This window comes from Pseudohaliea rubra DSM 19751 (assembly GCF_000764025.1).
Lineage (GTDB): Bacteria > Pseudomonadota > Gammaproteobacteria > Pseudomonadales > Halieaceae > Pseudohaliea > Pseudohaliea rubra.
In genome coordinates this window covers 1-51,052 of record NZ_KN234763.1, presented here as the reverse complement: position 1 = coordinate 51,052, position 51,052 = coordinate 1, and the positions used below count along the sequence as shown (strand labels likewise).

Annotated in this window: 39 protein-coding genes; 13 read left to right on the top strand and 26 right to left on the bottom strand. The window is 66.1% G+C overall.

Annotated elements, in window-relative coordinates; genetic code table 11:
* Positions 1-67 precede the first annotated feature (67 nt).
* From HRUBRA_RS08515 to HRUBRA_RS08485, 7 genes are all read right to left on the bottom strand, one after another.
* Entirely contained in the window at positions 68-1,711 is a 1,644-nt protein-coding gene (locus tag HRUBRA_RS08515; RefSeq protein WP_035516292.1) for an acetolactate synthase large subunit, read from the bottom strand.
* A gap of 102 nt (positions 1,712-1,813) precedes the next feature.
* On the bottom strand, positions 1,814-2,713 hold the full coding sequence (locus tag HRUBRA_RS08510) for a prenyltransferase (RefSeq protein ID WP_084592549.1): 900 nt from the start codon (positions 2,711-2,713) through the stop codon (positions 1,814-1,816).
* A 32-nt stretch (positions 2,714-2,745) separates the two neighbouring features.
* Positions 2,746-3,615, bottom strand: coding sequence for a heme-dependent oxidative N-demethylase family protein (locus HRUBRA_RS08505; RefSeq protein ID WP_052094556.1), 870 nt, complete (start codon positions 3,613-3,615; stop codon positions 2,746-2,748).
* A gap of 238 nt (positions 3,616-3,853) precedes the next feature.
* On the bottom strand, positions 3,854-5,029 hold the full coding sequence (gene metC / locus HRUBRA_RS08500; RefSeq protein ID WP_035516291.1) for a cystathionine beta-lyase: 1,176 nt from the start codon (positions 5,027-5,029) through the stop codon (positions 3,854-3,856).
* Positions 5,030-5,258: 229 nt separating this feature from the next.
* On the bottom strand, positions 5,259-6,419 hold the full coding sequence (locus tag HRUBRA_RS08495; RefSeq protein ID WP_035516290.1) for a DUF819 family protein: 1,161 nt from the start codon (positions 6,417-6,419) through the stop codon (positions 5,259-5,261).
* Positions 6,420-6,446: 27 nt separating this feature from the next.
* Entirely contained in the window at positions 6,447-8,882 is a 2,436-nt protein-coding gene (locus HRUBRA_RS08490) for a zinc-dependent metalloprotease (RefSeq protein ID WP_035516289.1), read from the bottom strand.
* Positions 8,879-9,340, bottom strand: coding sequence for a PaaI family thioesterase (locus HRUBRA_RS08485; RefSeq protein ID WP_052094555.1), 462 nt, complete (start codon positions 9,338-9,340; stop codon positions 8,879-8,881). Before HRUBRA_RS08485 ends, HRUBRA_RS08490 begins: the two co-directional genes overlap by 4 nt.
* Positions 9,341-9,474: 134 nt before the next feature.
* On the opposite strand from HRUBRA_RS08485, the gene tdh reads away from it, so the two are divergent.
* Positions 9,475-10,509: an L-threonine 3-dehydrogenase gene (gene tdh / locus HRUBRA_RS08480; RefSeq protein ID WP_035516288.1), complete on the top strand. Its 1,035-nt coding sequence runs from the start codon at positions 9,475-9,477 to the stop codon at positions 10,507-10,509.
* 3 nt (positions 10,510-10,512) lie between these two features.
* On the top strand, positions 10,513-11,703 hold the full coding sequence (gene kbl, locus HRUBRA_RS08475; protein ID WP_035516287.1) for a glycine C-acetyltransferase: 1,191 nt from the start codon (positions 10,513-10,515) through the stop codon (positions 11,701-11,703).
* Between the two features lie 30 nt (positions 11,704-11,733).
* On the opposite strand, the gene HRUBRA_RS08470 is transcribed toward kbl, so the two are convergent.
* From HRUBRA_RS08470 to HRUBRA_RS08430, 9 genes are all read right to left on the bottom strand, one after another.
* Positions 11,734-13,134: a M20/M25/M40 family metallo-hydrolase gene (locus HRUBRA_RS08470; protein WP_035516286.1), complete on the bottom strand. Its 1,401-nt coding sequence runs from the start codon at positions 13,132-13,134 to the stop codon at positions 11,734-11,736.
* A gap of 66 nt (positions 13,135-13,200) precedes the next feature.
* On the bottom strand, positions 13,201-14,751 hold the full coding sequence (locus HRUBRA_RS08465) for a sodium:solute symporter family transporter (RefSeq protein ID WP_201771566.1): 1,551 nt from the start codon (positions 14,749-14,751) through the stop codon (positions 13,201-13,203).
* Between the two features lie 24 nt (positions 14,752-14,775).
* A complete protein-coding gene (gtfA, locus tag HRUBRA_RS08460) occupies positions 14,776-16,218 on the bottom strand; it encodes a sucrose phosphorylase (RefSeq protein ID WP_035516285.1) in 1,443 nt (480 codons plus the stop codon).
* Between the two features lie 24 nt (positions 16,219-16,242).
* Positions 16,243-18,480 carry a glucosylglycerol-phosphate synthase gene (ggpS, locus tag HRUBRA_RS08455; RefSeq protein ID WP_035516284.1) on the bottom strand — a complete coding sequence of 746 codons (2,238 nt, stop codon included), beginning with the start codon at positions 18,478-18,480 and terminating at the stop codon, positions 16,243-16,245.
* A gap of 187 nt (positions 18,481-18,667) precedes the next feature.
* Positions 18,668-19,051 carry an MAPEG family protein gene (locus HRUBRA_RS08450; RefSeq protein WP_035516283.1) on the bottom strand — a complete coding sequence of 128 codons (384 nt, stop codon included), beginning with the start codon at positions 19,049-19,051 and terminating at the stop codon, positions 18,668-18,670.
* Positions 19,052-19,151: 100 nt separating this feature from the next.
* Entirely contained in the window at positions 19,152-20,837 is a 1,686-nt protein-coding gene (locus HRUBRA_RS08445; protein ID WP_035516282.1) for an acyl-CoA dehydrogenase family protein, read from the bottom strand.
* Positions 20,838-20,908: 71 nt separating this feature from the next.
* Entirely contained in the window at positions 20,909-21,220 is a 312-nt protein-coding gene (locus tag HRUBRA_RS08440; RefSeq protein ID WP_035516281.1) for a putative signal transducing protein, read from the bottom strand.
* A gap of 160 nt (positions 21,221-21,380) precedes the next feature.
* Positions 21,381-22,307 carry a tyrosine-protein phosphatase gene (locus tag HRUBRA_RS08435; protein ID WP_052094554.1) on the bottom strand — a complete coding sequence of 309 codons (927 nt, stop codon included), beginning with the start codon at positions 22,305-22,307 and terminating at the stop codon, positions 21,381-21,383.
* A 9-nt stretch (positions 22,308-22,316) separates the two neighbouring features.
* Positions 22,317-24,779 carry a TonB-dependent receptor gene (locus HRUBRA_RS08430; RefSeq protein ID WP_035516280.1) on the bottom strand — a complete coding sequence of 821 codons (2,463 nt, stop codon included), beginning with the start codon at positions 24,777-24,779 and terminating at the stop codon, positions 22,317-22,319.
* Between the two features lie 228 nt (positions 24,780-25,007).
* Here HRUBRA_RS08430 and HRUBRA_RS08425 point away from each other — a divergent pair, with 228 nt between their 5' ends.
* Positions 25,008-26,135 carry an endonuclease/exonuclease/phosphatase family protein gene (locus HRUBRA_RS08425; protein WP_236629823.1) on the top strand — a complete coding sequence of 376 codons (1,128 nt, stop codon included), beginning with the start codon at positions 25,008-25,010 and terminating at the stop codon, positions 26,133-26,135.
* Between the two features lie 19 nt (positions 26,136-26,154).
* Here the strand turns inward: HRUBRA_RS08425 and HRUBRA_RS08420 are convergent, their stop codons facing one another.
* On the bottom strand, positions 26,155-27,210 hold the full coding sequence (locus HRUBRA_RS08420) for a GGDEF domain-containing protein (protein ID WP_035516278.1): 1,056 nt from the start codon (positions 27,208-27,210) through the stop codon (positions 26,155-26,157).
* Between the two features lie 15 nt (positions 27,211-27,225).
* Positions 27,226-28,245 carry a GGDEF domain-containing protein gene (locus HRUBRA_RS08415; protein ID WP_035516277.1) on the bottom strand — a complete coding sequence of 340 codons (1,020 nt, stop codon included), beginning with the start codon at positions 28,243-28,245 and terminating at the stop codon, positions 27,226-27,228.
* A 278-nt stretch (positions 28,246-28,523) separates the two neighbouring features.
* On the opposite strand from HRUBRA_RS08415, the gene HRUBRA_RS08410 reads away from it, so the two are divergent.
* The 5 genes from HRUBRA_RS08410 to HRUBRA_RS08385 all read left to right on the top strand — a co-directional run bounded on the left by HRUBRA_RS08410 (position 28,524) and on the right by HRUBRA_RS08385 (position 37,191).
* On the top strand, positions 28,524-31,538 hold the full coding sequence (locus HRUBRA_RS08410) for a TonB-dependent receptor (protein WP_035516276.1): 3,015 nt from the start codon (positions 28,524-28,526) through the stop codon (positions 31,536-31,538).
* A 358-nt stretch (positions 31,539-31,896) separates the two neighbouring features.
* Positions 31,897-32,481, top strand: coding sequence for an NnrU family protein (locus tag HRUBRA_RS08405; protein WP_035516275.1), 585 nt, complete (start codon positions 31,897-31,899; stop codon positions 32,479-32,481).
* 171 nt (positions 32,482-32,652) lie between these two features.
* Positions 32,653-34,635 (top strand): putative bifunctional diguanylate cyclase/phosphodiesterase, encoded by a 1,983-nt coding sequence (locus tag HRUBRA_RS08395; RefSeq protein ID WP_052094553.1) that lies wholly within the window; start codon positions 32,653-32,655, stop codon positions 34,633-34,635.
* 73 nt (positions 34,636-34,708) lie between these two features.
* Positions 34,709-35,455, top strand: coding sequence for a transporter substrate-binding domain-containing protein (locus tag HRUBRA_RS08390; protein WP_052094552.1), 747 nt, complete (start codon positions 34,709-34,711; stop codon positions 35,453-35,455).
* A complete protein-coding gene (locus HRUBRA_RS08385; RefSeq protein ID WP_052094551.1) occupies positions 35,452-37,191 on the top strand; it encodes a GGDEF domain-containing protein in 1,740 nt (579 codons plus the stop codon). Before HRUBRA_RS08390 ends, HRUBRA_RS08385 begins: the two co-directional genes overlap by 4 nt.
* Here the strand turns inward: HRUBRA_RS08385 and folD are convergent.
* Together folD and purU are read right to left on the bottom strand one after the other, a co-directional pair.
* Positions 37,188-38,078, bottom strand: coding sequence for a bifunctional methylenetetrahydrofolate dehydrogenase/methenyltetrahydrofolate cyclohydrolase FolD (folD, locus tag HRUBRA_RS08380; RefSeq protein WP_035516273.1), 891 nt, complete (start codon positions 38,076-38,078; stop codon positions 37,188-37,190). The two genes, HRUBRA_RS08385 and folD, sit on opposite strands and share 4 nt — an antisense overlap.
* A 209-nt stretch (positions 38,079-38,287) precedes the next feature.
* A complete protein-coding gene (gene purU / locus HRUBRA_RS08375; protein ID WP_052094550.1) occupies positions 38,288-39,163 on the bottom strand; it encodes a formyltetrahydrofolate deformylase in 876 nt (291 codons plus the stop codon).
* A 177-nt stretch (positions 39,164-39,340) separates the two neighbouring features.
* Between purU and HRUBRA_RS08370 the strand changes: the two genes are divergently transcribed.
* Together HRUBRA_RS08370 and HRUBRA_RS14970 are read left to right on the top strand one after the other, a co-directional pair.
* A complete protein-coding gene (locus HRUBRA_RS08370) occupies positions 39,341-40,120 on the top strand; it encodes a crotonase/enoyl-CoA hydratase family protein (RefSeq protein WP_035516272.1) in 780 nt (259 codons plus the stop codon).
* A 72-nt stretch (positions 40,121-40,192) separates the two neighbouring features.
* Entirely contained in the window at positions 40,193-40,348 is a 156-nt protein-coding gene (locus HRUBRA_RS14970; RefSeq protein WP_084592547.1) for an EVE domain-containing protein, read from the top strand.
* Here HRUBRA_RS14970 and HRUBRA_RS08365 read toward each other — a convergent pair.
* From HRUBRA_RS08365 to HRUBRA_RS08350, 4 genes are all read right to left on the bottom strand, one after another.
* Complete coding sequence (locus HRUBRA_RS08365) at positions 40,345-41,478, bottom strand: dipeptidase (RefSeq protein ID WP_236629822.1); 1,134 nt, start codon at positions 41,476-41,478, stop codon at positions 40,345-40,347. The genes HRUBRA_RS14970 and HRUBRA_RS08365 overlap by 4 nt on opposite strands.
* 39 nt (positions 41,479-41,517) lie before the next feature.
* Positions 41,518-42,291 carry an amidohydrolase gene (locus HRUBRA_RS08360; RefSeq protein ID WP_035516269.1) on the bottom strand — a complete coding sequence of 258 codons (774 nt, stop codon included), beginning with the start codon at positions 42,289-42,291 and terminating at the stop codon, positions 41,518-41,520.
* On the bottom strand, positions 42,279-43,439 hold the full coding sequence (locus HRUBRA_RS08355) for a methionine aminotransferase (RefSeq protein ID WP_035516268.1): 1,161 nt from the start codon (positions 43,437-43,439) through the stop codon (positions 42,279-42,281). Before HRUBRA_RS08355 ends, HRUBRA_RS08360 begins: the two co-directional genes overlap by 13 nt.
* A 110-nt stretch (positions 43,440-43,549) precedes the next feature.
* The gene (locus HRUBRA_RS08350; protein ID WP_035516267.1) at positions 43,550-44,200 is read right to left on the bottom strand and encodes a transglutaminase-like domain-containing protein; all 651 of its coding nucleotides are present in this window, start codon (positions 44,198-44,200) and stop codon (positions 43,550-43,552) included.
* A 341-nt stretch (positions 44,201-44,541) separates the two neighbouring features.
* On the opposite strand from HRUBRA_RS08350, the gene HRUBRA_RS08345 reads away from it, so the two are divergent.
* The 3 genes from HRUBRA_RS08345 (at position 44,542) to HRUBRA_RS08335 (ending at position 48,505) form a co-directional block, all read left to right on the top strand.
* Positions 44,542-47,064 carry a TonB-dependent receptor plug domain-containing protein gene (locus HRUBRA_RS08345; RefSeq protein ID WP_035516266.1) on the top strand — a complete coding sequence of 841 codons (2,523 nt, stop codon included), beginning with the start codon at positions 44,542-44,544 and terminating at the stop codon, positions 47,062-47,064.
* 93 nt (positions 47,065-47,157) lie between these two features.
* Positions 47,158-47,715 carry a CDP-alcohol phosphatidyltransferase family protein gene (locus tag HRUBRA_RS08340; protein ID WP_052094549.1) on the top strand — a complete coding sequence of 186 codons (558 nt, stop codon included), beginning with the start codon at positions 47,158-47,160 and terminating at the stop codon, positions 47,713-47,715.
* Between the two features lie 4 nt (positions 47,716-47,719).
* Positions 47,720-48,505, top strand: coding sequence for an endonuclease/exonuclease/phosphatase family protein (locus tag HRUBRA_RS08335; protein WP_035516265.1), 786 nt, complete (start codon positions 47,720-47,722; stop codon positions 48,503-48,505).
* A 233-nt stretch (positions 48,506-48,738) separates the two neighbouring features.
* On the opposite strand, the gene HRUBRA_RS14705 is transcribed toward HRUBRA_RS08335, so the two are convergent.
* Both HRUBRA_RS14705 and HRUBRA_RS08325 read right to left on the bottom strand, forming a co-directional pair.
* Positions 48,739-49,428 (bottom strand): DUF3313 domain-containing protein, encoded by a 690-nt coding sequence (locus tag HRUBRA_RS14705; protein WP_084592545.1) that lies wholly within the window; start codon positions 49,426-49,428, stop codon positions 48,739-48,741.
* Between the two features lie 349 nt (positions 49,429-49,777).
* The coding region (locus HRUBRA_RS08325; RefSeq protein ID WP_035516264.1) for an L-glutamate gamma-semialdehyde dehydrogenase at positions 49,778-51,052 on the bottom strand (1,275 nt) is incomplete at its 5' end.

Here is a 51,052-nt window from a genome sequence, read left to right as displayed (position 1 = left end):
GCGGGCGTGGACGCAACAGCAGTGCCGCTGCCGGTGGTGGTAACCGCTAGGCAGAGGCGCGGTAGCGTCAGAGGGCGGCAGAGAGCGCCGGAATAACCCGGTTCAGCATCTCGTCGTTGAGAGAGTAGTCCACGGGCACTTCCACCAGGTGCACCGCGGGCTCTTCCAGGCAGCGCGCCAGCAGCGGTTCCAGCTCTTCCGTGGCGCCGACCCGCCAGCCCCGGGCCCCGTAGGCCTCAGCATAGCGGACGAAGTCGGGGTTGCCGTAATCCAGGCCGAAGTCCGGCAGCTGCATGTCTGCCTGCTTCCACTTGATCATGCCGTAGGCATCGTCGCGCAGCACGAGGATCACCAGGTGCAGGCCGAGACGCACGGCCGTCTCCATTTCCTGGCTGTTCATCATGAAGCCGCCGTCCCCGCAGACGGACAGCACCGGTCGCTCCGGGTACACCAGCTTTGCGGTCATCGCCGAAGGCAGACCGGCACCCATGGTTGCCAGCGCGTTGTCCAGCAGCAGAGTATTCGGCTGCGCCGCAGGGTAGTTGCGGGCAAACCAGATTTTATAGATCCCGTTGTCGAGGGTGACAATGCCGTCTGCCGGCATGACCGACCGAACAGCCCGCACCAGGAACTCGGGCCGCAGGGGAAAGCGCTCGTCCGCCTCGGACTCATCCCGGTGCGCAAGGTAGGCCTCATGGGCACGGCGGAACAGCTCGAAGTTCCAATGCGGTTGCGGCGAGATGCGCTCCTTGAGCTGCCAGATGGTGTTGGCGATGTCGCCGAGCACCTCCAGCTGCGGGAAGTACACCGGGTCCACCACCGCCGAGTCGAAATTGATGTGCATGACCTGGCGCCGGTCTGACGGCCGCATGAAGAACGGAGGCTTTTCCACCACGTCGTGCCCCACGTTGATGATGAGGTCCGCCGCGGCCACCACCCGGTGCACGAAGTCATGGTCCGACAGGGCCGTGTTGCCCAGGAAGCGCGGGCCGTGCTCGTCGAGGACGCCTTTGCCCAGCTGCGTGGTGATGAAGGGAATGTCTGTCTTGTCGACCAACTCCCGCAGCATCTTCGCGGTCAGCTTGCGGTTGGCCGCCGCACCGATGAGCAGCACCGGCGAGCGCGCTCCTTCGATCATCGCCACCGCACGCTCGATGGCCTTGTACTCGGCGATGGGCCGGCGTACGGCGCCCGGCGCAATCAGTCCGGCGTCCGTCTCCTCTGCAGCGATATCTTCCGGTAGCTCGATGTGCGCGGCACCGGGACGCTCCTCGTGCGCCAGGCGGAAGGCCTCACGAACGACGGAGGGTATGCGGTCGCCGCTGACCACCTGAACGGTGTACTTGGTGAGCGGCTGCATCATGTCGATCACGTCGAGGATCTGAAAGCGGCCCTGCTTACTCGTCTTGATCGGCTTCTGACCGGTCACCATGAGCATCGGCATGGCGCCGAGCTGGGCGTAGGCAGCTGCCGTCACCAGGTTCGTCGCACCGGGACCCAGCGTCGACAGGCACACACCGACCTTACCGGTGAGCCGCCCGTAGGTCGCCGCCATGAAACCGGCAGCCTGCTCATGCCGGGTAAGCACAAGGCGGATGGATGAGGTCCGCAGAGACTCGAGGAGATCCAGATTCTCTTCCCCGGGGATACCGAAGACGTAATCGACACCCTCGGCTTCGAGGGCGCGGACGAACAGGTCCGAGGCTTTCATAGCAACTCCTTCGGCGGCGTGGGTGTTGCTACGCGGGCCCGCCGGGGCCAGTTCATTCTCCGGCGGGCGCAAGCAGCGTTATCAGGGTGTTTAGCCTGCGCATCAGCCCAGCGCAATCCCCAACGCCAGCAGCAGCGGCGTAACCAGCGTCAGCACGACGTGCTGCGCCAGGTGCGGCACCAGCGCCGGGACCTCGTCCGCGTGCCGGGTAAGGCCGCGAAAGGCCAGCGCCGCTACCGGCAGCGTGAGCAGGGTGAGCAGCACCCAGCCCGGCAGCATATCCAGCGCCACAAACAGGAGCACGGAGCTGTAGGCCGCGGCCAGGAAAAGGCCATAAACGCTGATCCCCGCCCGGTCACCCCAGGCCAGGAGCAGGTGGTTACGGCCGGCCCAGCGGTCTGCCTCACGGTCCGGGAACTGATTGATGAGCAGAAGATCGCTCACCAGAAACAGCGGCACCAGGGAGGCGGCGGCAGCGGTGACGCCGTAGTGCCCCGTGAGCACGAAGTACACGCCCATCACCATGAGCGGTCCGAAGGCGACGCCCGGCGCGAGCAGGCAAAGCAGCGGCGAGCGCGTCAGCCAGCGCGTGTAGAGCACGATCGTGAGCACACCGAGAAGACCCAGGGGAAGCAGCGCCGCACCGCGGAGCTCCACGAAATAGAGCCCCACCAGCACCACCACAGACAGGCTCACCAGCCCCGTGATGAGCGCGTAATGCGCCTTTTCCGGGTGCGCCGGCAGCGTGCCGGTGCCGCCACTGAAGGGGGTGCGTTCCGTACGCAGGTCAAGGCCGCTGCGGAAATCCTCGTACTCGTTGAGGGCATTCACGCTCACGTGCGCCGCCAGCGCGCCGAGGGCAGCGAGCAGCAGCTGCGACAGCTCGATGGCATGGCCGTCGTAAACCGCCGCCGCCCAGCCGAGACTGACGCAGACCGGTACCAGCAGGAGGAACGGGGCGCGCATCGGTCCGAGGGTGGCGGCGAGGTGGGCATTGATCACGGGGAATCCTTACGGCAAGCAGGACGCAAGTCCTATGATAATCGGTAACGCGCAAGGGCTGCACGCAGCGTATCGAAGCCCTTATAGCGCGCTAGAGGCGCCGGCGCAGCGGCGACGGCATCGCCGAGGGCGGCCAGGGCACCCGGCCACGCCGCGAGGGTTTCAAGCGGATGCAGGAACACGCGAATCGTAAAAGCCACGGCGCCCGTGCGCGGAAGGCGCACCAGGGTCTGGCGCTCCACCCGGTAGTACAGCGCCGTCGCCGCAGAGACCGGGTCCTCTCCCGAACCGTCATGGTACAGCTCCGGATCCGCCTGCAGGCTCCAGTTGAAGCGCTGCACGGGGTGGTCCGGGCGCAGATGGTCAAAAAAGCGGTCTATGCGCGGCGTCAGGGTCTCGTGAATACCGGGAATCGGGTCATGGATCTCGCGCAGGGGCCGGCCGAGCTTGTCGGCGAGGCGCCAGTGGCTCGGGCTGCAGAGGCTGGCGGCCGTGAGCCGGTAGCCTCCTTCGCCCTGCTCCAGGAGCAGGAGGTCCTCGGCAACCAGCAGCGACAGGGACCAGAGCAGGTCCGGCGCGGCTGGCGGCCAGGGCACGGAAAAGCCGCCGGCGGCGCAGTGAACGGCCCCGGCATCGCGGCGATAAACGTCGCCGTGGGCCTCGAGAAGGTGGCGCAGCAGCTGCTCTGCAAGCTCATCCTGAGCCGGCAGGGAAACGGGCAACCAGCCGTAAACAGCGGCCTTGCGCTCCGCCGCGAGGACCTGCTTGTGCGCATGGAAACGCGCGAGGCTCGAGTCGACCTCGATCCAGCGACCGCCGTCGAGCGGTGACAGACCCATGGCCAGCAGCTCGGGGCAGGTGCAATGGGGCAGGTAGCGCGGCGCGCTATCGTCGAGGATCACGGAAACTCCTTCCCGACCGAGGGACGGAGCGCTACCGTAGCTGATACGCCCTGCGCACGCGAGAGCCCTCTATGCGACTTTTTTGGGGCGTATCGCGAATTTCCGGGCTGGATGGCGGGGGTATACCCCCAGTCACTCCACGATATTCGCTTGCTGGGGGCATACCTCCGCCATCCACGCCTACCGTGCTGGGTCCCTGCCGAGCCCGAAGCAGGCAAGGCGCCAGGGGCGGCGGGGCTCAGCGGTAGGCGCGCGCGAAGGCCGCGTCGAGATCCGCCAGCAGGTCATCAACGGCCTCCAGCCCGGCGTGCACACGCAGCAGCGTCTCGCCCTGCGCGAGGCGCCCGCCGACGAGGTCCCGGGTTGGCGTCATCGGCAGCACAAGGCTCTCGAAGCCGCCCCAGGAGTAGCCCATGCCGAAGAGCTCGAGGCCGTCGACAAAGCGCGCCAGGGCCGCTTCATCAAGCCCGTTGAGTACGATCGCGAACAGCCCGGAGGCGCCGCGGAAATCCCGCCGGAAGGAGGCGTGCCCCGGGCAGTCCGGCAGCCCGGGGTGCAGTACTTTCGCGACCTCAGGCCGCGCCGCCAGCGCCTCGGCCAGGGTATAGGCCGCACGCTCATGGACAGCAAGGCGCACAGCGAGCGTGCGCAGACCGCGCCGCGCGAGCCAGGCATCGTCCGGCGCGAGATGGACACCGTTGCCAAGCACATAGCGGCGCAGGCGCTCGTACAGGTCCGGGTCGGCCGTGGTGGTCACGCCGAACATAACGTCCGCATGACCGTTCAGGTACTTGGTGCCGCTCTGGATTGCCAGATCCACACCGTGCTCCAGCGGATTGAAGAGCAGCGGCGTGGCCCAGGTATTGTCGATGGCCGTCAGCGCCCCGGCCTCCCGGGCCACGGCGGCGATGGCGGCGACATCCTGCACTTCGAAGGTGGCTGAGCCCGGCGACTCGAGGAACACCATACGCGTGCGCAAGCGCAACTGGTCGCGGATCGCGGCGCCGCAGAGCGGATCGTAAAAAGTTGTCTTGATGCCCAGGCCCGCAAGGCGGCCACGACAGAGGCTGCGCGTGGGGCCATAACAGCTGTCGGGCATGAGCAGATGGTCTCCGGGACGGAGGAAGCACTGCAGTACGTCGGCGATGGCGCCGAGGCCGGAGGGCGACAGCACGGCACCGGCGCTGCCGTCGAGCGCCGCCAGCGCGTCCTCGAGCGCGCGGGTGGTCGGTACCCCCATGCGGCCGTAATGGAGCCGCGAGCGATCGAAGGGGTCTTCCTCGCCCGCCTTCAGTGCCGCGTAGTTATCGAAGAGCACCGTGGAGGCACGGTAGACCGGCGTCGCGACGATGCCCCAGCCGGTATCGGCGTCGTGCACGAGGCGGGTTTCCGGGGCGACACGATCAGCTTTCATCGGCGGGTCTCCGGCCGGTCCGGCCAACGGAACCGCACCGGCATTGTCTGAACAGTTACCGCGGGCGCTGACGAGACGGCCCCGCGCAATACCCGACACCATGAGAAGCGCATGATGCCGAAAATCATCCTGCACCACTAGCCGGGGTCGCCCTTCCCCTAAAAGATGCGCCGGCTCCCGGGCCATAAGCCCACGCGCTATCCACTACCGCGGGTGGACAACGATTGAATCAGAGGAACGCGCCCCAGTAGCGATGGACCAGGGTGCCCAGGAACGTGCCAAGGGCGTAGCCCAGCACGCCCACCAGCACCCCGGGGGTGACCAGGCTGTTCCAGCCGCGGGTCGCGGCGAGCGCCGGTGCCGTCGTAGCGCCCAGCACTGCCGCATTGGATGCGGTCACCAGTTCCGGCAGCGTGAGCCCCAGCAGCCGCCCCAGGCTGAAGGTCACCAGCGCGTGCAGCGACAGGAGGATCAGCACCAGGGCGATAAGCAGCGGCGCGACGGCGAGCATTGCCGGCACATCGGCGCCGGCGGCGATGGCCGCAAAAAAGACAAAGGACAGCGCAACGCCGAGCTCGAAGCTCCCGGCCAGGCGCTCGTGCAGCCCCGGCACGGCAGTCGCCAGCAGCAGCGTGAAGGCCGAGAGCAGCACGTAGCGCCAGCCGTGAAGGCCAAAGGCCGCGACCAGGGCATCGGTGCCGGCGACCAGCACCAGGGAGGTGGCAAGGGCCAGGCAGAGCGTCGCTGCGGTCACCGGCGGCGCCTGCCGCGCCTCGGTAACCGCGGCCTCCAGGTGCGGCGGAAAGCGCCGCGCCAGCCACCGCCAGCCGGGCGCCAGGGCGAGAAAGCCGAGGTAAACCGCGCTGAACAGGTTGTCCGCCGCCGTGGCGGCGGAGAAGAAGGAGGCGTCGCGATTGAGACCGGTGCTCTCGCCCAGGGCCGCGTAGTTCACGGAGCCGCCGATATAGGTCGCGGTGAAAAGCCCTGCCACCGCTGGCTCCCGCGCCCCCGGCGCCAGCCCTGCGGCCGCAGCGAGGCTGCCGAGGTCCAGGACCAGCGCCGCCACGGTCACGCCGGCCACGGTGCCCACCGCGGCGACAAGAAAGGCCAGGGTAAGGCGCGCGCACTCCCGGAACAGGCGACGCAGATCCGCCTGGAACAGAAACAGCGGGATCAGCACCGGCACCAGGTAGGTGAACACGAAATCATAGGCCGGCGCGGCGTGGGGAATGAGCCCGAGGTTGGCCGCGGCGATGGCGCCGAGAATCGCGATTACAGCCCCGGTAAGGTGGCCGCCGATGCGGGTTCGCTCAAGCAGGAAAGCTGCGCCGGCAATGGCGAAAAGCCCTGCCATGACGGCCAGGTGCTCGCCCGGCGGTACCAGGCTCACGGCGTGGCTCCCGTTTCTGCCTGTACCTCAGCCACCGATCGGCGACCCCGGCGGCAGCGCCCGGGCCGGCGGCGGCGGCGGAAAACCCTCCCCGGCCTCGGCGGCCTCGATGAGCGCAAGCTGGTAGCCATAGAAAGCGGCATAGCCCGGCGCCGGGCGCAACTGGCGACGGAAGAAGCGCGCCGCCCGTTCGAGGGCGGCGTGGGCCTCCGCGCGGACTTCCGGCGCCACCGCCCCGGCGGTGAGCAGGGAACGCCAGTGACCCAGAAGTACCGCGGCCGCCCGCTGCGTCAGCAGCCGCTCCTCGCCGCTGTAGACCGGGGTCACCAGCACCGCCTCGAGGCGGCGAAAGAGCCCCGCCACGCCGGGCTGGGCATCATTTTCGGCATACTGCCAGGCCATGCGCGCCAGCCGCTCCGGGTGCAGGAGCACAGAGAGGGTGTGCGCGGCGCTGGCTTCCGCCAGGGACACCGGGTCCGGCAGGGCTCCCATGTAACCGCCCGGGTTCTCCCGGCTGCGCTCGTAGCCATAGGCCTGCGGCGGCAGCTGCGCCCGCAGGGCGGGGGGTAGCGCCAGCTGCGCCGGCGCCAGCGTCGACAGCAGCGCCGCCAGGGCGCGCTGCTGCTCGGCGGCCGCCACCGGCGCCTGGCGATAGCTCTGCCCGGGTTCGCGCACGGCATAGCGGTAGTCAACGCCGCCGACCCACTTGCCCGCAGCCTCCACCTGGTAGCGGTGGTAGAAGTAAACGGGCACCAGGATGCCCTCGAGGTCCGAGTAGGGGGTACCCGCCTTCAGCGTATTCTCGCCGAGACGGCTGAGGGCAACGCCGCGCAGGGCAAGCATGCGCTCGAGTTCGTCGACGGCATCAGCACCGTTGTCCCAGAGGTGGCTGCGCGGATGGAAATCCCGGGCCTCTCGGGAATCCGGGTCAGCGATGAACTCAAAGCCGGCCTCACGCCCCTCGCGCACGTAGGCAGCGAGCGCCGCCCGCGCCTTGCCACCGCTACCGAAGTGGCCGTAGCCGTAGGTGATGGCGCGCTTGTCCCAGGCCCCGATACCGGTATCGTAGGCACCGGCGAGGGTTACCTCGCCGGCGTCATCGAGGCGGATCAGCGGCTGCGGGTAATCCATCACAGAGGCCCGGTCCCGGGCGCTGGCGGCAAAGTTGTGCGCCAGCCCCAGGGTGTGGCCCACCTCGTGGGCCGAGAGCTGGCGGATCCGCGCCAGGGCCATCGCCGTGAGCTCCGGGGCCGGTTCTTCTCCGGTCTCGAAGGGCGACGTCATGCCCTGGGCGATGAGCCAGTCCTGACGCACGCGCAGGGAGCCCAGGGTGACGTGGCCCTTGATGATCTCGCCGGTACGCGGGTCGAGCACCGACGATCCGTAGGACCAGCCACGGGTGGCCCGGTGCACCCACTGGATGACGTTGTAGCGCACATCCATGGGATCCGCATCCGGCGGCAGCAGTTCCACGCGAAAGGCATCCTCGTAACCGGCAGCCTCAAAGGCCTGGTTCCACCAGCGCGCACCCTCCAGCAGTGCACTGCGCACCGGTTCGGGGGTGCCAGGGTCGAGGTAGTAGACAAGGGGCTCGACCGGCGCACTGCGTTCAGCGCGCGGGTTGCGCTTTTGGAGCCGGTGCCGGGGGATGAAGCGCTGTGCCACCGGCTCGTCCACAGCTGTAGCGTAATCGCGATAGCTGAAGGACCAGAAACCTGATTCGGGGTGGTAGCTGCGGGGCTCGTAGCCCGGCTCCGGGAGAGCGATAAAGCTGTGGTGCATGCGCACGGAGAAGCTGTGAGGATCCGGCGCCACAGCCTCGAGGAACTCCCCGGGGTCGTCGCCGGTGAAGGTAATCGTTGCCTCGAACTCGCTGTTGCGTGGAAAACCCTTCGTCCGTGGCAGGTAGAGAGCGGAGCGGTCGCGATCCACGGTGAACGTGCCCTGCTCCTTTGCCGCCAGGTCGCGGCTCAGGCCACGGGCATCGCGAAGCAGGAAATCCGTCGCGTCGACGAGGACCGCGCCGTCATGGCGGGCTACCACCGGGAAACCCCAGAGCACCGAGCTGGCGAAGGCCTCTTCCACGGCCGCGCGCTCCTCTGCGCTGTCGCTTACCGCCCGGTAGGCCGTATTGCGCCGGTGCAGCAGCACCCGGTCTCCAGCGCGCTCGAAGCGCACCAGGGCCGCAGGCCCACTGTCAAGCTCGCCGCGATCGAAACCGAGATCGTTCGAACCGACCCCCTGGGGCAGGCCGGTCTGATAGATCATAGCCTCGCCGAAGCTATCGACGGCGAAATAGAGACGACCAGCCTTCCGGTCCACATAAAAAGGCAGGAAGCCGGGCACGGCCTCCATGGTGCGGGTGAAATCGGCGATGGCGCCACCGCCAGCGGGGGCCTGCGGGTCGTCACCGCAAGCGGCAAGGAGCAGCGTCGCAGCGAGGGCGAGGAGCAGACGCTTCATGCGTCGCCGCTCCGGGCGCGCACCAGGCGGGCCGTGGTCGTCGCCGTGGCCGTCAGCCGGCCATCCTCCGTAAACAGCTTGCCGCTCATGAAGCCCGTGCTCCGGCCGGCGCGATCGAGGCTGCCCACCGCGTGGTAGCGGCCGGCGCGGGAGGGCTCAAGAAAGCTCACCTTGATCTCCAGGGTGGCGACATTAGTGATCCCCGGAACGAGCGCAAAGGCGGCGTGAGACATCGCTGCGTCCAGCATGGCGGTGACGAAGCCCCCCTGAATGATGTCCACGGAGTGGCAATAGTCCCGGCTGATCTCGAAGTGCATGGTGCAGCTGGCCGCGGCGTGATCGATGGCGGCAACGTGCCCGCAGAGCAGATCCAGGAACGCGGGGCGCATGGCGTTCATGCGCTCGATAAAGGCCCGGGGCTCGGCCGGGCTCCCGGCTTGCGGTTCGGTGGCATCCATGGCGTGTTCCCCCTCCTTCCTGGCTGGCCCGCGATCATAGCCCAGGGGCCCCGGCGGACACCATGGCAGGCTTGCATTGGCGCCAGACAGGATTCAACATACTGGATCATTTTCCACTATAGTGAACTCACCCCATGGATGCTCTGGTCAAGCGGGAGGCCGGCCCCGGTCTCTCCCTCGAGGCGGTCCCGGAACCGGTCGTGGGCATCAACGATGTCCTCATCCGCGTCAAGCGCACCGCCATCTGCGGTACCGACATGCACATCTACAACTGGGATGCCTGGGCGCAGAAAACCATCCCCGTTCCCATGACCGTCGGCCACGAGTTCGTCGGTGAGATCGTCGAGGTGGGCAGCAATGTCATCGACTTCCGCCCCGGGCAGCTGGTCTCCGGCGAGGGGCACGTGGTCTGCGGCCGCTGCCGCAACTGCATGGCCGGCCGACGCCATCTCTGCGCCCATACCAGCGGCATCGGCGTGAACCGTCCTGGCGCCTTTGCCGAGTACGTCGCCCTGCCCATGTCCAATGTCTGGGAACACAAGGCGGACATCGACCTGGATGTCGCCGCCCTCTTCGACCCGCTCGGCAACGCCGTGCACACGGCCCTGCAGTACGACCTCCTTGGTGAGGACGTGCTGATCACCGGCGCCGGGCCCATCGGCGCCATGGCCGCGGCTGTGTGCCGTCATGCCGGCGCCCGACACGTGGTCATCACCGACATGATCGACGAGCGCCTGGCCCTGGCTGCCCGCCTCGGCGCAACACGCACAGTCAACGTCAACCGCGAGACACTCGCCGATGTACAGGCAGAACTGGGTATGCAGGAGGGCTTCGATGTGGGCCTTGAGATGTCCGGCAACGGCGCCGCCCTCAACGACCTCATCGCCAGCATGTGTCATGGCGGCAAGGTCGCCATGCTCGGCATTCCCGACGAGAACACGGCCCTTGACTGGCATACGGTTATCTTCAACATGCTCACCCTGAAGGGCATCTACGGCCGGGAAATGTACGAGACCTGGTACAAGATGTCGGTGATGGTAGAGAGCGGCCTCGACATCGCACCGGTGATCACGCACCGGATGGACTATCGGGACTACGAAGCCGGCTTCGCCGCCATGAATGAGGGCAAGGCCAGCAAGGTCATTCTCACCTGGGATCGAGGAGCGTAGGGCATGTACGGGAGCTTCCGGGAGCATCTCGCCGCTGAGCTTGCGGCCATCGAGGCGGCAGGCCTGACCAAGCGCGAGCGGCTCATCGCCACGCCTCAGGGGACGCATGTCGGTGTCGCCGGGGATGGTGAGGTCCTCAACCTCTGCGCCAACAACTACCTGGGGCTGGCCCAGCATCCGGCGGTGAACGCCGCAGCGGCAAAAGGCCTGGAAGACTGGGGCTACGGTATGGCCTCCGTGCGCTTCATCTGCGGCACACAGACCCTGCATAAGGAACTCGAAGACGCCCTCAGCGCCTTCCTGGGCACAGAGGACACGATTCTCTACCCGTCCTGCTTCGATGCCAACGGCGGTCTCTTCGAAACGCTCCTGGGGCCCGGGGATGCCGTGATCTCTGATGAACTCAACCACGCCAGCATCATCGACGGCGTGCGCCTGAGCAAGGCCCGACGCTACCGCTACCGCAACAGCGACATGGCGGACCTCGAGGCGCAGCTGAAAGCCGCAGACGCCGCCGGTGCCCGCTTCAAGCTGATCACCACCGACGGCGTCTTCTCCATGGACGGCTACATCGCCCGGCTGGACGCCATCTGCGACCTGGCCGAGCGCTACGGCGCACTGGTGCACTTCGACGACTGCCATGCCACGGGGTTTGTGGGCGCCACGGGCCGGGGCACGCACGAACTCACCGGCTGCATGGATCGGGTAGACATCATCACCGGCACCCTCGGCAAGGCCCTCGGCGGCGCCAGCGGTGGCTATACGGCAGCACGCGCCGAGATCGTCAGCCTGCTAAGGCAGCGCTCCCGCCCCTACCTGTTTTCGAATACCGTCGCCCCCCCGGTGGTGGCCGGCGCCATCAAGGCCCTGGCGCTGGTCGATGAGGAGCCCGCGCTGCGCGAACGCCTGGCGCACAACACCGCGAGCTTCCGCGAGGGCCTCGAGCGCCTCGGCTTCGAACTGCTCCCCGGCGAACATCCCATCGTCCCGGTTATGCTGCACGATGCGGCCCTGGCCGGACGCTTCGCCGACGAGATGCTGAAGCTCGGCGTCTACGTGGTGGCGTTCTCCTACCCCGTGGTACCGAAAGGGCAGGCGCGCATCCGCACGCAGCTGTCCTCAGCGCTTAGCGAGGACGACCTCGAGCGGGCCCTCAACGCCTTCGCGCGGACCCGGGATACGCTGGGACTCTAGCATCCGGGCGCGGGAGTGGGCCGGGGAAGGCTACTTGCGAAAGTCCGTTTCCACCTCGGCAGCCAGATACAGAAAAGCCGCATAGGCCGCGACGTTCTGCGCCAGCGCCGCAGGCTCGATCTTGTCCAGGGTGTCATCGGGCGTATGGTGCAGATCAAAATAATCCCAGCCGTTCTGAATCAACCCGACCACGGGTACGCCGGCCTCGCGGAGGTAGGTAAGATCGGGCCCGCCCCGGGCACTGTTGCTCCCCGGCCCGATGCCGAGAGGATGCAGCACCGCGCGTATAGCGGCGGTGGTGGGTAGCGCGCTCTGGCCAACCGCCGTATCGAAGCGCCAGATACGACCGGCACCGAAGTCCGACTCGGCCGCAATAACGTGTTGTTCAAGCTCCGCGGCGTGCTGCTCTGCATAGGCTTTCGCCCCGACCAGTCCGACCTCCTCGGCGCCGAAAAGAACCACCCGCACCGTGCGTCTGGGCGGCTCGGGCAGCGCCTTGAGGAGCCGCGCGGCGGCAACCACGATCGCCACGCCGGCGCCGTCGTCCACGGCACCGGTGCCGAGGTCCCAGGCGTCGAGGTGCGCACCGGCGAGAACGACTTCCTCCGGCGCCTCGCGCCCGGGGATCTCCGCCACCACGTTGCCGGAGCGCGACGGTGGCAGCAGCTGCGGCGTCAGCACCAGGCGGACGCTCACCTGATCGGCACGGGCGAGCACCCGGCGCAGCTGGTCGGCATCCGGCGCGGACAGCGCGGCCGTCGGCACCCCGCCGGCGCCACCGTCCTCCGTCAACCGGCGCATCTGGCCCGTATGCGGGAAGCGGTGCGAGTCGGTCCCCACGGAGCGGATCAGGGCCCCCACGGCGCCGAGGCGCTCGGCCTCGTAGGCCGTGGCCCGGCGCTTGCCCACCGCCACCCCGTAGCCGGAGCCGTCCTGGGTCCGGGTCATGGGTTCATCGACAAAAACGATGCGGCCGGCCAGGGAGCCGTCCGGGGCCGCTTCCAGTGCCGCCAGAGAAGAGAACGCTACCACGTCTCCCGCGACGCCCTCCGGATCCGTAGCGGTGCTGCCGCCGAGGGCCGTTACCGCCAGCGGCTGCGGGAAGGGCTCGAGGATTTCGGCACGCTCATCACCACGCACCCACAGCGGCACCGCGAAGGGCTCGACGCGCACGTTGCTGAAGCCGAGCTTCTTCAGCTGGTCCACGGCCCAGTCCCGGGCCCGGGCCTCCTGGGCGGTGCCGGCAAGGCGGGGGCCGATTTCCGTGCTCAGCGAGGTGACCAGCTCCAGGGCCAGCGCGTCATCAAGGGCCGCGGCCATGAGTCCGTCCGCCGTGGCGCGCACCCCCGGCGGAAACAGCGGACCTTCGGCACGGGTGAGCGGCGCCAGCAGCAGCAGGCAGCTGGCAAGGACGGCGATGAGATGGCTCATGGGTTTTCCTGTGACATACACGAAGTGCCTATGCTGCCACCACCGCCCGGGGCAGCGCCAGTACCATCACCGGAAAGTAAAGACCAGCAGCCCCGTCAGCAGTGCCAGCGCCACAGCACCGAGCCGAGCCCCGGCCGGCAACGGCTCGAAACCACCCCGGGCCACCGCCGCCAGCTGCGCCGGCGAGGGCCGCTCCCCGTCGAGGCGCGACCAGCCCAGCACAAGAAGTACGGAGAGCGCGAACAGCGCACCGGCGACGATGGTGAAATGCACCTCATGCCCGTCGAGCTGCGCGGTAATAAACAGGCAGGCCGAGAGCACGTGACCCGAGAGCAGGCCGCGCCAGGCCCCCCGGGCGGTCACACGCCGGCTCAGGAAGCCGACAGCGAATACCGCCACCAGCGGCGGCGTCACATAGGCAAAAGTCTGCTGGAGATACGCGAAGAGCCCGGGGAAGTGATCGATCATGGGCGCCCAGAGCGCCGCGAGCAGCACCAGCGCGCCGGTCGTGACCCGACCCCAGGCAGCGAGCTGCTGCCGGGAGGCGGTCGGGCGCCGCGGCTGCACGAAATCCACTATGAACAGCGTCGAGGCAGAATTCAGGGTGGAATCCACGCTGGACATGATCGCGGCCATCAGCCCCGCGATGAGCAGGCCCGCGAGGCCGGGCGGCGCATACTCCGCCACGAGCCGGGGGAATACCGTGTCGGGCCGCTCGAGGTTCGTGAACAGCTCCGCGGCCAGGGCCCCGGGCAGGACCATGATAAACAGGGGCAGCAGCTTCAGCGCCGCTGCGAGGAGCGCACCGTAGCCGGCGGCGCTGACGTCCCGGGCTCCCAGAAGGCGCTGAGCCACGTACTGATTCATGCTCCAGTAGTAGAAGCCGAGCACCGGCAGGCCGATGAGCGTACCCAGCCAGGGCAGCGCAGGATCATCGAGGGGGCGGATCAGCGACAGGTGTTCCGGCTCCACGGCCGCGGTGACACGGCTCCAGCTGTAATCAAACTCGGCGAAGACCAGGGTCGCCAGCACCGCTGAGCCGACCAGCAGCACGACGGTCTGCAGCACGTCCGTGTAGGCTACGGCGCGCAGCCCCCCGGCCGCGGTGTAAAGACCGGCGAAGACCGCCAGCCCCGCACAGGTCGTGCCCAGACTCAGGCCAGGCACAAAGAGCATGAGCACCAGAGCGCCGGCGTAGAGGCTGCCCGCGGTGTCGAGAACAATGCTGAGAAAGAGGGAACAGCCCGACAGGTAGCGCCGCAGGCGTGCGTCAAAGCGATGCTCGAGAATTTCCGGCACCGTAGTCAGCCGTCCGCCAATAAAAGCGGGAAGTACAAAGACTGCAGTAAACAGCAGCACCAGCGCGGCCATCCATTCATAGTTGGCGACGGAGATGCCGTGTTCCCAGGCTGCCCCGGGCAGGCCGATAAGCGTTGTCGAGGAAATATTCGACGCGAACAGCGACAGGCCAATCACCCCCGGCCCCAGGCTGCGGCCGGCAAGAAACAGTTCGTCGACGTCTGGCGAGCGGCGCGTAACCAGAACGCCGACGGCAACCACCAGCAGCGCATAGGCAGCGAGCACCGCGTAGTCAATGCTGTGCAGAATACCGGTCACAAGCGCTCTCCCCGGGCCTGCTGCTCAGGCCCGGAAGCTGATGGCTGCCAGGGAGTCCTCATCGCTGCAGGTGATCGTGCTGGTCTTGAAGTTCAGGTCCACGAACAGTTCGCAGAAATGCTCATCCCGGCGCCAGGCCATGGCCACGCTGGAATCGTTGGAGTAGAGCAGTTCGAAGCTGCCGGCGAAGGCCGGGTGGCGGTTGCGAAAGCGCATCAGAGCAAGGAGGCGCTGCACCACCGGCTGCTGCACAGCGCGCTCGACGCCCTCGAGACTGTAGTAGCTGCGGTTGATGTCGCGCAGCTCCCCCGTGTGCTCCATGAGACCGGTATCGTTACAACCCGCCAGCAGGCCCACGTAGTAGACCTGGGGAATCCCCGGCGTGAAGAACTGGATCGCCCGCGCCGCGATGTAGGCATCGTCATTCCGCATGAGGGCATCGTAATAGGTGCAGGTGAGCTGGTAGATGGCGCCGACACTGTGAATGTTCGCCGCCGACTTGCGCAGGATCGGATCGGCGCTGCGCGCGTCGATATTGTTGATCAGGACCTTGAGCTTGTCCTCGGGCAGGATGCCCTCCACGTCCGGAATGCAGATGCCGTCGTGCGTATCCAGCACCGTGATCATGTTGCGCGGGCACATGCGCAGCCACTGCTTCAGGTAGGTACTGTTGGCGTCCAGGAGCGAGTACAGCAGCAGCGGCGGCAGCGCGAAGCCGTAGGGGCGCATGTCCCGGCGGCTGAGGGCGTACTGGTAGCTGTAGTGGTCGTGGACCTCGGGCAGGCACTCGGCGCCGTGCGCCCTCGCCACGCCGTTCACCCACTCGAGTAGCCGATAGACGTCGGGCTCCACCAGAAAACAGCTCGTGCCGATGCGCTTGGTGGTGTAGCCGAAGGCATCCAGACGCAGGAGCTTGGCGCCCCGGGCGGTGAGGAAGGTGATGTAGTCCTCCATGAGCGCATAGGCCAGGGGCGCATCATAGTTGAGGTCGATCTGATGTTCCGTAAAGGTACACCAGACCCGGGCGCTGCCGCCGTTCGCGAAGGCCACCTCCCGAAAGGGTTCCTTCTCCTTGCGGATATGGATCTTCGCCAGGTCGTCGGCGGTAAGCTCACCGAGCCGATCCACATCCACGAAAAGGTCCGCCCAGGGCGACTCAAAGCCCCGGGCGAGAAAATCCTGAAACGGCAGGGATTCGTCGGAGATGTGATTGATCGTGAGGTCAACGCAGAGGTCGTAGGCGGCCGCGAGCGCCTCGATGTCGTCCCAGTCGCCGTAGCGCGGATCCACCTCCTTGTGGGTCAGCGGCGCGAAGCCCGAATCCGCATTGGAGGGGTAAAAGGGCAACAGGTGCAGCCCGCCGATGGCGTCGGCGAAGTGACGGTCGATGACGGCACGCAGGTCCCTGAGGTTCTCGCCCAGTCGGTCCGGGTAGCAGATCAGCTGTACCGCATTGCGCAGTGCCATGGCGTCAGTCCTCCCTCTGTCGCGTCAGCTGCCCCGGGCGTGGGCGCGCACCGCATCCATGAACTCGCTGCCCCAGAGCGCGATATCGTAATGGCACACCGAGTCGTAGGCCTCGGCCAGGCGGCTGCGGGCTTCATCGCGGCTGAGGGTGAGGGCCAGGTAGCAGGTGGTCACGAGCTCGTGCGGATCGTGCGGGTTGGTGAGGATCGGACCGCGAAGCTCCGCCGCCGCGCCGGCGAACTCCGAGAGCACAAGCACGCCACAGCCGCCGCTCTTGCCCTGGGTGGCCACATACTCCTTGGCGACGAGGTTGAGGCCATCGCGCAGCGGCGTGATCCACATGACATCGGCCACAGCGTAGTAGGCCACCAACTGCTCGAAGGGCACGCTGCGGAAAAAGAACTGCAGCGGCATCCAGCCGATCTGGCCAAAGCGACCGTTGATGCGCCCCACAGTCTGTTCGATCTGCGTCTGCAGCTCGTCGTAGATGGTCATGCCCGGGGCGGCGGGGACGCAGATGGTGAGCAGCGTCACCCGGCCCTGCAGCTCGGGGTTCTCCTCCAGCAGCGTCTCGTAGGCCACGAGCTTCTCGAGGATGCCCTTGGTGAAATCGAGGCGCTCCACGGACAAGATGAGCTTCTGCCCCTTGAGCTCCTCGCGCAGCTCGCCGATCCGCGCCTGCACCGCGTCATCGTCCAGGGCCCGCTGGACCCGGTGCAGATCCAGGCCCACAGGGTGCGCCCCGAGGCCGATGCGGCGCCCGGCAACCTCGATCTCCGAGGTCATTTCCTCGAGACCGACGGCACAGCCGTAAGTAAAGAAGCGCGGTGCGCAGTTGACCTTTTCAAGCACCTTGATGGGCATGACCCCCCGGGCCACGTCCACAAAGTTCTCCGCCTGCCGCGGAATATGAAAGCCGATGTAATCGCACTGCAGCAGGCTGCCGATAATCTGGCGACGCCAGGGCAGGACGTTGAACACATCCGCCGAGGGGAAGTAGGTGTGATGGAAAAAGGCGATGGTGAGATCCGGCCGCAGCTCCCGCAGATAAGCCGGCACCATCCACAGGTTGTAGTCGTGGATCCAGATCACAGCGCCTTCCGCGGCCTCCGCGCCGGCGCGCTCGGCGAAACGCCGATTGACCTCGAGGAAGATGTTCCAGTGCTCTTCGTGGAAGGTCGCACGCTCCCAGAAGGTATGCAGCGTCGGCCAGAAGGCCTCCTTCGAAAAGCGCTTGTAGAAAATCTCGACATCGGCCTCGGAGAGCGCCACCCGGGCAGCCACGAGCTGCGGATAGCGTTCGAGATCCACATCCGTATGCACTTCGAAGGGACCGAGTTCCGGGTCGTCAATGGCCCAGGCCACCCAGGACCCTGCCCGACCGTCGGCGAAGAAGGACAGCAGCGTGGGCAGGATACCGTTCGGCGACCTGGGGCGCCGCCGTTTGCGCTCGCCGTCCTCAACGAACTCTTCGTAGGGCAGCCGATGATAGACCATGACCAGGTCCGCCTTGCCCGTGCGGCTGACGGCCTGCAACTCAGCGTCCACGCCCTCGCTGCCGAGGAACCCGAAGTACCGGAAGGCCTCAAGGATCCCCCCGGCGCCGGGTTCACGGGCATGGTAGACGCGCGCAAGTTCCTGGGTGGCGAGCAGCAGCCCCTCCTCGGAATCGCCGACGCACACCCCCTTGAAGCCCTGTTCGTACATGGACAGGTCGTTGAGCGTATCGCCGGCAACCAGCACGTCTTCCGGATCCATGCCCAGGTGCGCCACCAGGCGCGTCAGCGTACGGCCCTTGTTGATCCCTTTAGGCAACACATCGAAGTACTTGCCGGCAGAAAAAAGCAGGTCACAACCCAGCCCGGCTACCGTCCGGCGCACGGCATCGTCGATATGGTGCTCTTCGCAGAAGTAGGAGCAGCGACGCTCCTGCGGTACCTCCTGGCGCTGCAGCTCGGTGAAACCGGCGAGCGCTTCGGCGACCACATGCTCCCCTGGCCACAGTTGATCGATGGGTTCCTGCAGGGAAAGTACAGGCTGCTGGGTCTCCCCATGCACGACGGTGGCGCCGACGTCGGCGACGATATAGTCCGGTTGCGGGATCGTCGGATCCGCCAGTAGCGGGAGTACATGCTCAAGGCCACGGCCGGTCACGAAGACCAGGTCGATGCCCGGGTGGGCGGCGATGAGCTGATAGAGCCTGAGGCGACCCTCCTGGTCGCCGCCGAGAAAGGTACCATCGAGGTCTGTGGCTAGAAGCATAACGCTCGGCGCCTTGTGGCCCTGCCGGTGCCGGGGCCAGACCCCGCCGCCGCGACCTGCGCCGCTGTTTCCTCCTCAAGGGAAAGTTTCCGGGTGACGCGCCCGCCATCGACGAGCACTTCACGCCGTAAAACCCTAGCACAGGCACCGGGGGGCGACCAATCAGCGCCCCTGGACAGCAGCCTGGCTAGAGGCGGGTGATGACTGCCCAGGTACCGCAGCCCAGCAGTCCCAGCTGGCAGAGCATACCCAGGCCCATGCCGGGCCCGCGCTTCGCCGGATCCTTCACATACGCATTGCGATAGAGAATACGCCCCAGAAAAAAGCCCAGGCCCAGCAGTGGCGCCACGATGGGCACGCTGAACCAGTAGGCGGTGATCCAGAGCGCCGGCAGCACAATCACCAGCTGCTCAAGGGTATTCATCTGCACCCGATAGGCGCGGTCAAAGTCCGGGTGGCCGCTGCAGGCCGGCGCCTCGATGCCGTGGCGCACACGCTCGCGGCCGACGAGCATGGCGAAGGCGAAATACTGAAGGACGAGCAGCAGGGTGACGAGGGCCGTGAATTCCATGGCGCTTTTCCGTGGATACAAAGAGCAACAGCATAACGCGCCGGTCGCCGGCGTGCAGCACCGGCGCCGGGGTATATCGGGGGGCAGGCGCTGCCGACGGTCAGGGCGTGTGCGGGTTGGCCCGGTCGATCAGCGCTGCAACATCGACGCCTCGGGGCAAGGTGCCAAAGCTGCGATCGCCGCTGCCACCGAGGCGGGAGCGGATAAAAGCGTCGGCGACAACCCCATTGCCGCCCTGGAGCAGGAGGCTGCTCTGGGCCACGAGTGCCAACCGGTCTACCAGGGCGCGCGCCCGGTACTCGAGCTCATCGCTGTTGCCGAGAGCCACCTCCAGCTCGGCCACGGCGGCGTCGAGCACCGGGTGATCGCCCGCGGTCTTCGCCAGCTCCCGGCGCCAGGCATCGAGGGCCTCGGGGCTCCTGGCCACGGCACGCAGAAGGTCGAGCGCCTGCACGTTGCCCGAGCCCTCCCAGATCGCATTGATGGGCGCGTCGCGATACAGGCGTGCAAAGATGAAGTCCTCGGTCACCCCGTTGCCGCCGAAGCACTCCATGGCCTCGTAGACATGGAAGGGCGTGCGCTTGCAAATCCAGTATTTACCGGTCGGCAGGCCCAGGCGCAGAAGCAGCCCCTCGTGCGCGTCACCGGCAAGACTCCGGTCCAGCGCCTCGCCCATACGCAGGGTGAACGCCAGTGCGCCCTCGACCTCGAGCTGCAGATCAGCGAGCACGTTGCGCATGAGGGGCTGGTCCACGAGGCGCTTGCCGAAGGCGCTGCGCCCGAGGGTGTGGTTCACTGCCTGAGCCACCGCCTGCCGCTGCGCGGCGCTGGAACCGATCATGCAGTCAAAGCGGGTCATGGCCACCATCTCGATGATCGCGGGCACCCCTCGCCCCTCCTCCCCGATCATCCAGCCGAGAGCACCGCGCAGCTCGATCTCCGAGGAGGCATTGGCGATATTGCCCATCTTGTTCTTGAGGCGCTGCACCTGGATCGGGTTCTTGCTGCCGTCCGGCCGCCAGCGGGGCACCAGGAAGCAGGACAGGCCGCCGTCGCTCTGCGCGAGCACGAGGAAGGCATCACACATCGGCGCCGAGGTGAACCACTTGTGGCCCACCAGCTCGTAGTCGCCCCCGGGACCGCCGGCGCCCAGGGCCCGGGCGACCGTCGTATTGGCGCGGACATCGGAGCCGCCCTGCTTCTCGGTCATGCCCATACCGATGGTCAGCGCGGTCTTCTCGGTGTGCGGCACGTTGCGCGGGTCGTAGCCCCGGGCGAGCACCTTCGGCAGCCAGGCCTCGCCGACGGATGGCGTCAGGCGCAGCGTGGGCACGGAAGCAAAGGTCATGGTCAGCGGGCAGCCGTGGCCGGACTCCACCTGGGCCTGCAGGTAGTACTGTGCGGCGCGGGCCACGTGCGCGCCGGGGCGCGGGTCCGTCCAGGGCTGACTGTGCAGGCCCGCCTCCAGACCCAGGGTCATGAGACGGTGATAGGCATCGTGGTAGCGCACCTGGTCTACGCGATAACCCTGTCGGTCGTGGCCGAAAAACTGCGGTTTGTGCTCGTTGGCAAGGAAGCCCCATTCGATCACCTCGGCACTGCCGCAGCGCTCGCCGTGGGCGAGCAGGGCCTCTTCCGCCCAGGCAGCACCATGACGGGAGACGCCCTCGCGCAGGGCTGTATCCCCCCGATAGCTGTTGACGCCCTCGAGGGGCTGGGACTGGTTAAAAACCTCGTGTGTGTGGGCGAGATGGTCGACGGAGAAGGTGTTGTTATCGGTAGTCATGACGGACTCCTGCCTTGGCGATCTTCCGAACCCGGGACGGACCATCAATGGTACCAGAGCTCCCCGGACCCTTACCCGCCGCTGCGCCCCTGGCCGCAGTGCCAGCAGAACTCGAAGGTCGCGGGGCTCTCGCTGGCGCAGCGCGGGCAGCGCCAGTCCGCCTCTTCGATAGCGGCCTGGGCCCGCTCGATGGCAAGGCGTGCTCGCTCTGCATCGCGACTACGAGTCACCCAGAGTTCCGGCCAGGTGTCGATCGGGGCAAGCTCCCCCGCCGCGCCGGCGGCGTACTCGTTGTGCACCACGCAGGGGATCGCCAGGCGCTCAAGGGCATGCCGGGCCTGAGCGACGACAAGGTGGCTGGGATGTGTGTAAACGAGCTCCAAGGGGCGCCTGCTACCAGAACCGACAGCCGGCATTGTAACGCCCCGCCTGCAAGGCAGGGGATGCTCCCTGTGGGAGCGGCAGCTTCACCAGGACCGGGTTTTGGCAGCCCCTGCAGGCCCGGCGGGGGGCGGATGCCCCTCCGACCGGGAGGGGCGGGTCTCAAGATGCCGCGTAGGTGGCCACCAGGAAACGCCGCCGGAGTTCCTCACGATCCCGCTTATCCACCCCGAGGCGCTCTTCGAGATAGCGCTCGATAGAACCAAAATCCTGCTCGACCTGATCGAGGGCATAGCGCAGAAACGGCACACCCTCTTCGGTAAGCAGGGGCTGCGCCGCCTTCGCTTCCTCACCCTCGCTGTAGCGGAGCATGAGCTGCGCGAAAAAGTTATCCCTGGCCGCCGCGGCAAGATCCACGTCCCCGCGCTCAACCTCGGGGCGGCGGTACCGCGTAGACACCAGGTAATCCTGCAAGATGACGTCCCGCGGCACACCGAGGGCACTGAGCAGCAGGGCAGATGCAAAGCCGGTGCGGTCCTGTCCCGCCGAGCAGTTCACCACCAGCGGCACCTGCCCGGCGAGCAGAGCTTCGAAAAAAAGTCGGAGCTGCGGCTCCAGCAGCTGCGGGAAGCCCCGGTAAAGTTCGCCCATGCCGAGCGGCTGGCCATCGTCCCCCATCATGCGGGCGACGATTTCCCGCATGCTGTAGTCATGCGTGAGCAGCTCGATCTCCTGTGCTGCCACCCAGCGATTCGGATACAGCGCACGCTCCTCGCTGGAGCGCAGGTCGACAACCCCCTGAAAATCGAAAGCAGCGAGGTAGGCCTGGTCCGCAGCCGTGAGACTGGTCATCACCCCGGAGCGAAACAGCAGGCCGCGCCGAACCTGGCGACCATCAGCTGTGAAATAGCCGCCGAGGTCCCGAAAATTGGAACCGCCCTCGAGGGGCAGGAGCCGGTCGTAGCCCGGGGCCGCAGCAGCCGGGGCTGCACTTTCGCCTTGCGCAGGCAGGCTGCTGAGGCCGGCGGCGACGGCGATTGCCGCGGCGCACAGGCGCAGGATGCCGGTAAAGCGTGCTGTCAACGTCATGAACGGCTCCTAGTAATTGATGCGCAGGCCAAGCAGATAATGCCGACCGAAGCTTTCGGACTGGTTGATGGTGCCGTTGCCGGCGAAACGCACATCGGTTTCGTCCGTGAGGTTGTTGAAGTTCGCATACACCGAGGCCCGCGCACCGCCCAGCTCGAGGGGCAGTTCGTAGGCAATGGTGGCATCCACCCGCTCCATCTCACCCCAGAACTCCTCCGGATCTTCGATGGGCGAGATCCATTCGTCCCGGTACTGGTAATTGATGCGTGCCGAGAGGCCGAAGTTCTCATAGAAGAGTGACGCGTTATAGATAAGCTCCGAGGTGCCCGGCAGGCCCAGCTGACGACCGTCAAGGGCCTCGAACTCGCTGTCGATGAACGTCGCATTGACACTGAAGCCGAGGCCGCCGAGCGGCCCCTCGAGATAGTCGGTGGCGGAAAACATCAAGTTGGCCTCAAGGCCGCTGAGCTTGCCATCGCTGCCGTTGGCTGCGCCACTGAGGCGCCAGCTCTCCCCTGCGGCGGAGGGCAGGTAGCGGCCGCCGTCGATGGTCGTGACATCCTGGTAGATGACATTGTCGATCTCGCGGTGGAACGCACCTACGGAAACGATGCTGGCCGTCGCGTAATACCATTCAAGCGACAGATCGACGCCGATCGTTTCCTCGGGATCAAGAAAGGGGTTGCCTCCCGAGACCAGCTGGTCCGTGGGGCTCACAATCGCACCGGCCCGCCACTCGTTGTAGGTCGGGCGATTCACACCGCTGGAAGCCGACACCCGGAACTTGAGATCATCGGCAAGATCTACGTTGACGTGCAGCGAGGGCAGAATATTGAGGAAATCATCCTCCACCGTCAGCGGCTGGTCGCCCGCCAGCCCGGAGCTCGTGTAGTCGGTCTGCTCCATGCGCAGACCGTAAACCACGTTGCCCCAGGCAAAGCGTGTTGTGGCCATGCCGTACACCGCAACAATGTCTTCCTCAATGGCAACCAGCTCATCGGAAGACGGGTTGGGCTGAGGGGCGAGCAGGCCCGAGGCAAGCCAGGCCTCCTGCACGCCCTTGCTGTCGTAGTAGGTCCCGCCGATGCTGTTGGTCGTGTTGGACTCCCAGGGAACGCCGGTGTCGAAGCTGGCAATGTCGAGGTCGGGAAAACCACCGAAGTCCACAATGAAGATAAACCCTTCGGACTCGCGCCGGTCATATTGCATACCGACGGCCACGGTGCTGTCGCGACCGAAAAGCTCGAGGTCCCGGCTCGCATCCAGCTTGAATTTCGTTGCCTCGATGTCCATGCGGTTGCCGAGGTCGAGCCCGATATCGGCCGCAAAAGCCGATTCCGCCAGCGGCACGGCGAGGTCGAGCAGCGGATCCTCCCGATCCCTCAGGTCATAGCTGCCGACGTTACCGGCACCGACGCTGAGCGCAATGGGAATCCGCTGGGAAAACTCGGTTTCCGTGTAATTCAGTCGCGCCTCCAGGTCCCAGCCGCCGGCGCTGAAATCGGCACCGAGGGTGTTCGTGAAGGTCGAGTTCTTGTAATCACCAAAGCGCACGAAACGGCTCGTCGCCATCGGTACCCCGTTTGCCTGCACGCCGGCCTGCGGCTGCGCGGATGCAAAGACGTACTGCGTCAGGTCTTCTTCGTCGATGAACTCGCTGTAGAGCGTGGAAAGGAAAAGAGATCGAAGAGCGCCTTCGCCCCGGTAGTCGACGCGACCGCCATAGGCCGTGTCTTCGCGGGTCACAAGATAGCTACGGTAGTCCAGCTCATTGACCACCAGGGCGCCTTCGCCGTCACGCTCGAGATCAAACTCCCGGTTATCGGTGACCTGCTCGCGGAGGTTGTTCGAGTAGAACCCGACCACACCAAACTGCTCGCCGGACCAGGATGCCCGGAAACTGTTGCGCCCCACGTCGCCGCCGCCCAGGTCCTGCTCGCCCATGCCCAGGTCCACGGCCAGCGACAGGCCCTCGACATCAAAGGGCTTGAAAGTCTGGATGTTTATATAGCCGGCCACCGACTCGCCGGGCATGCTGGGCAGGATTGCCTTGTTGGCGTCGATGCGGCTGGTGATCGTCGCGGGAAAACTGTCGAAGCGGGGAATGCGGCCGTTCTCTGCGCCGGGCACATCAATGCCGTCGAAGGCAATGCCCGTATAACGGAACGGCGCACCACGCAGATTCAGGTAGCGCGCCTGGCCCTGATCGCGTTCAACGGCGACACCGGGGAGCCGCGACAGGGAGTCGGCAATATTCTGGTCCGGGAAGCGCCCGATGGTGTCGGCGGAAACCACATCGACAACATTATCAGCCACGCGCTTCGCATCGAGCGCCGCCTGTTGCGCGTCACGGATCGGGGTAGCGACAACCGTCACCTCCTCGATTCGCTGTCCATCCTGAGCGAGGATCGGTGAGGAAAGCGCCGCAACGGCGAGCGTAACAGCGGTATACAGAGGAATGCGTGTAAACATGGCGGAAAGGCTCGCAACTGATGTCGCTGCGAAGCATGACCAGCGCCGGTTACGATCCGGTGAAAGCTCGATGACAAATCGATGAAACTTTTATGCGCGGCAGTGCCGAGCCCGCAAAAGAAACCGCCCTCGCTTAAACTGTGCTTTTTAGAGAAATGGACTGCCATGAGACGCCCATGCCGCCGACCTGTCGTCATCGCCGCCCTACTCACCGTGCTGGCGCCTGCCGTGATCGCTGAGCCCCGCACGGTGCGCATCGCTACCTTCAACGCCTCCATGGAGGGCGGCAACTACGTTACCGAGGGCGAAGCGCCGACCGGCAGCGAGCTGCCCCTGGCGCTTGCGAGCAGTGACCATCCGCAGCTGCGCAACGTGGCCGCGATCATCCGCCGGGTGCGGCCGGATATCCTGCTGCTCAACGAGTTCGACTACACCGCGGACCCCGCCGGAGCCATCGAGGCCTTCCGGGAGAACTATCTGGCGGCCCCCCGGAAGGGCCTGGAGCCCATCGCCTACGCGCACAGCTTCACGGCGCCGGTGAACACCGGCATCGACTCGGGCTTCGACCTCGACCGCGACGGCGTCGCCAGTGGCCGCGGCCAGGACGCCTGGGGATACGGGCTCTACCCCGGCCAGTACGGGATGGTGCTCCTGAGCAGGCACCCCATCGACCGGGGAGCCGTCCGCACCTTCCGCAACTTCCGCTGGCAGCACATGCCCGGCAACCTGCTTGAGGACCTCCGGGCGGGCGATGGCAGCCCCTGGTACCCGGCGGCAGCCCGGGCCCGCTTCCCGCTATCGTCCAAGGCGCACTGGGATGTGCCGGTCAGCGTCGATGGCGCCGTCGTGCATGTGCTCGCCAGCCACCCGACGCCGCCGGTCTTCGACGGCCCGGAGGACCGCAACGGCAGGCGAAACCACGACGAAATCCGCTTCTGGAGCGACTACCTGACCGGCGACGGGTCCGCCGGCTACATCTATGATGATCGGGGCGGCAAGGGCGGGCTGAGCGGAGAACGCTTCGTGCTCCTCGGCGACCTCAACGCGTCGCCGGTAGAGGGCGACAGCCGGCGCTCTGCTATCACTGACCTCCTGGCCCATCCCGCCCTTGACGCGGGTTTCGTGCCCTCAAGCGCCGGCGCCGCCGCAGCGCGACCGGCAAATCCTCACGCTCCGGCGCATACGGCAGCCTGGGGCCAGCGCGCCGACTACGTGCTCCCCTCCCGCGCCGGCTGGACAGTCCTTGACGGTGGCGTGTTCTGGCCAGCGCCGGAGGAATCCGGCGCGGCACTGGTTGCGACCCGCGCCGCATCATCGGACCACCGCCTCGTCTGGCTGGACCTCGCCATCAAGTAGGCGGGCAGTCAGCAGGCAGTCAGCAAGCGGGCACTGGCGTCTCCATGACCTCCTCAAGGACCACTCGATTCCTGCCCTGCTCCTTGGCGCGGTAAAGTGCACCATCGGCGCGAGCCAGCAGGGATTCCACCGACTCCTCCGACCTGTCAACGGCCACACCGACGCTCGCCGATAGCTGCACCCCGTCTCCCAGTGGTGACCGCTCCAGTGACCGGCGGACCTTTTCCGCCACCTGGCTTGCTCCGCTGAGCTCCGTGTCGGGGCACACGATGACGAACTCCTCACCGCCCCAGCGACCCACGCTGTCTGTCGCCCGGACCACTGCGGAAATACACTGGCCCGCCTCGACCAGCACACGGTCCCCGACGAGGTGCCCGTGCCTGTCATTGATGTGCTTGAAATGATCGAGATCGACAAGGAGCACCGCCGTTGATGACCCTCTCCGGCGGGCCAGGGCCATATGCTGCCGGAGTTCTGCATCGAACTGCCGTCGATTGAGGAGCCCGGTCAGTTCGTCGTACTGGGACAGGCGCGCCAGCTCCGCGTAGGCCAATTCACGGCTCCGTTCACTGAAACGGAAAATGATGCAGTGAGCAACAAGCACCGCCCCCAGGTTCAGCAGGGCGGGGAGCTCCAGGGGCATCACCGGGGCCTGGCGGTAACTCATGGCAAAGAGTGCCAGCACGAGCAGGCTGAACAGCGCAGAGAAGAGCGTTCCGCCGCGGGAGCCGAGCAGGAAAAAGGCCAGCGGCGGCAGCACCGCGGCCCAGACGAGCGAGTAATTGCGCGCCTCCGAAGCAATAAAGTAGAACAGCAACAGCAGGCCGTAGAACGTGAGCACGGCCAGGCTTACGGGCCAGAGCAGCCGGGCCTGGCGGAGCAGAAGCCAGCTCAGCACAGCACCCGCCAGCACCAGGCCGTCAATGGCCGCGATCAGCGGCCTGGAGAAAACAAAGAAATTGGTCAGGCCCGTAACAAACCCGTAGCACGCCGCAAGCAGAAGCATGGCGCGCAGCAGCGATGCCTGCCGCGCCAGCCTGATCTCGGTCGCAGCGCCAACCGCATAGTCAGTCATCAGAACGTGCCCGCTTCATGCAGCCTCGATCACTACGCAATTGCGACCGGCGTCCTTCGCGGCATAAAGCGCACGATCAGCGCGATCCAGCACCGTTTCCGGGAGCTCCCGTCCCTGCGAGATGCCCACGCCGATACTTACGGTCAAGGCAACGCCGTCGGCGAAGGGCTCTGCCGCCACGGCCGCACGGAGCTTTTCCGCCACAGCGAGGGCTCCTGCCCGGTCCGTGCTGGGACACAAAAGAAGAAACTCCTCGCCGCCCCAGCGCCCCACCAGGTCCACGGCGCGCACAGCGCCAGCCAGACACTGGCCCAACGCCAACAGTACCTGATCACCGACGAGATGCCCATGGCTGTCATTGACCGCCTTGAAGTGATCAAGGTCGATCATGGCCACCGCGACCCACTGACCGCTGCGCTCAGCAAGGGCAAGGGCACGGCTCAGCTCGAGGTCAAGCTTTTCCCGATTGGCCAGGCCCGTCAGACCGTCAACCTGCGCGTGTTCGCGCAGGCGCTCGAAGGCGGCCTCCCGGGTACGTTCGCTGAACCGGAAGATCAGCGCGTGAGCCAGAAGGGCCTCGGCACAGTTGAGGACCGCCCCCAGAGAAAAAGGTGCCGGATCTAGCTGTCGGAACGTCGACACCAGCCAGGCGAGCACCACCAGAGAGAAGACAACGGTCACCCGCAGACCATCGCGGGAACCGAGCAGGAAGAAAGCGATAGGCGGCAGCACGGTGACCCAGAGCAAAGCTGCGTTCGCCGCCCGCGCCAGGACAAGGAAGGTCAGCAGCAGACCTGCCAGGATAAGAATCGCCGCCCAGCTCGCGGCGCGCAGCCGACCGCTCCGGCGATAGTACGCCAGGACCGTAAAACTCGCCGCCGTGGCAAGGAAATCCATCGCTGCAAGCTGCGGGCTTGCAAACAGAACGATATTGACAAGGCCAATGATCCCGCCGTAGGCCGCCACGAACAACAGCACAAGAGCCAGCAACCTGGCCTGGCGTTCCTCGAGAATGTCGTCACTGGCACGAGCCATGCAATGTCCCTCGGCCGCCGGAAGGCGCCCGCGTGGCGTACTGTACCTGCACGCGATCGGTGCAGATACCGAGCAGAGACCCGGCAAACGCCGAAAGCATCTTCAGGAGACGCTTCTTACACTCCGTCGCGACAACTCGGCAGCACTAAAAAAGAGTTCCCGGGGATTTTTGGTGATTTTACCAAAAAGGGGCCGGGTGCCGACCGGCGTAACACAAGTGCAACATCACTGCCCTAGCCTCTTCGCTGATCCACTAACCCAGCTGGAGAAGCTATCCCATGCCCTCGTCCTTCTCGAAACACTTTGCCCGCAAGGCGCTCGTTCGCGCCATCGCCGGTGCGTCCGTTGTCGGCAGCTTCGGTCTGACCGCCCCGGTCTACGCACAGGAAACAACCGCGGCCGTCCGCGGTGTCGTTAGTTCGGGCGGCCAGCCGGTCGCAGGCGCTACGGTAACGGCAACGAACCGTGCGACGGGGCTGTCTCGCTCCGCCACCACCGATGAGAACGGCAACTACTTCATCCGCCAGTTGCCCGCGGGCGTCGATTATAGCGTCAGCGTTACCTCGCCGCAGGGCGGCGCGTCCACGGAGCGCCTGAAGCTGGCGGTGGGGCAGCAGGCGCAGATGAACTACGCTGTCAACGCCATTGAGGAAGTGGTGGTCATGGGCAGCGCCGCGGCAGTAGCCGATACAGCTATCGGCCCGACGGCGGTCTTTGATATCAGCGACCTGCAGAACTCGCCGGCGATCAACCGGAACATCAATGACATTATCGGCCAGGATCCGCGCGTCTACATCGACCAGTCCAGCCGCGCCGATTCGATCCAGTGCAACGGCGCCAACCCGCGCTTCAACAGCCTGACCGTTGACGGTATCCGCCTGAATGACGGTTTCGGTCTCAACTCGAACGGCTACCCGACCCAGCGCATGCCCTTCCCCTTCGACGCCATCTCCAGCGTCGCGGTGGAGATGGCGCCCATGAGTGTCATCTACGGCGGCTTCTCGGCCTGTAACATCAACGCGGTCACCAAGTCCGGCGGCAATGAGCTCTCCGGTTCGGTGTTCATGGATTACACCGACGACAGCATGCAGGGTGACAAGCTCGAAGGCGACAGCGTTCAGATCACCGACTACGACGAGACCCGCTACGGCTTTGAGCTTGGCGGCGCCATCATCGAGGACAAGCTGTTCTTCTACGGCGCCTACGAGAAGTACGAAGGCGTCGATTTCAACGACCGCGGCGCCATCGGCAGCGGCGCCGTCAACGAGGTGCTGGTCACCCAGGCGGAGCTGGACGAAATCGCCCGGATCGCTCGCGATGTCTACCAGTTCGAACCGGGCAGCAGCACGCCGGGCACCATCGACTTCGAGGACGAGAAGTACATCGGCAAGCTCGACTGGTACATCACGGACACCCAGCGCCTGGCGCTCAGCTACATGTACAACGAGTCCGTGAATGCCACGCCCTCGGATGGCGAAAACGTAGAGTTCGAATTCTCCGACCACTTCTACAACCGCGGCGCGGAGCTGAACTCCTACATCGCCAGCCTCTACTCCGACTGGACCGACAACTTCTCCACGGAAATCCGCATCGCCCGGACGGAGGTCGACTTCGTGCAGTCGCCGCGCGCCGGCAACGACTTTGGCGAGATGCGCGTCGAGCTTGAAGACGTGGACGTCTACCTCGGCGGCGACGACAGCCGTCACGCCAACGCCCTGGAATACACCATCGACCAGATCGTCGCCCGCGGCCGCTACCAGCTGGGCTCGCACACGATCACCGGCGGTTACGAGCGTGAGTCCTACGACATCTTCAACCTGTTCTACCAGCACGTGGACACGGAGATCCGCTTTGACGGTATCGACAATTTCCGCGACGGCCTGGCGGACCGGGTCTACTACGGCAACGCGATCAGCAACAACGAGAACGACATCGCCGAGGCCTTCGAGTACGCCATCAACTACTTCTACCTGCAGGACGAGTGGCAGGTAAACGACAAGCTCACGGTGACCTACGGCCTGCGTTACGACTATTACGAGACCGACGACGCCCCGAACCTGAACCAGGGCTTCCAGGCCAGCTATGGCTTCGGCAACAACGAGACGCTCGATGGGCGCGACCTGCTCCAGCCGCGCTTCGGCTTCAATTATGACTTCTCCGAGGACCTGTCTTTCCGCGGCGGGGTCGGCCTGTTCTCCGGCGGCAACCCGAACGTCTGGCTGTCCAACACCTACAGCAACACCAACACCACGGCCGTACAGGCCCGTATCGACGGCATGGATCTCTTCGCCCAGAACTACGTCAACTGTGAAGACGGCGTTCCGGTCTGCGGCCCCGGCTACGGGGTACCGCAGGAGATCGCCGAGGTGGTCGCCGCCGGGGACGGCTCGAACTTCGAAATCAACTTTCTCGATCCCGATTTCGATATCCCCAGCGAGTGGAAGTACACGGCAGGCCTGACCTGGTTCGCCCCCATGGATATCACCGTGACCGCGGATCTGCAGATCAGCCGCGGTGAGGATACGGCCATCTACAAGCGCGCGGATCTTGAGCGCGTGGGCACCAACGACCTCGGCTACCCGGTCTACGAAAGTGTCCGGGACCCGGCCTTCGTCCTGACCAACGCCAGCAACGGCAACGAGTCCGAGTCCATTGCCTTCAGCGCCTTCAAGGCCTGGGACAACGGCTTCGACCTCCGTGTCGGTTACGCCTACACGGAAGCGGAAGATGTGAATCCGATGACCTCGTCGGTGGCGTTCTCGAACTACATCAACCGGGCCTTTGTCGATCCACAAGCTGAGGAGCTCGGCCCATCGAACTGGGCTATAGAGCATCGCTTCACCACGGTACTCAACTACAGCGCCGACTTCTTCGGCGGCTATGAGACCCGCGTCTCCCTGTTCGGCCAGTACAACTCCGGCATCCCCTACAGCATCACGCTGGGCGGGGCGGAAGGGACCATCGACGCTTTCGGCTTTCAGCCCTTCCTCGACTTCGAGCGCAACGTGCTGCCGATCGGTGGCAGCCGCAACAGCCAGGAGGGTGACTCCTTCAGCAAGATCGACCTTCGCATCTCGCAGGAAGTGCCAGGCTTCGCGCCGGGGCACCGGGGCAGCGCTTTCATCATTGTCGACAACCTGACCAACCTGCTGAACGATGACTGGGGCGTGATGAACCAGCCGGCCTTCCCTTACGGCGTCACCGCCGAACAGGAAGCCAACGGCCAGGCACAGCAGCGCATCGGCGACACCTCCCTCTGGAGCATGCGCGTCGGCCTCAGCTACCGCTTCTGACTGCTCGGGCCGCGGCGTCGGCCCGACCCTTCTCCTCCTGCGACCCTGGGCCCGTCCCAGGGTCGCTTTTTTTTGTCCATCGCAGCTTTCCGGGGCCAGCCTTGGCTGGCCGGGGCGCTGCCCGGGATTCATGCATCGCAGTATTCCGGGCCGGCAGCGGGAGGGTGCCCCCAGTCGCTCCACGATATTCGCCTGGTGGGGACACCCTCCCGCTGCCGGCCCTACGGTCCTGGATCTCTGCCGAGCCCGAGGTACGCGAGGCGCCAGGGGAAATCCCCGCCCTACCCGCTCCCCCCGCGTTCCTGTCCCGCCGGGGCTGGGGTACACTGTCGGATGTTTATCGCTTCGGAGCTCTGCTATGACCTGGATGATTGTCGGCCTGGTGCTTTTTCTCGGCACCCACTCCTTGCGCGTCTACGCCAACGACTGGCGCAGCAGCCGTGTCTCGGCCATGGGCGAGAAGCCCTTCAAGGTGGTTTACGGCCTGATCTCCCTCGCAGGCCTCGCTCTGGCGATCTGGGGCTATGGCGTCATGCGCGAAAACCCGACCATGCTGTGGAACCCGCCCCTGGGGCTCTACCATGCCGTGTCCCTCTTCACGCTGCCGGCATTCATTCTGCTGGTCGCCGCCTATGTACCCGGCAACCACCTGAAGGCCCGGGTCGGCCACCCCATGGTCATGGCTGTGAAGTTCTGGGCTTTCGGCCACCTCCTCGCCAACGGCCGCGTTGGCGATGTGGTTTTCTTCGGCGCCTTCTTTGTCTGGGCCGTGGTGCTGTATATCCGCTCCCGGAAGCTGGACCGCGCCGCAGGCGTCAGCTACCCGCCGGGGCGCATGCCCGCCACGGTCGCTACGGTGCTCATCGGCGCCGCCGCCTGGTTCCTGTTTGCCCGCTATGGTCACATGGCCGTAGCCGGCGTTCCGGCACTGCCGGGGAGCTAGGCGCCATGGGCGACGAGGCGTGCGTTCTTATGCACACCGACGGGCCCGTACGGACCAGTGCGATGAACCGGCCGGCGGCACCCAAGTCCGCCGACCGCCCCCTTCTGGCGGCAACGGCATTCGCCGACGCCGCTCTCTTTGCCGCTGGTGCCGGCCGCCACGGCAGCTCCCATGAGATTGACTGACACGGACGGCGGCACCGAAACGCGGCCTTCAGCGGCTGCCGACAAAACCGGCCTCGCGCACTACGTCCATGCGGAGCGTCTCGCGCTCCACTACCAATTCCTGCGTCAGTCCCTGGCCGCGGTACTGCTCAACAGCGTGGTCCTCTGCTGGCTGCTCTGGGGCGTCCGCGATGCCGGGGTGCTGCTCGGCTGGCTGCTGGCGACACTGCTGACCACCGTCTATCGCCTGCTCGCTGCCCGCGGCTTCGCTCGTGCCTCAGCCCGGGCGCGTACCCATAGGCGCTGGTACCGGCATGCCATTGCCGGATCAGTCCTCTCCGGTCTGGTCTGGGGCGCGGGCGGCTTCCTGCTGTTCACGGCCGAGAACAGCTACAGCCTGTCCCTGCTTGCCTTCATCATTGCCGGCATGTGCGCCGGCGCCGTGGTCAGCCTCGCCGCCTTTATCGAGGCCAGCCTGCCCTTTCTCGCGCTCTGTATTCTCCCCTTTGCCGCGCGCCTGTTCGCCGAGGGCAGCATGGAGGCAGTCCAGCTCGGGATCATAGCCCTGCTCTATCTCGGCTTCATGGCTATGGTGACCCGTCGTGTGCACGACACGCTTACACGGGGCTTCGAGATGTCTCATCTGCGCCAGCGCGCAGAGGCCACCGTGGAACGGCAGGCCCTCTATGACGATCTCACCGGCCTGCCCAACCGCCGACTGCTCTCGGACCGGCTGCGCCAGGCCCGGGCCCGGGCCCTGCGCCGGGGCAACCGGGCCGCCGTGCTCTTCCTGGACCTGGACAATTTCAAGCGCATTAATGACTCACTCGGTCACAGCACCGGCGACGCCGTGCTGCAGGCCATCGCCGGACGGCTGCGCGAAGCGCTCCGCGAGACCGACACGGCCTCAAGGCTTGGCGGCGATGAATTCGTGGTGCTGCTCACGGAGCTCAACGGCAGTGTCGACGAGGTGATTCAGGATACGCACAACACGGCAGAGCGAATCCGCGTATCCATCGCCGAGCCGATCACTGTCAAGGGCACGCAGCTGCATCTGAGCAGCAGCATCGGCGTCAGCCTCTTTCCCTCGGACAGCAATGATATCGAGGATCTGCTGCGCCATGCGGATACGGCGATGTACCAGGCCAAGGACGGGGGCCGCAACGCCGTGCGCTTCTTTGTCCCCGAGATGCAGGCCGCCATCGAGGCGCGGCTGATCCTGGAGCAGCAGCTGCGCTACGCCCTGGAGCGCAACGAGCTCGAGCTGCATCTGCAGCCCCAGTTCGATGCCCGGGGCGCCGTCTTCGGCGCCGAGGCTCTGCTGCGCTGGCGCCGGGACGGAGACTGGATTCCACCCTCGGAGTTCATTCCTGTCGCGGAGGAATCGGGGCTGATCTACCCCCTGGGCGACTGGGTGGTCGACGAGGCCTGCCGTCTGCTGGCCGACCTCTGCAAGCTGCCGGGCTGTGCCTCACTGGTACTGGCCGTGAACGTAAGCACACGGCAATTCACCCGTGTCGGCTTCGCCGACACGGTGATCGCCACCCTCGAGCGGCACCGCATCCCCACGGGGCAGCTGGAGCTGGAGGTGACGGAGAGCCTCTTCATCAACGAGCTCGGCACAACCCAGGACTGCATGGAGCAGCTGCATGCGGCGGGCCTTCGCTTCACCATCGACGATTTCGGTACCGGCTACTCGTCCCTGCGCTATTTGCAGACCCTCGCCGTAGACTCCCTGAAGATCGATAAGTCCTTCGTTCGCGGCGTCATCGAAAACCACAGCGACGCCAGCATCGTCCGCGCCACCCTGTCCATGGCCCAGGCCCTGAAGCTGACGGTGCTCGCCGAGGGCGTCGAGAGCGAGGACATCCGGGAGTTTCTCGTCGCCTGCGGCTGCCGCCGCTTCCAGGGCTATCTTTTCGGCCGCCCGGTACCGGCCAGCGCCTTCCGCCAGCAGCTGCTCTCCAGCGGTGTTTCACCGCCGCCCTGAGCACCTTGGTGTTCCCCGGGAAGAATGCTAGCCTCCGCCTTGCTGTGCCTTTCCGGCACCCCGGGAATCCGCCATGCCCTTCCGACCTCTACTGGCCGCACTGCTGTTCCTGAGCTCCGCACTTGCCGCGGAGCCCCTGCGCGTGGGCCTCTCGCCGGACTACCCGCCACTGGCCTTCCGCAGTGAGAGCCGTATCGTCGGCCTCGAAGCCGATAATGCCCGCGCGGTGGGCGAGATCCTCTCTCGAGAGGTATCCCTGGTGCCCCTGCCCTTCGAGCAGCTCATCCCCGCCCTGTTGGCCGGACAGATCGACGTGATCATGTCCGGCCTCAGCGTCACCGCCGGGCGCAGCCAGCAGGTACGCTTCGCAGAGCCGTACCTGCGGGTGGGGCAGATGGCCATTCTGCATCAGGACAAGGTCCTGCGCTTCGGCCAGCCCTGGGCCATCTACCAGCCCGGAGTCCGCATCGGCGTGGAATCGGGCACCACCGGGGCCGCCTTTGCCGAGCGCGAACTGCCGGACGCAGCGCTCGCGTTCTTTGCGGATCCGGACAGCGCTTTCACGGCACTCCGGGAAGACCGCATCGATCTCTACATCCACGATGCGCCGACCAGCTGGGGCCTGGCCACCAGCAGCGAAAACAGCGATCTGATCAGCCTCTACCGCCCCCTCACGGAGGAGCAGCTGGCCTGGGCCGTGGCGCCGGGGGACTCGACGCTCCTGGCGGACCTCGATCGCGCTCTGGTGCTTATGCGTGGCGCGGGAACGCTGGACTACATCATCAATCGCTGGATCCCCGTCGAGGTCACGGTGCAGTGACCGCGCGAAAACGCCTGCGCGCCGGCCTGACGATCGGCCTGCTCGCTCTCACTACCCTGCTGTTGCTGCCGCTGTCGGCCGCCGCAGCGCGGCCCCCGGTCCTGCTGGACCCGGGCCCCGACGGCCAGCCGCTATCCGGCGCTGTTGCCGTCGCCAACGATGCGCCGCTCGCAGCAGTGCTCGCCGACTCGGTAAGCTGGCATTACCCGGAACAGACGCTGCGCACCACCAGGGACGCCCCCTTCTGGCTGCGTATCCACTTCCGGATCACCGATCCTGAGCGCAGCCTGTTGCTTGAACTGCCGACCACCGCGCTTGGCATCGCCGAATTTCATGGGCCCTACGACGCGGCCGGCGAGGCGCTGCGCGGGCCCGTTCAGAGCGGTCTGCGCAAGCCGTACGCCACCCGCCCCCTTGGCAGCGAGCGCGCGGTGATGCCCCTCGGTGCTCTGAGCCCGGGTAATTATCACGCCTACCTGCGGGTGCAGGCAGACCTCACTCATGCGGTAACGCCGATCGCCTGGGAACTCACCGACTATCAGTATGAGCGCGCGCACAAGCGGCTTTTCGACGGTATCTGCTACGGTGTTCTACTCACGCTGCTGGTTTACAACCTCGCCCTCACCGCCGTCTTCCGGGACAGCTCCTACGGCTACTACGTGGTCGCCTGCGGCTTCGCGCTGCTGACCCTGGCTACCTTCAACGGCCATGCGGCCCACTACCTCTGGCCAGGCAACCCGTGGCTGATCGAACATAGCTACCAGATTGCGCCAGCGCTGTGGCTGGCCTTCAGCGGCCTGTTCGCACGGGCCTTCCTCGCTATCGCCAGCCGTTCACCGCGGGTCGACATCGCCCTGAAGCTGGCCATTGCCGCCGCCCTCGGCAATGCCCTACTCGGGGTTGCGGGCTTCACCAGTGTGTCCCACCGCAGCACGGAAATCATCGCGCTGGCCGGCTCCCTGCTCATGATCGTCGTCAGCTTCCGCAGCTGGCGCCGGGGCTACGCCCCGGCCCTGTGGTACATGCTCGCGATCGGCGCGCTTTTCGTGACCATCGGCCTCACGGTGCTCGTCTCCTGGGGCCTGGACGACTCGGCTTTCCTCCTCGGCAATGCCCTGCAAATGGGCATCCTGGCGGAAATGGTCGGCCTGGCCATGGCCCTGTCGGCGCGTATCCGGGGTATGCAGGCGGAAAAGCTCGAGCTGACCCTGCGCTCCCGGGTCCTCGCCGAGGCTGCGGCCACCGACGCTCTCACCGGGGTGGCCAACCGCAACGGCCTCGCCGAGGGAGCGCGGGAAATCCTCGCGCGCCCGGGCGAGCACGCGCTCATGCTCCTGGATCTGGACCACTTCAAGGAGGTGAATGACACCCGGGGGCACGCCGCCGGTGACGCGGTGCTGACCGCCGTGGCCGGGCGCCTTCGCCAGCAACTGCGGGAATCCGATCTCATCGCGCGCTCTGGTGGCGACGAGTTCGTCGTGCTGCTAGGGGCGAGCCCGGGCCGGGCGCAGCTCGAAGCGATGGCCCAGCGCCTTGCCGAGCGGCTGTCGGAGCCGGTGTCCTGGCAGGGCGTGGAACTCAAAAGCCCGGCAAGTATCGGTATCGCCCTCGGCCCTCAGGACGGGCACGATCTCGATGCCCTCATGCTGGCTGCCGACCGGGCCATGTACCACAGCAAACGTAGCCGGGGGGCCTACGCTTTCTTCGATTCGCTAGCCGGCGGGCAGGGGTCCTAGGCGAGACGGCTCGCCACGGCGGCCTGACGGCAGGCAGCCACCACCGTGTTACGCAGGAGGCAGGCGATGGTCATAGGGCCGACACCGCCAGGTACCGGCGTGATCGCGCCGGCCACTTCCCGCGCCTCGGCAAAGGCCACGTCTCCCACCAGCCGGGCCTTGTCTCCCTCCCCGGGCAGGCGATTGATGCCGACGTCAATCACCACGGCGCCGGGCTTAAGCCAGTCGCCGCGCACCATCCCGGGGCGACCCACGGCGGCGACGACTATGTCCGCATGGCGGCAGAGCGCCGGCAGGTCGCGGGTGCGGGAATGGGCGATGGTCACCGTGCAGCTCTCCTGCAGGAGCAGCTGCGCCATGGGTTTGCCGACGATATTACTGCGGCCGATGACCAGTGCATGCTGGCCGGCCAGGTCGTTGTCGAACTGCTCGCGAAGAAGGAGCAGGCAGCCCACCGGCGTGCAGGGCGCGAGGGCGCCGGGGTCGCCGTTGGCAAGGGCGCCCGCGTTCAACGGGTGGAAACCGTCGACATCCTTTGCGGGATCGATAGCACAGATCACCCGCTGCTCGTCGATCTGTGGCGGTAACGGCAGCTGCACGAGGATGCCGTGCACCGTGGGGTCCGCGTTCAGGTCCGCCACGAGGGCGAGCAGTTCGGTCTCGCTGGTGTCATCGCGCAGGCGATGCGTGTGGCTGAGCATCCCCGCCTCAACGGTCTGCCGGCCCTTGTTGCGCACATAGACCTGACTCGCCGGGTCCTCACCGACCAGCACGACCGCAAGCCCCGGCTGCAGATCGTCGGTCTCGCGCAACCGCGCCACCTCTGTCGCGATCTGCTCGCGAAGGGCGGCAGCGGCCGCCTTGCCGTCAATGATTGCCGCGGTCATGGCTCCTCCGTAAATAGCTGCGTGAGTGGCTGCGTGGGCGCCTGGGCTGACGAGGTGCGTATGCTAGCAGCAGTCGGCGCCCACCGCATCGCACAGGTCACCAAGGCGCATCGCGAAAGAGCGGCAGCGGGGCTGCCGCAGACACCGGGAGTACCGGCTCCCGATAAGACCGAAAAGACCTTGCTATTGCGCCTGGCTCGCTGCTGCGCTTAGAGGATGACCGTCCGCTGACCGTTCAGGATCACGCGCTGCTCACAATGCAACCTCACGGCCTGCGCCAGTGCTGTGGCTTCGATATCGTGGCCGTAGAGCACCATCTGCTGCACCGACACCTGATGGTCGATCGGCCGCACCTCCTGGGCGATGATCGGGCCCTCGTCGAGGTCCGATGTAACGTAGTGAGCGGTGGCGCCAATCACTTTCACGCCCCGCTCGTAAGCCTGATGGTAGGGCCGGGCGCCCTTGAAGCCGGGCAGGAACGAGTGGTGGATGTTGATTGCCCTGCCCTCGAGGCGGCGGCACAGGTCATCTGAAAGAATTTGCATATAGCGGGCCAGCACCAGCAGGTCGACCCGTTGCCCCTCCACGAGCGCATGGAGCTGCGCCTCCTGCTCGCGTTTATTGTCCGCCGAGACCGGCAGATGATGGTAAGGCAGACCGTGGAACTCGACCAGCCGGCGGCAGTCCTCGTGGTTGCTCACCACGGCGACGATGTCGGCCGGCAGGGCCCCGGCCTTCCACTTGGTCAACAGCGCGCTGAGGCAGTGGTCATAGCGGGACACCGCTACCAGCACCCGGGGTCGCTCGCTCACGGGCCGCAGCGTGTAGTCCATGGCCATGGTGCTGGCGAGCGCCTCGAGGCGCCGGGCGAGCTCCGCGTAAGGCACGGTCATGGCGCGGTCGTCGAAAACGCAGCGCAGGAAAAACATTGCTGTGACCGGGTCGCTGTAATTGGATACCTCCGTGATGTAGGCCCCGCAGTCGTACATGAGGCCGGAATAGCGAGCCACTACCCCCAGGCGGTCGGGGCAGCGGAAGGACAGAACGTAGGCCCGGGGCGGGCTCTCCGGGGCGGCAACGGCCATGGCAATTGGGGTTCCGGGTCAGGGGCGCCCATCATCGCCAAGGCTCTGCCACAGTTCAATAGAAACGGAAGGAATGACAGCGTTGCACCGCGTGGCACGAGGGGCGACTATTGGTCCTGCACGCGACCGGCGACGCCCGAACCCCGACAGCGAACAGCGAACAATAAGGAAGCCAGCATGCCTCAGGTTGAAACCCGCGTGGACGGCCACATCCTCCACATCCACCTCACCCGCCCGGAGAAGTACAACGCTCTCAGCCTTGAGATGTACCACGCGCTGGCCGAGGCCTACTACCGCCTCGACAACGACCCGGAGCTGCGGGTGGCTGTGCTCTCGGCGGAGGGCAAGCATTTCACCGCCGGGGTCGAGCTGGACCAGTGGGCGTCGATCTTTTCTTCCGGCGAGGGCTTTCCAGCCCGCGCTGGGGAAATCGATCCCATGGGTACTGCCGGCGCTCTGCACCGCAAGCCAGTGGTCATCGCGGTCCAGGGCTACTGCTTCACCTGGGGCGTGGAAGCACTCCTGAATACCGAGATCCGCGTTGCCGCCAGTGACACGCAGTTCCAGATGCTCGAGGTACAGCGCGGGCTGTACCCCTGCGGCGGCGCCACCATGCGCCTGCCCCGGGAGATCGGCTGGGGCAATGCCCAGCGGGTGCTTCTGACCGGGGACCGCTGGAGTGCCGAGGAAGCCCTGCGCTGGGGCATGGTGCAGGAGCTCACCGAGCCCGGCGCGCAGATCGACCGGGCCCTGGCCCTCGCCCGACGGGTCGCCGCTGCGGCCCCCCTCGCCGTGCAGGCCTGCCTGCGCGCCACGCGCTTCAGCGAAGAGAACGACCGGGAGAGCAGCGTCGCACAGTTCCTCCGCGACCTGGTGCCGGTGATGGCGAGCGAGGACGCCGCCGAAGGCGTGCAGTCCTTCATCGAGCGACGCCAGGCAGTTTTCAAAGGGCGCTGAGCGTGCCGGACGCAAGCTTCAGGCCGGCGGGACGCCGCGCGCACACCCGCGCGGTCTGAAGAAGGCCCGACCATGACCTGCTGGCTGCTGAAAACCGAACCCGACAGTTTCAGCCTCGACGACCTGGCGGCGCGGCCCGGCGGCATCGAGCCCTCGGACGGGGTACGTAACTACCAGGCCCGGAGCTTTCTGCGCGACGCCACGCACACGGGGTCGGCGGGCAGCTAGCGAGGCGCCGGAGGCAGATGCTCCGCGAGAAAGCGCGCAACGTTACCGCCCATGACCTTGCGGATCGTCACCTCGTCCATGCCCTCGCGCAGCATCGTGTCGGTGAGTACCGCAAGCTCGGCGGTATCGAAGGGGACCGTGGTGGCACCATCATAGTCCGAACCCAGGGCAACGTGATCCGCGCCCACCAGATCGACGCCGTAGCGGATTGCCGCCACAACCCCCGCTGCCGACACGTCACAGACTGCCGCGGCCCAGTAGCCCACGCCGATGAGCCCGCCCCGGCTGGCGATAGCCTGCATCAGTTCATCATCAAGATTCCGCGGCGTGTCGCAGACGCCGCGAAAACCCGTGTGGCTGACCACCACCGGCCGCTTCGTGAGTGCGAGCACGTCGCGCACACTTTCCGGCGAAGAATGGGCCACGTCTATGATGATGCTGAGCGCATCCAGGCGTTCGACGACCTGGCGGCCGAAGTCCGTGAGGCCATGGCCGCCGGTGCCGTGAAGAGAGCCGCCGAGTTCGTTGTCGAAGAAATGGTGAAGGCCGATCATGCGATAGCCGGCCTCATAGAGACGCTGGATGTTGGCAAGCTTGCCGTCGAGGGCATGGGCGCCTTCGATGCCAAGCAGCGCACCGAGGGTCTTCGCACCGTCCCGTCGCGCCGCCAGCAGTTCCGGGACATCATCTCCGTGGCGCAGGATTCGCAGGCTCTCAGGCTTTTTGGCGGCGAAACGGCGCAGTTTGGCAGCCTGGTGCAGGGCGCGCTCCGCTAGGCTGTCCCAGGTGCGTGGCGGCCAGCGCTGGGCCATGGCCAGCAGCGTGATGTTGTCGCGGGCATCGCTCGCATTGGCCTCGTAGTTCTGTCCCGCAGGCGTTCGGGTCACCGCTGTGAACACCTGCAGCGCGACATTGCCCTCGCGTAGCCTGGGCAGATCGACATGGCCACGGTTCGAGCGCTTGTGCAGGTCGCGCCGCCAGAGCAGGCTGTCTGCATGCAGGTCCCCAACGATGAGGTCCGCATGCAGGGCCGCAGCCGCAGCCGATAGCGTCACGGGCTCGTGGGGCAGTACCCGGTTCATACCCTCCTCGACCATGCGCGGGGCGAGGGCGAAGAACAGCCCTATCACGAACGTAGCCAGAACGAGCAGTAAACGGGACGCTTTCATTTAAAGGTGGAGGGCAAAGTCATCGGCATCCAGGTGCCCAGGGAAACGCGCTCGGTAGGCCTCAAGCGCCCCGCCATCGAAGATCACGGTCTCGAAGCCCGGCCGGTCGCGGAGGTCCGCCAGGTACTCGCCGCGGGCATCGATGGCCACGCTATCGCCGGCGTACGCGAGCCCGTTGGCATCGCTGCCGATACGGTTGACCCCGACCACACAGGCCAGGTTCTCGATGGCCCGGGCCGGCAGCAACGCCCGCCAGTGGGCGCCGCGCACCGCCGGCCAGTTGGCCACGTAGAGCAGAAGATCGTAGTCGCCGCGGTTGCGGCTGAACACGGGGAAGCGGAGGTCGTAGCAGACCTCCAGCTTGATACGCCAGCCGCGCCAAGGAACGATGACCCGCTCCGAACCCGGGGCGTAGCGCTTGTGCTCGCCGCCCATGCGGAACAGGTGGCGCTTGTCGTAGTGGACGACACCGTCCGGCGTCGCGAAGAGCATGCGATTGTAGACCGCCTCACCCGAGCGCACGGCGATGCTGCCCGTGAGCGCACAGTCCCGGCGCCGGGCCAGCTCGAGGAGCCACTGCTCCGTCGGACCGCCCGGCTCTTCCGCATTGGCCACAGCATTCATGGAGAAACCGGTGGTGAACATTTCCGGGAGCACAATCAGGTCCGTGTCGTCGGAGACGGTCTCCAACAGCTCACCGAACTGGCGCCGGTTGTCCGCCGGCGCCTCCCAGGCGAGTTCGCACTGAACCAGGGTGACAGTCAGATCGCGCATAGCCGTTTTGCGGCCTCCTCCAGTACCTCGTCGCTCTTGGCGAAGCAGAAGCGTAGCAGCGTCTGCCCCGGCGGCGGCTCCGCCTGGAACACGGACACGGGCACGGATGCGACGCCGTGCTCCCGGGTCCAGCGCTCGCAGAGCACGGTGTCAGGCTCGTCGCTCACCGCGCCGTAGTCAAGGAGCTGAAAATAAGCCCCGGCCGCGGGCCGGAAGCGAAAGCGGGAGCCGGCCAGGGCCCCGAGGAAACGGTCCCGACGCGCCTGATAGGCTGCGGCCAGCGTGCCCGGGTAGTCCGGGTGCGCCTCAAGGAAGGCGGCCAGAGCGTGCTGCACCGGCGTGACCGCGACGAAAGCCACGAACTGGTGCACCTTGCGCAGCTCCTTCGTCAGCGCCGGCGGCGCCACGCAATAACCGGTCTTCCAGCCGGTCACGCTGAAGGTCTTGCCGAAAGAGTAGTGCGCGAAGCTGCGGGCGCGTAGCGCCGGGTGCTGCAGCACGCTTTGGTGCGCCGCGCCGTCGAAAACCAGGTGCTCGTAGACCTCGTCACTGCAGACAAGAAAGTCGTGGCGTTCCGCAAGCTCCGCCAGCGTAGCGAGATCCTCCCCGTTCACGGTACTACCGCAGGGATTGTGAGGGCTGTTCAGCATGAACAGGCGCGTGCGCGGGGTAATCGCCGCGCGGACCCGGTCCCAGTCGATGGCAAAATTCTCCGGCGTCAGCGGCACATGCACCGTGCGGCCGCCAGCCAGCGTAACGGCAGGTTCATAGCTGTCGTAGGCGGGATCGAGGACGATCACCTCATCGCCGGGGCGCACCACGGCAGTGATCGCACAGTAGAGGCCCTCCGTAGCGCCGGGCACCACCGTGAGCTCTGCCTCCGGGTCTACGGTGACACCGCGGTAACGTGCGAGCTGCGCCGCGAGCTGCGCCCGCAGCTGCGGCAGGCCCGCCAGCGGTGGATACTGATTGTGGCCGGCGCTAGCGGCCTCGCCGAGCGCCGCGACCAGCGCGGCCGGCGGATCGAAATCCGGAAAGCCCTGGGACAGGTTGATGGCACCGCATTCCTGCGCCAGCGCCGTCATGGTGCTGAAGATCGTGGTGCCGACCCCCGGCAGCTTGCTGTCTACGCTGACGATCCCGGCCATGGCAACCTCGTTCTACAACCGATACAGCAGTATACAAGCTCGTAGCAACCGCGCCCTGAACGCCCGGGAGGGCCCCGGGGCATAACGCTTTTTGGCAGCCTGACTGCACTTCAACGGTCGAAGGCGGCGTCGCTTTCCCCGTCCTCCGCAGCCAGGGCGGGGTAGATCTCATCGAAAGTCGCGAAGATCGCATCCAGAGGCAGATCGTCGAAGCTGCCGCGCTCGCGGACATACTCCATATGCCGGCGACCGCGCGCATCATAGGGATGCATGAGGGCCCCCTGCACCGGATCGAACTCCAGCGCCTTTACGCCAAAGCGCTCGCAGAGCTCCCTGTTGAAGGCGGTGGACAACTTCACCCAGCGCCCGTCGAGCCAGAGCTCCGCGTAACCGTGCCAGGCGAAAAGGTCCGTACCCATGCGCTTGCTGAGCTTGTCGCTGGTGAGGTGGTTGAGCACATCGGCGAAGCCCAGGCGCGCGGGAATGCCCCGGGCGCGGGCGCAGGCGGCGAGGAGCACGGATTTGGGCACGCACCAGTTGCTGTCGGCCGAGGCGATTGCGCTGGCGCAGTAGGCGGTCCGGTCCCGGGAGACGCGGTAGGGATCGTAGCGGATGCCGTCGCGCACGGCGTAAAACAGCCGCTCAGCGAGCGCAACTGAGTCTTCCCCTTCGCCACCGGCCTCGGCCGCCCAGGCGCGCACAGGCTCGCTATCACTATCGAGAAACCAGGTAGGTTCCAGGGTCAGGGGACCGGGGGCCATCGCTGTCTCCATGGCATGTGGCCCCCAAGGTTACCGCGCCGGGGCGACCACCGCGACCCGGGCGCGCGACACCCGGGCCGGAGCAAAAGCCGCGCGGAAAACGCTTCCCCCCCTTTGCGTGGCAGGGCCTCTGAGACCGCTTAGCTTGCCAGACTGACCGGCGAAAATCGCAGCCCTTGAACACACAAAGCGCATTTTTCAAGGGGAAATTGTGCCGTTGTCCATCCTTGCGACAATGCTGGTGGCCATCTAGCTTAAGCTCCCCGGGCTGCAAACCGCCATAGAGCGGATAACAACAACATTCACCGCAGTCCATGCCTTGACTACAGAGGGATTTTCACATGAAGCCATCACCCAGCAAAAAGCAGACGCTCGCACTTTTTGTCGCCGCCGCCTCCGCGGCGCTGGCCACTACGGCCCCCACAGCGCTGGCCCAGGAACCGACCGGCGCCATGCTCGAGGAAGTGGTTGTCACCGGCACCCGTCGCTCCGACCGTTCTGTCCTCGAGAGCGCGGTACCCATCGACATCATTTCCGAAGAGATGCTGACCTCCACCGGCATCACTGAGACCAACCAGCTGCTCAACCGGCTGCTGCCGAGCTTCAACTTCCCGCTGCCGTCCATTACCGACGGAACAGACCATGTCCGGCCGGCGACGCTGCGCGGCCTGGCTCCGGACCACACCCTTGTGCTGGTCAACGGCAAGCGCCGCCATGCCTCCGCTCTGCTCAATCTCAACGGTTCCGTGGGCCGCGGTTCCTCTGCGGTAGACATGAACATGATCCCGGCCAACGCCATCAAGCGCATCGAAGTCCTGCGTGACGGCGCCGCCGCCCAGTACGGCTCTGATGCCATCGCCGGTGTCATCAACGTTGTTCTCAAGGATGCACCGGAGGGCTTCAGCAGCTCCGTGATCTACGGTGAGTACGATACAAAGATGGACGGCTCACCGGAACTCAGCGGCGTCAGCATCGGTCCGGACGGGACCCTGCAGCTCAACGAAGGCGGCGACCGCCAGGTCTCCGACGGGGAGACGCTGACGGTCCGCGCCAATGGCGGCATCGGCCTTGGCGAGGACGGCTTCCTGAATATCTCCGGGGAGTTCCGGGACCGCGACCCGACCAACCGCTCCGGCTATGACCCGCGCAACAACTACGCCAGCCTGCCGGACGGCAGTGCCGACCCGCAGGAGCTCGGCTTCGACCGTATCAACCACCGCTTCGGCAACGCTGATGTCGAAGACATGGCCCTTTTCTACAATGCCGGCCTGCCCCTGGACGGCAACTGGGAGCTGTACAGCTTCGGCTCCTACGGCGAGCGGGAGGGTGAGAGCGCCGGCTTCTACCGCCGCGCTCAGGACAGCCGGAACATCCCCGACATCTACCCCAACGGTTTCCTGCCGCTGATCACCTCGGAGATTACCGACTACAGCGCCGCCGTGGGCGTTCGCGGCGACTGGAACGGCTGGGCCGTCGACAGCTCCCTGCTGATCGGCAGCAACGAGCTCGAGTACAACATCCGCAATACCTTGAACGCGTCTTTCGGCCCCACCAGCCCGACGGAGTTCTACGCCGGCACGCTGACCAACGAGCACCTCGTGTTCAATGCCGGCGCCTCGCAGCTCTTCGACATGGGCGGCATGCCCGTTAACGTCGCCTTCGGTATCGAGTACCGGGACGAGACCTACAAGATCGACGCCGGCGAGCCGGGCAGCTATGAAGATGGCGGCTTTGAGGGCAAAGCGGCCGGCAGCCAGGTGTTCCCGGGCTTCACGCCGGAATCGGAGGTCGAAGGCGACCGCGACAACATCAGTGTCTACGTCGACCTCGACGCCGATGTGACGGCGCGCTGGAATGTCGCCGTGGCCGCACGCTACGAAGATTACTCGGACTTCGGCTCGACGGTAACCGGCAAATTCGCCACCCGCTATGAGATCACCGAGAACTTCGCATTGCGTGGCTCCGTCGCCACGGGCTTCCGCGCGCCGTCCCTGGCGCAGCAGTACTTCACCTCCGTTGCTACGGTCTTTGTCGACGCGGTACCGACGGAAACGGGTACCTTCCGCCCGGACAGCGACGTCGCCCGCGCGCTCGGTTCGCCGGGGCTCGAGGAGGAGACGAGTATTTCCTACTCTGCAGGCTTCTCCTGGCAGCCCGTCGACGGCCTGTCCGTGACCGTGGACTACTTCCACATCGAGATCGACGACCGGATCGTGCTGTCCGAAAACCTCTCCGGGGAAGGCATCGAGCAGCTGCTGGCGGGCACCGGCGCCAACCGCGCACGCTTCTTCCTGAACGGTATCGACAGCGAGACCAGCGGCTTCGACATCGTCGCCAACTACGATCTGGACCTTGGCGACTGGGGCCGCATGGCGCTCAACGGTGGCTACAACTACACCGACAACGAGGTAACAGACGTGCTCGCGCCGCCGCCGGAACTGGCCGCCGTGGGCGTCACAGAGGACAACCTCTTCGCTCGCCGGGAAGTGGCACGCTTTGAGGATGGCGGCCCCGAGGACAAGATCAACCTTGGCGCCACCTGGTACTATAATGACCTGAGTGTTGACCTGCGCATGACCCGCTTCGGTGAGACCATCGATCCGGGCCTCACTGCGGAAACGGACGAGAAGCTCGATGAACAGTGGATCACTGATCTGGAAGTCGCCTATGACATCACCCAGAACATCTCCCTGGCCGTCGGCGCGAACAACCTGTTCGACGTCTATCCGGACGACACGGTCTCCAATGACCTTGCGGCTGGACTCGTCCCGTCGACCTTCGACCGGATTTTCCCCTACTCCGGCTTCTCGCCCTTCGGCTTCAACGGCCGCTTCCTCTACGGCCGCCTGGCAGTGCAGTTCTAGCGCTGCCCCGGCCCGCCGGCGCGTCCCCGCAGGGACTGGCGCACCGGCGGGCCACTCATCCCCCACGGAGCAGCTCCCGCGCAGGCTTTCTGCGTGAGACTGCTCCACTTTCTCCCGAACCTGCTTACCGGCAGCCGGCTCCTGCTGGCCCTGCCCCTCGCCCTGGCGATTTTCGAAGGGCGCTTCTCCACCGCTCTGATCATCGCGGCCATCGCCGGCCTCACCGATGCCCTCGACGGTTTCCTCGCACGGCATCTCGATGCCCGCTCACGCCTTGGCGCGGCCCTGGACCCGATCGCAGACAAGATCCTGATCTTCGCCGTGTTTGCCAGCCTCGCCGCCGTGGGGCTGATGCCGGTCTGGGTTGCAGCCGTGGTCATCCTTCGCGATGTGGTCATCGTCTCCGGAGCGCTGGCCTACCAGCTGGTGGTCGGGGAGCTGGAGTTCTCACCAACGGCCCTGTCGAAGGCCAACATGGCCGTGCAGGTGCTGTTCCTGGTGACGATCCTCGGCAACGCGGTCGGCGGCTGGCTGCCGGCTCCCGCGCTGGTGACCCTGACCACGGTGGTGCTGATTCTTGCCATCGCCAGCGGCCTGCAGTATGTCGTGCTCTGGTCGCGCAAGGCCGGCGCAGTCCGCCGCGAGCGCTGACGCCATGGCCCGGGAAACTGCAATCAATGTCCTGACCTACAATATCCACAAGGGCTACTGCAGCGGCAACCGCCGCTTCGTCCTCGACGCCATTCGTGAGCGCATCACCGAAACCGGCGCTGATATCGTCTTCCTCCAGGAGGTGCACGGCCGTGCCGAGAAGAGCGAGGCCCGGCGCCGGCGCTTTTCCTACCCGGACCAGCCCCACTTCGAGTATCTCGCGGAACAGGTCTGGCCGCATTACGCCTATGCGCGCAACGCCATCTACCGCAAGGGCGACCACGGCAACGCGATCCTCAGCAACTACCCGATCCTGGCCTGGGAGAACATCGACGTGTCGATCTTCCCGCGCTCCAGCCGCAGCATCCTCCACGGCGTGATCCATCTGCCGCAGAGCGACGTCCGGCTGCACGCGCTCTGCGTGCACCTGGGGCTGCTCGAGCAGGAGCGAAAGGAACAGCTGCAGGCCCTCGCCCAGCGCATCGAGGATCACGTGCCCCATGACGAGCCGATGATCCTCGCCGGCGATTTCAACGACTGGCGCCGGCGTGCGGAGCGCCACCTGCAGCTCAGCCTGGAGATGGAAGAGCTCTTCGTGACGCTCCAGGGTCGCCATGCCCGCACCTTCCCGGTCTGGGCGCCGCTCTTCCCTGTCGACCGGATTTACTTCCGGGGGCTGACGCCCATCGCCTGCGAGCGCCTCGGGGAGGGCCACTGGCGGGACCTGTCGGACCACGCGGCGCTCCTGGGGCGCTTTGAGATCAACAGGCCAAAGGCCCCCAAACGCTGACGCGGGCCAGCACTGCTGAATTCAGAGACTCAGGAGAGCGACAGCGGGCCGGGAGCAATCGCTCCCGTCAGAAGTCTCATGACCTGCGTCGCACCAGGGGCCGAAACGCCCGGGTAACTGTCCACCGCAGGGTTCTGGTCCTTGCGGACCACAGCATCAAAGCGGGACAGGTCGAGGCTGGCCGCCAGGGACGCCCCCGGGGAGAGGGCGCGCAGGGGCCACGGTGGGCCGCCCTAGGGTTTCTCGCAAGTCTTCGCGGCGCGGGCGGAGCAGAGCTTGTAGCGAATGGCCGCGGCCCAGAGATCCATGATGTTGTAGACATCGCCCCAGCTCTGGAGCGTCTCGGTATTGATCGCGTTACCGCCCACGCGGCGATCGATAGAGGCTACCCAGACCTCTCCGGTACTTGCGTCAGACAGCTTCGCTTCGATGGTCGCCGAACCCTGGAACATCGGCTCACCGGAGATCTTGCTCGCTGCCGTACTGAGAATACGCGCAGGAGCCACTGCTTTTGTTATCAAGTCCCGCTTCACATCGGCTGCTTCAGCGGAGGTCAACGCCACCTCGAAGCGCAGGGTCTCAGGACCCGCTTCTTCCACCATACGGTAGTCATCCGCCAATGCCGTGTAGAGCGTGGCATAAAAGCGCTCGCCCAGTTCGCGGCCCTGCTCGTCGGTGAGGCCTTCGTCATCGGCCGCCAGCCACAGCTGAACCGGCTCGAGCATCATCGCATCGCTCGCCCGGATCGCGTCGCGCGCGCCCGGACTGCGATAGACACGCAAACCCTCGTCGTCGTTGCCTGCGCGCATGCGTGGGTACCATTCTGCGAGGAACCCCGAACCTTCTACGGTTTCGGCATCACCCCGCTCGGTGGTCGAACAACCCACAAGGCCTGCGAAACATCCCGCAAGCAGGCACGTCATGAGTGACACTTTTAATTTTTGCACGAAGGGACTCCGCTCCTGTGATGAGGACACTGTCACCACAGCGGCAGTCTCTGCGCTTCATTGGTGTATTCGGCGCAACGATGTCGAAAGCAACAGCGGCTGCGAGAAACGGCCCGGGGCGCGGACCCTAGCATGACCATCCGTGATATACCATTGCATGCCGTCGACTTGAGAACCGAGTCTCATTAACAAGCGCTGCTCAAAACACCGATCAGCAGCACAGGGTATCCAGCCAGGCGGCTGAGCGAAGCGGCAGCCAGTGGCTGCTTCCGTTCCTCGTGACCGACAACATGGTGCCTTCCTGTTCCACAAAAAGGCACCGGCATCACTCTTCTTCCAGGTTGAACAGCTGCGTGTTGCCCCCCTTCGCAACCACGTTGTCCGTGCGCGTTTTCTCCGTGGCAAAGCGCGGCAGGCAGTGCGGACCGCCGGCCTTGGGGCCGGTCCCGGAGAGGCCCTGACCACCGAAGGAATTCACGCCGACAATCGCGCCGACCATGTTGCGGTTGATGTAGGTGTTGCCGACCCGCGTGGCCTGGAACACTTCCCGGGCAAAACCGTCGATCCGGCTGTGCACACCGAGGGTGAGGCCGTAGCCACTGGCGTTGATCGCTTCATAGACCTGCGGCAGCTCTTCCACCCGATAGCGGATCACGTGCAGTATCGGACCGAAGACTTCCCGCTCCAACTGCTCCAGTCGCTCGATCTCATAGACCCGCGGCGGGAAGAAGTAACCGCCCTTGCCGTCGGCAGGGGCTTCACAGGCCGCCACCAGCCGGCCCTCGCTGTCCATGCGCTCAGCGTGCCGCTCCAGGGTCTGCCGTGCCGCAAGGTCGATCAGCGGCCCGATATCCGTCGCAAACTCGGACGGGTCGCCGAGGCGCAGCTCAGCCATGGCCCCGGCGAGCATCTCGAGCACACGGTCGGCGATGTCGGCCTGCAGATACATGACCCGCAACGCGCTGCAGCGCTGTCCCGCGCTCTGGAAGGCGGAGATGATCACGTCGTCCACTACCTGCTCAGGTAGCGCCGTGGCATCCACGAGCATGCAATTGAGGCCGCCGGTCTCGGCGATGAGTGGCACGATAGGACCGTCGCGCTCCGCCAGGCTCCGCTGGATATGCCGGGCCGTGTCCGTGCCGCCGGTGAAAGCGACCCCGCTGACCCGGGTGTCGCCCACAAGCTGCGCGCCGACAGCACCGACACCGGGCAGAAGCTGGAGTACGTCGCCAGGCACGCCGGCGGCGTGAGCCCAGCGCACGACCTGCGCCGCCACCAGCGGCGTCTGCTCGGCGGGCTTGGCGACCACGGCGTTGCCGGCAACCAGCGCCGCCACGGCCTGCCCGGTGAAGATCGCCACCGGGAAGTTCCAGGGGCTGATACAGGCGAACACGCCACGACCGTGAAGCGACAGCTCGTTGACCTCGCCCGTGGGGCCCGGCAGGCGCTTCACGGCGAAGCCGGCGCGCGCCTGCTGTGCATAGTAGCGGCAGAAATCCACGGCTTCGCGCACTTCGGAGAGGCCATCGTCGATGGTGCGGCCGGCCTCCGCGGCAAGCAGCCCCACCAGCTCGCCGCAGTTCGCCTCCAGGGCCTCCGC

Coding starts and splice junctions, on each gene's coding strand:
- HRUBRA_RS08490 (WP_035516289.1), bottom strand. CDS start 8,882: ATGAAGCGTCTGCTCCTCGCCCTCGCTGCGACGCTGCTCCTTGCCGCT.
- HRUBRA_RS14705 (WP_084592545.1), bottom strand. CDS start 49,428: ATGACGTGCCTGCTTGCGGGATGTTTCGCAGGCCTTGTGGGTTGTTCG.
- HRUBRA_RS08405 (WP_035516275.1), top strand. CDS start 31,897: ATGACCTGGATGATTGTCGGCCTGGTGCTTTTTCTCGGCACCCACTCC.
- folD (WP_035516273.1), bottom strand. CDS start 38,078: ATGACCGCGGCAATCATTGACGGCAAGGCGGCCGCTGCCGCCCTTCGC.
- HRUBRA_RS08395 (WP_052094553.1), top strand. CDS start 32,653: ATGAGATTGACTGACACGGACGGCGGCACCGAAACGCGGCCTTCAGCG.
- purU (WP_052094550.1), bottom strand. CDS start 39,163: ATGGCCGTTGCCGCCCCGGAGAGCCCGCCCCGGGCCTACGTTCTGTCC.
- HRUBRA_RS08430 (WP_035516280.1), bottom strand. CDS start 24,779: ATGTTTACACGCATTCCTCTGTATACCGCTGTTACGCTCGCCGTTGCG.
- HRUBRA_RS08450 (WP_035516283.1), bottom strand. CDS start 19,051: ATGGAATTCACGGCCCTCGTCACCCTGCTGCTCGTCCTTCAGTATTTC.
- HRUBRA_RS08345 (WP_035516266.1), top strand. CDS start 44,542: ATGAAGCCATCACCCAGCAAAAAGCAGACGCTCGCACTTTTTGTCGCC.
- HRUBRA_RS08335 (WP_035516265.1), top strand. CDS start 47,720: ATGGCCCGGGAAACTGCAATCAATGTCCTGACCTACAATATCCACAAG.
- HRUBRA_RS08390 (WP_052094552.1), top strand. CDS start 34,709: ATGCCCTTCCGACCTCTACTGGCCGCACTGCTGTTCCTGAGCTCCGCA.
- metC (WP_035516291.1), bottom strand. CDS start 5,029: ATGAAAGCTGATCGTGTCGCCCCGGAAACCCGCCTCGTGCACGACGCC.
- HRUBRA_RS08445 (WP_035516282.1), bottom strand. CDS start 20,837: ATGACTACCGATAACAACACCTTCTCCGTCGACCATCTCGCCCACACA.
- HRUBRA_RS08355 (WP_035516268.1), bottom strand. CDS start 43,439: ATGGCCGGGATCGTCAGCGTAGACAGCAAGCTGCCGGGGGTCGGCACC.
- HRUBRA_RS08370 (WP_035516272.1), top strand. CDS start 39,341: ATGCCTCAGGTTGAAACCCGCGTGGACGGCCACATCCTCCACATCCAC.
- HRUBRA_RS08515 (WP_035516292.1), bottom strand. CDS start 1,711: ATGAAAGCCTCGGACCTGTTCGTCCGCGCCCTCGAAGCCGAGGGTGTC.
- HRUBRA_RS08360 (WP_035516269.1), bottom strand. CDS start 42,291: ATGCGCGATCTGACTGTCACCCTGGTTCAGTGCGAACTCGCCTGGGAG.
- HRUBRA_RS08415 (WP_035516277.1), bottom strand. CDS start 28,245: ATGGCTCGTGCCAGTGACGACATTCTCGAGGAACGCCAGGCCAGGTTG.
- HRUBRA_RS14970 (WP_084592547.1), top strand. CDS start 40,193: ATGACCTGCTGGCTGCTGAAAACCGAACCCGACAGTTTCAGCCTCGAC.
- HRUBRA_RS08485 (WP_052094555.1), bottom strand. CDS start 9,340: ATGGATGCCACCGAACCGCAAGCCGGGAGCCCGGCCGAGCCCCGGGCC.
- kbl (WP_035516287.1), top strand. CDS start 10,513: ATGTACGGGAGCTTCCGGGAGCATCTCGCCGCTGAGCTTGCGGCCATC.
- gtfA (WP_035516285.1), bottom strand. CDS start 16,218: ATGGCACTGCGCAATGCGGTACAGCTGATCTGCTACCCGGACCGACTG.
- HRUBRA_RS08420 (WP_035516278.1), bottom strand. CDS start 27,210: ATGACTGACTATGCGGTTGGCGCTGCGACCGAGATCAGGCTGGCGCGG.
- tdh (WP_035516288.1), top strand. CDS start 9,475: ATGGATGCTCTGGTCAAGCGGGAGGCCGGCCCCGGTCTCTCCCTCGAG.
- HRUBRA_RS08410 (WP_035516276.1), top strand. CDS start 28,524: ATGCCCTCGTCCTTCTCGAAACACTTTGCCCGCAAGGCGCTCGTTCGC.
- HRUBRA_RS08350 (WP_035516267.1), bottom strand. CDS start 44,200: ATGGCCCCCGGTCCCCTGACCCTGGAACCTACCTGGTTTCTCGATAGT.
- HRUBRA_RS08435 (WP_052094554.1), bottom strand. CDS start 22,307: ATGACGTTGACAGCACGCTTTACCGGCATCCTGCGCCTGTGCGCCGCG.
- ggpS (WP_035516284.1), bottom strand. CDS start 18,480: ATGCTTCTAGCCACAGACCTCGATGGTACCTTTCTCGGCGGCGACCAG.
- HRUBRA_RS08470 (WP_035516286.1), bottom strand. CDS start 13,134: ATGAGCCATCTCATCGCCGTCCTTGCCAGCTGCCTGCTGCTGCTGGCG.